The organism is Brachybacterium nesterenkovii (assembly GCF_900163655.1).
In the GTDB taxonomy this organism is placed as follows: Bacteria; Actinomycetota; Actinomycetes; order Actinomycetales; family Dermabacteraceae; genus Brachybacterium; species Brachybacterium nesterenkovii.
The window spans coordinates 1-57,671 of the sequence record NZ_FWFG01000048.1 but is presented as its reverse complement, the minus strand read 5'-3'; the positions used below and the strand labels follow the sequence as shown (position 1 = coordinate 57,671).

The 57,671-nt window shown below is 73.1% G+C and carries 43 protein-coding genes and 1 tRNA gene (1 of these 44 running past the window's edge); 25 read left to right on the top strand and 19 right to left on the bottom strand.

Features of this window, described 5'->3' with window-relative positions; genetic code table 11:
- Positions 1-9, bottom strand: the 5' end (the start) of a protein-coding gene (locus FM110_RS14485; protein WP_234991918.1) for an endonuclease domain-containing protein. Its footprint begins 618 nt before the window's first position; the window shows 9 of its 627 coding nt (coding positions 1-9); its start codon is at positions 7-9; the stop codon falls past the left edge of the window.
- 757 nt (positions 10-766) lie between these two features.
- Between FM110_RS14485 and rfbB the strand changes: the two genes are divergently transcribed.
- The 5 genes from rfbB to FM110_RS04955 all read left to right on the top strand — a co-directional run bounded on the left by rfbB (position 767) and on the right by FM110_RS04955 (position 8,178).
- A complete protein-coding gene (rfbB, locus tag FM110_RS04975) occupies positions 767-1,768 on the top strand; it encodes a dTDP-glucose 4,6-dehydratase (protein ID WP_087103227.1) in 1,002 nt (333 codons plus the stop codon).
- A gap of 192 nt (positions 1,769-1,960) precedes the next feature.
- Positions 1,961-3,358 (top strand): sugar nucleotide-binding protein, encoded by a 1,398-nt coding sequence (locus FM110_RS04970; RefSeq protein WP_087103225.1) that lies wholly within the window; start codon positions 1,961-1,963, stop codon positions 3,356-3,358.
- A gap of 46 nt (positions 3,359-3,404) precedes the next feature.
- Positions 3,405-4,421 carry an AAA family ATPase gene (locus FM110_RS04965; protein ID WP_087103224.1) on the top strand — a complete coding sequence of 339 codons (1,017 nt, stop codon included), beginning with the start codon at positions 3,405-3,407 and terminating at the stop codon, positions 4,419-4,421.
- 5 nt (positions 4,422-4,426) lie between these two features.
- The gene (locus FM110_RS04960; RefSeq protein ID WP_087103222.1) at positions 4,427-5,851 is read left to right on the top strand and encodes a DUF58 domain-containing protein; all 1,425 of its coding nucleotides are present in this window, start codon (positions 4,427-4,429) and stop codon (positions 5,849-5,851) included.
- The gene (locus FM110_RS04955; RefSeq protein WP_087103220.1) at positions 5,848-8,178 is read left to right on the top strand and encodes a DUF3488 and transglutaminase-like domain-containing protein; all 2,331 of its coding nucleotides are present in this window, start codon (positions 5,848-5,850) and stop codon (positions 8,176-8,178) included. The genes FM110_RS04960 and FM110_RS04955 overlap by 4 nt, the downstream gene beginning before the upstream one ends.
- 111 nt (positions 8,179-8,289) lie before the next feature.
- On the opposite strand, the gene FM110_RS04950 is transcribed toward FM110_RS04955, so the two are convergent.
- Positions 8,290-9,687 carry an NAD(P)/FAD-dependent oxidoreductase gene (locus FM110_RS04950; RefSeq protein ID WP_234991917.1) on the bottom strand — a complete coding sequence of 466 codons (1,398 nt, stop codon included), beginning with the start codon at positions 9,685-9,687 and terminating at the stop codon, positions 8,290-8,292.
- 313 nt (positions 9,688-10,000) lie between these two features.
- Here FM110_RS04950 and FM110_RS04945 point away from each other — a divergent pair, with 313 nt between their 5' ends.
- The 4 genes from FM110_RS04945 to FM110_RS04930 all read left to right on the top strand — a co-directional run bounded on the left by FM110_RS04945 (position 10,001) and on the right by FM110_RS04930 (position 16,671).
- Positions 10,001-11,161 (top strand): exonuclease SbcCD subunit D, encoded by a 1,161-nt coding sequence (locus FM110_RS04945; RefSeq protein WP_087103346.1) that lies wholly within the window; start codon positions 10,001-10,003, stop codon positions 11,159-11,161.
- 11 nt (positions 11,162-11,172) lie between these two features.
- Complete coding sequence (locus FM110_RS04940; RefSeq protein WP_087103216.1) at positions 11,173-14,373, top strand: AAA family ATPase; 3,201 nt, start codon at positions 11,173-11,175, stop codon at positions 14,371-14,373.
- Positions 14,374-14,642: 269 nt separating this feature from the next.
- Positions 14,643-15,152 (top strand): DUF456 domain-containing protein, encoded by a 510-nt coding sequence (locus tag FM110_RS04935; RefSeq protein ID WP_159457979.1) that lies wholly within the window; start codon positions 14,643-14,645, stop codon positions 15,150-15,152.
- Positions 15,153-15,684: 532 nt separating this feature from the next.
- A complete protein-coding gene (locus FM110_RS04930; RefSeq protein ID WP_087103211.1) occupies positions 15,685-16,671 on the top strand; it encodes a class I SAM-dependent methyltransferase in 987 nt (328 codons plus the stop codon).
- Between the two features lie 93 nt (positions 16,672-16,764).
- On the opposite strand, the gene FM110_RS04925 is transcribed toward FM110_RS04930, so the two are convergent.
- Positions 16,765-17,436, bottom strand: coding sequence for a DUF6318 family protein (locus tag FM110_RS04925; RefSeq protein ID WP_087103209.1), 672 nt, complete (start codon positions 17,434-17,436; stop codon positions 16,765-16,767).
- 289 nt (positions 17,437-17,725) lie between these two features.
- Here FM110_RS04925 and FM110_RS04920 point away from each other — a divergent pair, with 289 nt between their 5' ends.
- The 6 genes from FM110_RS04920 to FM110_RS04895 all read left to right on the top strand — a co-directional run bounded on the left by FM110_RS04920 (position 17,726) and on the right by FM110_RS04895 (position 25,845).
- Entirely contained in the window at positions 17,726-19,462 is a 1,737-nt protein-coding gene (locus FM110_RS04920; protein WP_087103344.1) for an ABC transporter ATP-binding protein, read from the top strand.
- Positions 19,459-21,513: an ABC transporter ATP-binding protein gene (locus FM110_RS04915; protein WP_087103207.1), complete on the top strand. Its 2,055-nt coding sequence runs from the start codon at positions 19,459-19,461 to the stop codon at positions 21,511-21,513. The genes FM110_RS04920 and FM110_RS04915 overlap by 4 nt, the downstream gene beginning before the upstream one ends.
- 136 nt (positions 21,514-21,649) lie before the next feature.
- On the top strand, positions 21,650-23,047 hold the full coding sequence (locus tag FM110_RS04910; RefSeq protein WP_234991916.1) for a beta-propeller fold lactonase family protein: 1,398 nt from the start codon (positions 21,650-21,652) through the stop codon (positions 23,045-23,047).
- Between the two features lie 88 nt (positions 23,048-23,135).
- Positions 23,136-24,077 (top strand): ABC transporter substrate-binding protein, encoded by a 942-nt coding sequence (locus FM110_RS04905; protein WP_234991915.1) that lies wholly within the window; start codon positions 23,136-23,138, stop codon positions 24,075-24,077.
- Positions 24,074-25,051 (top strand): amino acid ABC transporter permease, encoded by a 978-nt coding sequence (locus tag FM110_RS04900; protein ID WP_200810170.1) that lies wholly within the window; start codon positions 24,074-24,076, stop codon positions 25,049-25,051. The genes FM110_RS04905 and FM110_RS04900 overlap by 4 nt, the downstream gene beginning before the upstream one ends.
- On the top strand, positions 25,051-25,845 hold the full coding sequence (locus FM110_RS04895; RefSeq protein ID WP_087103205.1) for an amino acid ABC transporter ATP-binding protein: 795 nt from the start codon (positions 25,051-25,053) through the stop codon (positions 25,843-25,845). The genes FM110_RS04900 and FM110_RS04895 overlap by 1 nt, the downstream gene beginning before the upstream one ends.
- A 21-nt stretch (positions 25,846-25,866) precedes the next feature.
- Here the strand turns inward: FM110_RS04895 and FM110_RS04890 are convergent, their stop codons facing one another.
- From FM110_RS04890 to FM110_RS04875, 4 genes are read right to left on the bottom strand one after another with little or no spacing between them, the layout of a single operon-like run.
- On the bottom strand, positions 25,867-26,886 hold the full coding sequence (locus FM110_RS04890; RefSeq protein ID WP_087103203.1) for an aldo/keto reductase: 1,020 nt from the start codon (positions 26,884-26,886) through the stop codon (positions 25,867-25,869).
- Positions 26,887-26,909: 23 nt separating this feature from the next.
- Positions 26,910-27,509, bottom strand: coding sequence for a GNAT family N-acetyltransferase (locus tag FM110_RS04885; protein ID WP_087103201.1), 600 nt, complete (start codon positions 27,507-27,509; stop codon positions 26,910-26,912).
- Positions 27,506-28,666 (bottom strand): App1 family protein, encoded by a 1,161-nt coding sequence (locus FM110_RS04880; RefSeq protein ID WP_234991914.1) that lies wholly within the window; start codon positions 28,664-28,666, stop codon positions 27,506-27,508. The genes FM110_RS04885 and FM110_RS04880 overlap by 4 nt, the downstream gene beginning before the upstream one ends.
- A 14-nt stretch (positions 28,667-28,680) precedes the next feature.
- Positions 28,681-29,166 carry a GNAT family N-acetyltransferase gene (locus FM110_RS04875; RefSeq protein WP_087103200.1) on the bottom strand — a complete coding sequence of 162 codons (486 nt, stop codon included), beginning with the start codon at positions 29,164-29,166 and terminating at the stop codon, positions 28,681-28,683.
- Between the two features lie 319 nt (positions 29,167-29,485).
- Between FM110_RS04875 and FM110_RS04870 the strand changes: the two genes are divergently transcribed.
- Positions 29,486-30,016 carry an arsenate reductase/protein-tyrosine-phosphatase family protein gene (locus FM110_RS04870; RefSeq protein WP_087103198.1) on the top strand — a complete coding sequence of 177 codons (531 nt, stop codon included), beginning with the start codon at positions 29,486-29,488 and terminating at the stop codon, positions 30,014-30,016.
- A gap of 3 nt (positions 30,017-30,019) precedes the next feature.
- On the opposite strand, the gene FM110_RS13735 is transcribed toward FM110_RS04870, so the two are convergent.
- The 6 genes from FM110_RS13735 to FM110_RS04835 all read right to left on the bottom strand — a co-directional run bounded on the left by FM110_RS13735 (position 30,020) and on the right by FM110_RS04835 (position 36,681).
- Positions 30,020-30,964, bottom strand: a complete 945-nt coding sequence (locus tag FM110_RS13735; RefSeq protein ID WP_143276267.1) for a hypothetical protein — start codon at positions 30,962-30,964, stop codon at positions 30,020-30,022.
- Positions 30,965-31,294: 330 nt separating this feature from the next.
- Positions 31,295-32,932, bottom strand: coding sequence for a phosphoglucomutase (alpha-D-glucose-1,6-bisphosphate-dependent) (gene pgm, locus FM110_RS04855; RefSeq protein WP_087103192.1), 1,638 nt, complete (start codon positions 32,930-32,932; stop codon positions 31,295-31,297).
- A gap of 181 nt (positions 32,933-33,113) precedes the next feature.
- Entirely contained in the window at positions 33,114-33,596 is a 483-nt protein-coding gene (locus FM110_RS13730) for a hypothetical protein (protein ID WP_143276266.1), read from the bottom strand.
- A gap of 459 nt (positions 33,597-34,055) precedes the next feature.
- Positions 34,056-35,057 (bottom strand): inorganic phosphate transporter, encoded by a 1,002-nt coding sequence (locus FM110_RS04845; RefSeq protein ID WP_087103188.1) that lies wholly within the window; start codon positions 35,055-35,057, stop codon positions 34,056-34,058.
- Between the two features lie 5 nt (positions 35,058-35,062).
- On the bottom strand, positions 35,063-35,683 hold the full coding sequence (locus FM110_RS04840; RefSeq protein ID WP_087103186.1) for a DUF47 domain-containing protein: 621 nt from the start codon (positions 35,681-35,683) through the stop codon (positions 35,063-35,065).
- A 377-nt stretch (positions 35,684-36,060) separates the two neighbouring features.
- Entirely contained in the window at positions 36,061-36,681 is a 621-nt protein-coding gene (locus FM110_RS04835; protein WP_327230442.1) for a hypothetical protein, read from the bottom strand.
- A gap of 133 nt (positions 36,682-36,814) precedes the next feature.
- Here FM110_RS04835 and FM110_RS04830 point away from each other — a divergent pair, with 133 nt between their 5' ends.
- Positions 36,815-37,429: a DUF4126 domain-containing protein gene (locus tag FM110_RS04830; protein WP_087103183.1), complete on the top strand. Its 615-nt coding sequence runs from the start codon at positions 36,815-36,817 to the stop codon at positions 37,427-37,429.
- Positions 37,430-37,481: 52 nt separating this feature from the next.
- Here the strand turns inward: FM110_RS04830 and FM110_RS04825 are convergent, their stop codons facing one another.
- Positions 37,482-39,872 (bottom strand): alpha-galactosidase, encoded by a 2,391-nt coding sequence (locus tag FM110_RS04825; RefSeq protein ID WP_087103181.1) that lies wholly within the window; start codon positions 39,870-39,872, stop codon positions 37,482-37,484.
- Between the two features lie 269 nt (positions 39,873-40,141).
- On the opposite strand from FM110_RS04825, the gene FM110_RS04820 reads away from it, so the two are divergent.
- Together FM110_RS04820 and FM110_RS04815 are read left to right on the top strand one after the other, a co-directional pair.
- Entirely contained in the window at positions 40,142-41,353 is a 1,212-nt protein-coding gene (locus tag FM110_RS04820; RefSeq protein WP_087103179.1) for a pyridoxal phosphate-dependent aminotransferase, read from the top strand.
- 246 nt (positions 41,354-41,599) lie between these two features.
- Positions 41,600-42,451 (top strand): SDR family oxidoreductase, encoded by an 852-nt coding sequence (locus FM110_RS04815; RefSeq protein ID WP_087103177.1) that lies wholly within the window; start codon positions 41,600-41,602, stop codon positions 42,449-42,451.
- A 97-nt stretch (positions 42,452-42,548) separates the two neighbouring features.
- On the opposite strand, the gene FM110_RS04810 is transcribed toward FM110_RS04815, so the two are convergent.
- The 5 genes from FM110_RS04810 to FM110_RS04790 all read right to left on the bottom strand — a co-directional run bounded on the left by FM110_RS04810 (position 42,549) and on the right by FM110_RS04790 (position 49,217).
- Positions 42,549-44,033, bottom strand: coding sequence for an FAD-dependent oxidoreductase (locus tag FM110_RS04810; protein WP_087103175.1), 1,485 nt, complete (start codon positions 44,031-44,033; stop codon positions 42,549-42,551).
- Positions 44,034-44,382: 349 nt separating this feature from the next.
- On the bottom strand, positions 44,383-45,297 hold the full coding sequence (locus tag FM110_RS04805) for a formate/nitrite transporter family protein (protein ID WP_087103173.1): 915 nt from the start codon (positions 45,295-45,297) through the stop codon (positions 44,383-44,385).
- A gap of 286 nt (positions 45,298-45,583) precedes the next feature.
- Positions 45,584-46,261, bottom strand: coding sequence for an AIM24 family protein (locus FM110_RS04800; RefSeq protein WP_087103171.1), 678 nt, complete (start codon positions 46,259-46,261; stop codon positions 45,584-45,586).
- Positions 46,262-46,477: 216 nt separating this feature from the next.
- Positions 46,478-48,814 carry a heavy metal translocating P-type ATPase gene (locus FM110_RS04795; RefSeq protein WP_087103169.1) on the bottom strand — a complete coding sequence of 779 codons (2,337 nt, stop codon included), beginning with the start codon at positions 48,812-48,814 and terminating at the stop codon, positions 46,478-46,480.
- Positions 48,815-48,980: 166 nt separating this feature from the next.
- On the bottom strand, positions 48,981-49,217 hold the full coding sequence (locus FM110_RS04790) for a heavy-metal-associated domain-containing protein (protein WP_087103167.1): 237 nt from the start codon (positions 49,215-49,217) through the stop codon (positions 48,981-48,983).
- Positions 49,218-49,444: 227 nt separating this feature from the next.
- Between FM110_RS04790 and FM110_RS14480 the strand changes: the two genes are divergently transcribed.
- The 6 genes from FM110_RS14480 to efeB all read left to right on the top strand — a co-directional run.
- Positions 49,445-52,054: a serine/threonine-protein kinase gene (locus FM110_RS14480; protein ID WP_234991913.1), complete on the top strand. Its 2,610-nt coding sequence runs from the start codon at positions 49,445-49,447 to the stop codon at positions 52,052-52,054.
- 181 nt (positions 52,055-52,235) lie between these two features.
- Positions 52,236-53,108, top strand: coding sequence for a DsbA family protein (locus FM110_RS04780; RefSeq protein WP_087103165.1), 873 nt, complete (start codon positions 52,236-52,238; stop codon positions 53,106-53,108).
- 94 nt (positions 53,109-53,202) lie between these two features.
- Positions 53,203-53,274, top strand: a tRNA-Thr gene (locus tag FM110_RS04775).
- Positions 53,275-53,778: 504 nt separating this feature from the next.
- Positions 53,779-54,690, top strand: coding sequence for an iron uptake transporter permease EfeU (gene efeU, locus FM110_RS04770; RefSeq protein WP_087103163.1), 912 nt, complete (start codon positions 53,779-53,781; stop codon positions 54,688-54,690).
- 50 nt (positions 54,691-54,740) lie between these two features.
- Positions 54,741-56,099, top strand: coding sequence for an iron uptake system protein EfeO (gene efeO / locus FM110_RS04765; protein WP_200810169.1), 1,359 nt, complete (start codon positions 54,741-54,743; stop codon positions 56,097-56,099).
- A 176-nt stretch (positions 56,100-56,275) separates the two neighbouring features.
- On the top strand, positions 56,276-57,671 hold a 1,396-nt coding region (gene efeB, locus FM110_RS04760), incomplete at its 3' end, for an iron uptake transporter deferrochelatase/peroxidase subunit (protein ID WP_143276262.1).

Genomic DNA, 57,671 nt, shown 5'->3' with positions numbered 1-57,671 from the left:
GAGGAGCACCGGCACTGATGCGATCGGATCCGCCTCGGGCCACGAGGTGAGCCACGGTCTATGGGGGGCGGCCCACCGCGGGGCGGGACCAGCGTCGCGCTTGCGATAGACGTGGGCCCTTTGATCTCGAGCGCCGTCGGGGATCCACAGCTTGTGGGCGAACGCGGCGTCGACGCAGGTCGGACGATAGCCAGCGCGAAGCGCCCGCAGCGCGCGGGTCCGCGCTTCCGCTCGCGTACCTCCCGCGCCCGGCGGGAACGAGTCTGCCGAGCCGGAGCTGCGACCTGACCTCGGCGTCTGTGAACCCGCTGCGGAGCAGGGAGCGACGGTCCCAGATGCCGGATACCTCAGGAGACAGATGCGGTGATCCTGGAGCCCGACGGGGCCTCGGTGTGGGGATCGCATCCGCAGGGATGCGAAGGGTGCTGGCTGAGTGCATGTCGGGAGCCTCGCCGTCGCGCGCTCTGGTGTCTCCCGCCGAGCGCTCGGCTGTGGAGAACTCTGCATGTGCGGGAAAGACGGGGCCGCGATCCGGTCCGCCGTGCGTCATGGCTTTGCGGGTGGGCGGAGGCGCTGCAAGAACTGGTAGTCATGCAGGAAGACGAGCCCTCCAGAGGGAGCGTCTGCACCCATGGCTACCAGTTCTGCCACCGGGGCCCATCGGGCCCCGCCGCGGCGCCCTGGGGTGCGGCCGGGCGGGCGGGCCGTGCCGCCGTCCCTCGACTAGAGTCGTGCCTGCTACCTGCACTCCATGAGAGGGACCACCATGCCTCGCACTCTGCTCGTGACCGGCGGCGCCGGCTTCATCGGGTCGAACTTCGTCCACTACGTCCTGGAGAACACCGACGACTCCGTCGTGGTGCTCGACAAGATGACGTACGCCGGCAACGCCGCCTCGCTCGACGGCCTGCCTGCGGACCGCTTCACCCTGGCCGAGGGCGACATCACCGATGCTGAGCTCGCCGATCGCCTCGTGGGCGAGGCCGACGCAGTGGTGCACTATGCGGCGGAGTCCCACAACGACAACTCCCTGAGCGACCCCTCGCCGTTCCTGCAGACCAACCTCATCGGCACCTACACGCTGCTGGAGGCGGCCCGCAAGCACGGCACCCGCTTCCACCACATCTCGACCGACGAGGTCTACGGCGACCTCGAGCTGGATGATCCGGAGCGCTTCACCGAGCACACCCCGTACAACCCCTCGAGCCCGTACTCCTCGACCAAGGCCGGCAGCGACCTGCTGGTGCGGGCGTGGGTGCGGTCCTTCGGCGTGCAGGCGACCATCTCGAACTGCTCGAACAACTACGGCCCCCGCCAGCACGTGGAGAAGTTCATCCCCCGCCAGATCACCAACCTGATCGACGGGATCCGCCCGCGCCTCTACGGCGCCGGCGAGAACGTGCGCGACTGGATCCACGCCGACGACCACTCCTCGGCCGTCCTGACGATCCTGGACAAGGGGCGGATCGGCGAGACCTACCTGATCGGCGCCGACGGCGAGAAGTCCAACAAAGAGGTCGTGGAGCTGATCCTCGAGGCGATGGGCCGTGACGCGGACGACTACGACCACGTCAACGACCGCCCCGGCCACGACATGCGCTACGCGATCGACTCGAGCAAGCTGCGCGAGGAGCTCGGCTGGGCGCCGTCCTTCCAGGACTTCGAGCAGGGCATCGCCTCGACGATCGACTGGTACCGCGCCAACGAGGCCTGGTGGCGCCCGCAGAAGGAGCAGACCGAGGCCAAGTACGCCAAGACCGGTCAGTGATCGCCCGGTGCTCGCCGGGTCATCTCCGATCCGCGCCGGCGTCTGCTGATCCGAGAGCGCTGCCCCGAGAGCCCTGATCCGAGAGCTCTGATCCGAGAGCTCTGATCCGCCCCGGTGCCGGCCGCTCCCGGCCAGCGCCCCGCCCTTCCTCCGCCCCATCCGCTTCGCATCCGCCCACAGGAGATCTCCCGCATGAAGCAGCTCGCCGTCCACACCACCTCGATCCCGGGGCTGCTCGTCATCGACCTCCCGCTGCCGGGGGACAACCGCGGCTGGTTCAAGGAGAACTGGCAGCGGGCCAAGATGGTCGAGGCGGGGCTGCCGGACTTCGGCCCGGTGCAGAACAACATCTCGTTCAACCAGGTCGAGGGCGTGACCCGCGGCATCCATGCCGAGCCGTGGGACAAGTACATCTCGGTGGCGACGGGCCGCGTGTTCGGCGCCTGGGTGGACCTGCGCGAGGGGCCGACGTTCGGCACCGCCTACTGGCACGAGATCGGCCCGGACACCGCGATCTTCGTGCCCCGCGGCGTGGGCAACGCGTTCCAGACGATCGAGGCCCCGGCCGCGTACACGTACCTGGTCAACGACCACTGGTCGGAGGCCGCGCAGGCGCAGTACACCTTCCTGAACCTGGCCGACGAGACCGTCGCGATCCCGTGGCCGGTCCCGCTGGAGAAGGCGGAGCTGTCCGACAAGGACCGCGCGCATCCGCGTCTGGCCGACGTGGTGCCGGTGCCGCCGCGCCGCACCCTCGTGGTCGGCGGGGGAGGGCAGCTGGGCCGGGCGCTCACGACGCAGTGGACCGGGCGCGCGGACGTCGACGTGGTCGATCGCGACACGCTGGACATGTCCGACGCCGCGAGCGTGGCGGCCTTCGATTTCGCGCCGTACGGGACCATCGTCAACGCCGCGGCGTACACCGCGGTCGACGCCGCCGAGACGGAGCAGGGGCGCCGGGACGCCTGGGCCACGAACGTCCACGGCGTCGCCCGCCTGGTCGAGGCCGCGCGGGCCCATCGCGCCCGCCTGGTGCACGTCTCGAGCGACTACGTCTTCGACGGCACCGCCGAGCTCCACACGGAGGACGAGGGCTTCAGCCCGCTGGGCGTCTACGGCCAGACGAAGGCCGCCGGCGACCTCGCCGTCGCGACGCTCCCGGAGCACTACATCGCCCGCACCAGCTGGGTGGTCGGCGACGGCAACAACTTCGTGCGCACGATGGCGTCCCTCGCCGAGCGCGGCATCGACCCGTCGGTCGTCTCGGACCAGCTGGGGCGCCTGACGTTCACCGAGGACCTCGCCGGCGCCATCGACCATCTGCTCGAGGCGGACGCGCCGTACGGGACCTACAACGTCTCCTGCGACGGCGAAGTCCTGAGCTGGGCCGATATCGCGCAGCGCGTGTTCGAGCTGGTGGGGGCGGATCCCTCCCGCGTCACCCCGGTGACGACGGCCGAGTACTACGCGGGCAAGGAGGGCATCGCGCCCCGGCCCGAGCACTCCGCCCTCGACCTCGCGAGGATCCGGGCGACGGGCTTCGCCCCGCGCGACCAGGACGCGGCGCTGCGGGCCTACCTGGGGGCGTGAATCCGCCCGGAGTGCACCTGACGCGATGACGAGGAGCAGCGCAGCGATGACCGAGACCACCGCCGACACCGGTGCCGCCGCAGAGCCCCGGCCGCTGGATGACGCCGGGGCCGAGCGGATCGCGCGCCTGGCGCAGTCCGTCGGCGAACAGGTCGCGACCGTCGTCGAGGGCAAGCGGGAGGTGGTCGACCGCACGCTGCTGGTGCTGCTGTCCGGCGGGCACCTGCTCATCGAGGACATCCCCGGCGTGGGCAAGACCGTCCTGGCCACGTCGCTGGCGGCCGCGCTGGGAGCCGAGCGCCACCGCATCCAGTTCACCCCGGACCTCCTGCCCGGGGACATCACGGGCGTGAGCATCTTCGACCAGGCCTCCCGGGCCTTCGAGTTCCGGCCCGGCGCCGTGTTCACCCAGGTGCTGCTGGCCGATGAGATCAACCGCGCCTCGCCCAAGACGCAGTCGGCGCTGCTGGAGGCGATGGAGGAGCACCAGGTGAGCGTGGACGGCACCACGTACGCGCTGCCGGACCCGTTCTTCGTCATCGCGACCTCCAACCCCGTCGAGATGGAGGGCACGTACCGCCTGCCCGAGGCCCAGCGCGACCGCTTCACCGCCCGCATCTCCATCGGCTACCCCGTCGCGGAGGCCGAGTCGCGCATGCTCCTGCACCAGACGGGCGCGCTGCCCGGAGCCGACCGCTCGCCCGTCGACGCGATCCGTGCGGTGACCGAGCCGAGCGCCGTGGCAGCGGCGATCCGCGACGTCCGCCGAGTCCACGTCGATGCGCAGGTCGCCTCCTACGTCGTGCGCCTGGCCGAGGCCACGCGCTCGCACCCGCAGCTGGCCCTCGGGGCCTCGCCGCGCGCCGGGGTGCACCTGCTGCGCGCCGCCAAGGCGCATGCGGCCGTCGCCGGCTGCCCGTGGACGGAGCCCGAGGACGTGCGCGCCGTGATCGAGCCCGTGTGGGGCCACCGCCTGCACCTCGCGCCGCGCGCCCTGTCCCAGGGCGCCACCGGGGCCGGGGTCCTCGCCGAGGTGCTCGAGCGCACCCCCGTCCGGGCCTGATCCCGGTGCGCGGCACGACCCTGCGGCCGATCGCCCGCGGCCTCGCCGTGATCCTCGCGACCGTCGTGCTCCTGGCCGGCTCCGCGGGCCTGGGGCTGCGGGCGCCGCGCGACGTCGCCGCCGCGCTCTGCGTGGTCCTGGCCGTCTCCGCCCTCTGCCTCGCCCTGGCGCTGCCGGGCCTGCGCCTGCACCGCCGCGTCCAGGAGGACGCGGTGCCCGTCGGCGACGGCGTCCGCGTGGACCTCGCGCTCGCCCCGCGCGCCGTCATCGCCCGCATCCCCCTCGCCCGCGGGACCGTGCGCTGCGCCCTCCCACCCGCGCTCGGCGGCCCCGGGGTGCTTCCGCTGGGCGCCGACATGTCCCACCGGCTGATCGCGCAGGGCCGCGGCGAGCACGACCTCGGCGCCTGCCGGATCCGCGCCGTCGACCCGTTGGGGATGTGGCGCCTGAGCCGCACCGAGCACCCCGGCGGCAGCATCACCGCGCTCCCGCGGATCGAGGCCGTCCCCGACGCGCTGCCGCGGCGCGCGGGCCTCGCCGCCGATGGACGCATGAGCGCCGCCGCGCCCGGTGCCGGGGACATCGGCCCCCTCGCCCGGCCCTACGTCCCCGGCGACGACCTGCGCCGCATCCATTGGCGGGCGAGCGCCCGCACGGACCGCCTGATGACGCGCGAGGACGAGCCGGCCGCCGCCGCGACCGCCGCGATCGTCCTCGACGACCGCTCCCATGCCGGGGCGGACGAGGCCGTGCGCGAGCGGATCGTCTCCCTCGCCGCGAGCCTGTGGACCATCCTGCGCGCGCAGGGCTGGGGCGTGCGGATGCTCGATGCGCGCGGCGAGGAGATCGTGGCCGAGACCCCGCCGCTGGCCGCGACGGGGGAGGCGGGCGCCCCGGCCCTCGCCGCCGATGCCGAGGCCGTCCGCGCCGCCCTGCTCGCGCTCGCCCGCCTGCGCTTCCGCACCGCCGAGGACGACGGCGGCGGCGATCACGCGGGCGGCGGTGGCGAAAGCGGCCGCGATGACCGCGGTGGTGGCGCCGTCGGCCCCGGCCCTGCAGGGGCGCTTCTGCACGCCGCCCCGTCCGGCGGCATCACCACCGGCGGGGTGGGCCTCGCGGTCGTCGTGGGATCGACAAGCCTGGGGCCCCGTCCGACGGGCGCGGCGGAGCACCGCGTCTCCCAGGGGGGCGAACGGGGCGCTGCGGACGACGGCACCCTCGGCGGTGCCGGGCTGCCCGCGCACCTGGCGGAGCTCTCCCCGCTCACGGGACGGGCGGGCCGGCGCCTCGCGGTCGCCGTCGCCCCGGGTGCCCGCACCGCCCCCGAGGCGGGGCGCGGCGGGGGCTGGGACGTGGTCGAGCTGACGGTCGGGACGCCGCTCGCCGACGCCCTCGAGGCCCTCGGCGCCACCGGGACGGCGACACGATGAGCGCCGCGACCCGCACGGGCGACCGTCGCAGCACCGACCGACCCGGCGCCGCCGACCGTCTCCGCCCCGCCCTGCGCGCGCTCGCCGTGCTGATCGCCCTGCTCCTGGCGTGCCCCCCGCTGGCGCTGCTGCTCGAGCCCCCGGGCCCGCTGCTGGTCACCGCCGTCGGGGGCCTCGCGATCACCGCCCCCGGCCTGCTCGTGCGCGCCCTCGGGCCGCGGTGGCTGCCGGTGCCGCTCGCCCAGATGCTGGGCCTCGGGCTCGCGATCCTCGCCACCGAAGCCGCGACCGGCACCCTCGCCCTCGGCCCCTCTCTCACCTCCGCCATCACCGGCCAGGTGGACCTCATCGGCCGCGGGCTGCTGCAGCTGGGGAGCGCCGCGCCGCCCGCCCGCGTCCACGGCGGCGGCCTCATCACCCTCATCCTCCTGCTGGGCCTCATCGCCCTGGTCCTCGACACGCTGGTGGTCGACCTCGACCGGCCCGGTCCTGCGGGCCTGACGCTGACGGCCTTCGCCCTGGCCCCCGTGCTCATGGTCCCCGACGGCGGCCCCTGGTGGACCATCGCCGGCCCGATCGCCGGAGCCCTGCTGCTGTGGCTGCTGCCCTCGCTCGCCTCGATCCGCGGCACCGTCGTCGCCGCCGTCGCGAGCGCCGCCGTGCTGGGCCTGGGCCCCGTCCTCGCCCCGGTGCTCCCGACCGCCGCGGTCCCCCAGGGGCCCGTGACCGCGGGCATGCTCGCACAATGGGGGCTGGGCGGCTCGGCGGGCCCGGTGATGATCGACGACAGCGTCTCAGTGCGCCGCGACCTCCAGCAGGCGCAGGAGACGGAGGTGCTGCGCTACCGCACCGACGACCCGCAGCCCGGCTACCTGCGCCTGCACACCCTCACCGCCTACGCCGACGGCGACTGGCAGCGCGGCCTCGGCTCCCCGGGCCAGCAGGCCTCCTCCGACCGCATGAGCGCGCCGGAGCCGCCCGAGGGCACCCACCGCTACGACCTGTCCGTGACCGACCTGGCCTCCGACACCCTGCCGGCCCCGGACCGGATCCGCTGGGCCGACACAGGGACCCTCGGCATCCCCGCCGACCGCGACGGGCGCGGGGAGCTCGCGCTCGACTCCCGCGAGCCGCGTCCGCTGGCCGGGACGACCTACGCGGTCGCCGCCGCCCCCGCCCCGGCCGATGCCGAGTCCCTGCGCGCCGTCGCCCCCGAGGACCTCACCGGGCCCCTCGACTCCGGCGAGATCACCGCCGAGGTGCCCCCGCTCGTCGCCTCCCTCGCCCGCCAGGTCCGCGAGGACTCCGGCGCGCAGACCGTCTACGACCTCGCGCTCGCCTACGAGGACTACTTCCGCGGCTCCTTCGCCTACGACCTGCAGGCGCGCACGCCGCTCGGCGAGGACCCCGTCGTCTCGTTCCTCCACGACCGCCGCGGCTACTGCGAGCAGTTCGCCGCCACGTTCGCGCTGATGATGATCGCCGAGGGGCATCCCGCGCGCGTCGCGATCGGTTTCACCGCGGGCACAGCGCAGGGCGACGAGCACGTGGTGACCAGCCGCAACGCGCACGCGTGGCCGGAGGTGTGGTTCGGACCCGAGCTCGGGTGGATCCGCTTCGAGCCCACCCCGGCGGCCGCGCCCAGCGGCATCGACCGACCCGACCGCGATGCGTCCGCCGACGCCGCCGAGCCCACCGCGACCCCCGAGCCGACCACGTCGGCCGCCCAGGACCCGACACCCGAGGGCGCCGCGCCGACCGCTCCGGCGCCGACGGCCTCGAGCACGAGCGCCGCGGCGACGCAGTCTCCGTCGACGGCGGGGCGCATCCCGCAGGCCGCCCTCGGGGCCGTCCTCGGACTGCTCGCGCTGGCCGGCGGGGCGATCGCGCTGGTGCGTGCACGACGCCGGGCCGTCGAGCGGCGCTGGGAGCAGGCCGCCGCGGCGACAGAGCCGGAGCGCGCGACGGCGCTGCTGGCCTGGGACGAGCTCGAGCGGACGCTCGCACGGCGCCGACGCTGGCGGCCCCGCGGCGCAGGGACTCCCGGGGCAGGGGCTCCCGGCCGTGGGGCTCGTGGTGGCGGGTCGCCGGAGCGGCTGGACCCGTCGCTGCCGCCGCGTGCGGCGCTCGCCGACCTGCTCGCCCAGCGGGAACGGGCCGGGCTGGCGGTCGAGGACGAGGACCGCGCCGCGGCCGCTCACCTGGGTGCCGCCGTCGCCCGCGCCCGCTACGCGCCGTCGCGGTCGAGCGGTGCGGTCGAGCGTCTCGCCGCGATCCGCGCCGATGCCGAGCGCCTGTCCGCACGGCCTCGGCGCGACCGCGGCTGACGCGGGGGAACGGGATCGACGCCGAAGCGGGGACCGACGCCGAAGACCGGGCGCAGGCCGAGAACGCCGGCCGCACCGGACGGAGGGACCTGGTCGATCTGTCAGCTGAGGTCAGGAGAGGTAACCGGGCCCGAACTTCCGATCGCCGGCGTGGTTCTCGAACTCGCGCTGCGCGGCGACGGAGTCGATATCGCCCAGGATCGGGTTGGGCTGATGGGTCGAGCGCGTCCCCGTGTACAGCGACAGCAGGTTCATCGTCACGGCCCGCCGATTGCGGTGGCCCAGCAGCTTGGCCACATGCACGCCCAGCCAGGCGAACCAGCCCGCGGTGCCCGTCAGGCTCCCCACCCCGGGGATGTCCGCGATCGCGGCGCGCCGTCCGATCGTCGCCATCGTGCCCAGGTTCTTGTACCGGAAGGGCTTGTGCGCCCCGCCGTGGACGTCCGCGTGGATCATCTCCGCGACGTGGCAGCCGGTCTGGATCGCGGGCTGCGCGAGCTGGGGGAGGGGATCGGCCTGCGCGGCCATGTCCCCCGCCGCATACACCCCGGGGAAGCCCTTGACCTGCAGGTCCTCCTCGACGTCGAGGCGCCCGCCCTTGACCTGCGGCAGGCCCCAGTCGGCGACGCAGTCCGGGATCGCCACGCCCGCGGCCCACACGGTGATGTCGGACTCGAGGATCGAGCCGTCGTCGAGCTCCACGTAGTCGTAGCCGACGGACTTCACGCCGTGCCCCAGGCTCAGCTCGACGCCGCGGGCCTCGAGCTCATCGGCCGCATACTCCCGCAGCCCCGGGTCGAACTCCTTGATGAGCTCGGTGCCGCGCTGGATCAGGCGGATGTGCAGCGTGCCCGGGTCCATCTCCGGGTAGAGGATGTCCAGCTCCTGACGGCGGAAGTCCGCCAGCGCGCCCGCGATCTCCACGCCCGTCGGGCCGCCGCCCACGACGGACACGCACAGGCGATCCCCGTCGCCCGCCCGGCTCGTGCGCTCGAGCTCGGCGAAGATCCGGTCGCGCATCCGCAGGGCCTGCGCGCGCGTGTACATCGGCATCGCGTTCTCCTCGGCGCCCGGGGTGCCGAAGAACGTGGTGGTGGCGCCGTTGGCGAGCACCAGGTAGTCGTAGGCGAGGGTCCACGGCTCCGACGCCCCCTCGACCGTGACGGTCTTCGCCTGCGGGTCGACGCCCGTCACGACGCCCTGGCGGAACCGCATGTTGGGCACCTTCAGCGACAGCCCGCGCAGCATCATCGTGACGTCGCCCGGGTTCAGCCCCGCCGTCGCCACCTGGTACAGCAGCGGCTGGAACGTCTTGTACAGGTTGCGGTCGATGAGGGTGATGCGGACCTTCGTGTCCGTGAGCCCCAGCACGGCGTTCGCCCCCGCGAAGCCGCCGCCGACCACGACGACGTGGGGCCAGTGCGCCCCGTCGGGCGCGGGGACGGTGCGGCGGCGGAGGGACGGCATGGTCCGACGACGGGGACGGGAAACCACGGGCGACGCGGGCATGGCGGATGCTCCTTTGGGCGGCTCGGATCCCGTGATCGGGGGCGATCTGCGGGCCGCGGCCGATCGGGGACGGGGCGGACGGGGCGACGGCATCGGCGCCTCTGCCTCGAGGGTAGGCGACGCGGCGGGGTCGGGGCAGGCCGATGGGGGATTGCACGGTCGCCTAAGGCGGCGGGGATGCGGGGTCACAGGGCACCCGAGCCGTACAAGGGATCGCAACCCACTTCGACTCATTAGCACAAGGGAGTGTTGAAAAGTAGCAGCCCTGTCCGGCGCGCTTCGTTCGTCGGACCCCTCTTTTAGGGTGATCACCATGAAGATCCTGCACACCTCGGACTGGCACCTGGGGCGCACCCTGCACGGCGTCGATCTGCACGATGACCAGGTCCGATTCCACGACTGGCTGGTGGAGCTCGCGGCCACGGAGGCGGTCGACGCAGTCGTCATCCCCGGCGACCTGTACGACCGCGCGGTCCCGCCCGTGGACGCGGTCCGGCTGCTCTCGCGCACCCTCGCGCGCCTCGCGGAGGTCTCGACGGTGATCCTCACCCCGGGCAACCACGACTCCGCGACCCGCCTGGGCTTCGGCGCCGAGCTCATGCGCGCGGGCGTGCACATCCTCGCGGACACCCCGGGGCTCGACCACCCGGTGATCCTCGAGGACGCGCACGGGGAGGTGCTGTTCTTCGGCCTGCCCTACCTGGAGCCCGACATCGCCCGCTTCACCCTCGCGCCGGAGGGCGGCGAGCCCCTGGCTCGCTCCCACGAGGCCGTGACCGTCGCGGCGCTGGACCGCGTGCGCTCCCGCCTGGCCGACCACCCGGGCGCCCGCTCCGTCGTCCTGGCCCACACGTTCGTGACCGGCGGGACGGGCAGCGACTCCGAGCGGGACCTGCGCATCGGCGGCGTCGACTCGGTGCCCGGCGCCCTGCTCGGCGGGATCGACTACCTGGCGCTCGGGCACCTCCACGGCTGCCAGGACATGACCCGGACCGTCGGCGCCCCGGCCTGGTACTCCGGCTCCCCGCTCGCCTTCTCCTTCTCCGAGAAGGACCAGCGCAAGTCCGTCCTGCTCGTCGAGCTGGGCGCGGGCGGCGAGGTCGCGGTCGACCGTCGTCCCACCCCGGCCGGCCGCCGTCTCGTCGAGCTGCGCGGCACGCTCGCGCAGATCCTCGAGCGCGCCCCCGGGCACGCGGAGGACCGCGTCAAGGCCGTCGTCACCGATCCGGCGCGCCCTGCGCACCTGCAGGAGACCCTCCGGGCGGCCCTCCCGCACCTGCTGCTCACCGAGTTCGCCCCCGAGGGCCGGGACGCCGTCGCGATCACCCCGGTGGTGCGCCAGGGCGCCGACCCCGTCGAGGTGATGGACGAGTTCTTCGCCCACGTCACCGGTGCCGCCCCCGACGCCGCCGAGCATGCCGTGCTCGAGGACGCCTACGCCGCCGTGCGCGCCCGCCGTGCCGAGGCCTCCTGAGGAGAGACGCCATGCGACTGCACCACCTGCGCCTCAAGGGCATCGGCCCCTTCCGCGACGAGGTCTCCCTGGACCTCGCCGCCCTGGGGGCCAGCGGGCTGTTCCTGCTCGAGGGGCCCACCGGCTCGGGCAAGTCCACGATCCTCGACGCGATCGTCTACGCGCTCTACGGGAGCATCGCCGGTGCGGACATGAAGCGCGGCAACGAGCGCATCCGCTCCCAGTTCGCGCCGCCCACCGAGCCCAGCGTCGTCGACCTCATCTTCGAGACCGGCTCAGGCATCTACCGTGTGCGCCGCGAGCCGGAGTACCAGCGGGCCAAGCGGCGCGGCAGCGGCACCACCCGGGAGAACGCCAAGGGCGTGCTGTGGCGCCTGGGCTCGCCCGACCTCATCGAGCAGGTCATCGCCGACGGCGCGGGCGCCGGGGCGGGGCTCACGCCGATCTCGAGCCGGCTCGACGAGATCGGCGCGGAGATCACCCGCGCGATCGGCCTGACCCGCCAGCAGTTCACCCAGACCGTGCTGCTGCCCCAGGGCGAGTTCGCGCGCTTCCTCACCGCCGACACCGCCGAGCGCCAGGCCGTGCTGACCCGCGTGTTCGGCACCGCGATCTACGAGGACGTCGAGGCGCGCCTGGTGGAGATGCGCAAGGACGCCAAGCGGTCCGTCACGGAGGCCGCGGGCGTGCTCACGGCGTCCGTCGCGCGCTTCGCCGAGGCCGCGGCCCTGGACGACGATGCCCGCGAGGCCCTCGAGGCGCATGCCGGCGCGCTCGAGCTCGAGCAGATCGCCGAGACCGCCGATGCCGCGCTCGCGGCGGCGCAGTCCGCGCGCGATACGACCCAGACGGCGGCGACCGCGGCGACCGAGGACGAGGTGCAGCGCCGGGGCGCCCGCGATGCCGCCCGCGAGGCGCTCGCGCGGATCCGGCGCCGCCGGGAGCTCGACGCCCTCGCCGCACGTCTCGCCGATGAGGCTCCCGCCCACGACGAGGGCGCGCGCCGACTGCTGCGCGACCGTGCCGCCGCCCCGGTCATCGCCGCCGCCGAGCGCAGCGGACGAGCCGAGACCGCAGCCGCGCGGTCGCGCGAGGAGCTCGACCGCGCCGTCGAAGCGACCCGCACCGAGGACCCGGACCTCGCGGAGACGGCAGGGGCACAGGGCGCGATCGCAGGGGAGGGGGCGGTGGAGGCTCCGACCTCGTCCGACGCCGCGCGACGGGCCGGGGGAGAGGCGGAGGCCCCGGGCGACGGCTCGGCTGCCGCCCGGCCCCTCGCCGCGCTCGCCGAGGCGGAGACCGGGCGTGCAGGCGAGCTCACCGCCCTCGTCGCCCTCGAGGCCGAGCTGCCCGCACGGGAGAAGGACCTCGCGGCCCGGCGCGAGGAGCAGTCCGCGCTCGAGGCCCGCTCCGCCGCCGACGCCGAAGCCCTCGCCGCCCGCCCCGCCGAGCGCGAGCAGCTCATCGCGCGGCAGCGGGAGGCCCAGGCCGAGGCCGAGCACCGCGCCGCCGCCGCCGTGGCCGTGCAGACGGCGCAGGAGCGCTCCGCGGCGGCGAAGGATGCCGCCCGACAGGAGGCCGCGGTCGAGACCGCTCAGACCCGCGCCGAGGACGTGCTGCGGGCGGCCGCTCGCGCCCAGGAGACCGAGGCCGACCTGCGGCGACGCCGCACCGAGGGCCTCGCGGCCGAGCTCGCCCTCGACCTCGCCGACGGGGAGGCATGCCCCGTGTGCGGCGCGCTCGAGCACCCGCGGCCCGCCGCTCCCGACGCCCACCATGTGAACGCCGAGACCGTCGCCGAGGCGGAGGAGACGCGCCGCGCCGCCGATGCCGCCGCGGCCGCCGCACGCACCGCGCTCGAGGTCGCTCAGGCCCGCCGTCACGCCGCTGCCGAGGCCGCGGGCGGGCTCTCCATCGAGGACGCCGAGGCCGCGCTCAAGGCCGCCCGCACCGCGCTCGCGCACGCGGAGTCGTGTGCCCGCGACGCGGAGAAGCTCGGGACAGCCGTCGAGGAGCACGACCGCCGCACCGCCGCCATGCAGGAGGCGCAGCAGCGGCGCGCCCTGGCCGCGCGGGAGCAGGCGACCGCGATCGCCGCAGCGGCCGAGGCCCTCGCGCGAGACGCCGAGCGCATCCGCGCAGCGCGCGGCGAGCATGCGAGCGTCGCCGCCCGCCGCGACCACCACAGCCGTCGCGCCCGCGCCGCCGTCGCGCTCCAGGGCCTCGTCGATGCCGCCGTGCAGGCCGCGGCCAGTGCGGCCGAGGCGGGCACCGAGCTCGATGCCGCGCTGGAGACGGCCGCGGTGGCGCTGGGCGACGAGGACCTCGAGCCGTTCGCCGACGCCGCGGAGGCCCGGGCCGCCGCGCTCGCCCCCGCCGAGCGCACCGGCATCGCCGAGGCCGCCCAGCGACGCGCCGTCGACGCCTCGCGCCTGACCGACGGGATGGCCGAGCCCGGCATCGCCGACGCCGACCCGAGCGACGAGGCCGAGGCCGCCGCCCGCACGGCCGTCGAGGACGCCGAGACGGCTCTCACTGTCGCGGCCGAGACCGCCCGCCTGGCCCAGGCCGAGGCGGGGCGTCGTGCGGCCACCGCCGCGCGGACCGCGACGGCCCGCGAGTCCCTCGCCCGCGCGAGCGACGCCGTGGTGTCGGTGCAGGCCACGGCGGGCGTCATCCTGCGCGTCGCGGACCTCGCCACCGGCGGCTCCGCTGACGGGGAGCGCGTGCGCCTGTCGACCTACGTGCTCATGCGCCGCTTCGAGGACGTCGTGTCCGCGGCCAACGCGCGTCTGTCGCTGCTGTCCGGGGCGGACCTCGAGCTCGTGCGGGCCACGACCGGTCGCGGCGCGCAGCGCACCGGCCTGGACCTGCGCGTCATCGACCGCCGCACCGACCTGCCGCGCGACCCCGCGACCCTGTCCGGCGGCGAGACCTTCTTCGTGTCCCTCGCCCTCGCGCTCGGGCTCGCGGACATCGTCACCGCCGAGGCCGGCGGCGTGCAGATGCAGACCCTGTTCATCGACGAGGGCTTCGGGAGCCTGGACCCCGAGCGCCTCGACGCCGTGATCGGGGAGATCGGCCGCCTGTCCGAGACGGGCCGCGTGGTCGGCATCGTCTCCCACGTCGGCGAGCTCAAGGCGCGCATCCCCGAGCAGGTCCACGTGCGCCGCCTCCCGGACCGGACCTCGGCGGTGGCCGTGACCGCGTGAGGAGCAGAGCCGCGAGCCTGTGCGGGGAGCCCGACGGCGACGCGGCAGGTCCGGCGCGAGCGCGGCGATCATCGTGAGCGCCGCGGCAGTCGTGCGCACCGCGGCAGTCGTGCGCTGACGGTGGCAGGCCCGGTGCGAGCGCCGTTGGGGCGGGCCCTGCAGGCCGGGCGCTGAGGCGGTGAGCACGCATCGGGAGCCGTGCGGAGCGCCCCGCTACGATGGCCCCGCTCGGCGCGAGAGCCGCGCCCGCCCCATCGACCGGAGGTCCCGTGGATTCCCTGACCATCGACATCCTCGCGACGATCATCGCGGGGATCCTGTTCCTGGTGGGTCTGACCGGCATCGTCGTCCCCGTGCTCCCGGGCTCCATCACGATCCTCGTGACCATGCTCGTGTGGGCGATCCTCACCGGCGGCTGGACCTCATGGGTCGCCTTCGCCCTCGTCGCCGTCTTCTCGATCGCGGGCATGACCTGCAGCTATGTGCTGACGGGCAAACGGCTGAAGGACGCGGAGGTCCCGACCTGGCCGATCCTCGTGGGCATCGCCGCAGGCATCGTCGGCATCTTCGTCATCCCGTTCCTGGGGCTGTTCATCGGCTTCCTGCTGGGCCTGTACGGGGCCGAGTGGGCGCGCCGCAAGGACCCGAAGCTCGCATGGGACTCCTCGTGGATCGCGGTGAAGTCGCTGGGCCTGGGCATCCTCGCCGAGCTGGGCCTCGGCTTCCTGTCGACCCTGACCTTCGCGATCGCGGCGACGGTCCACTTCATCAGCCTCTGACGCCAGGGAGGCTCGGCCCGTCGTCGTCTCGCTGGCTACCGGGTCGCCGTGCCGCCGCGCCGCCGGGGGTGCCCTCGGCAGTGGTGCGGGTAGATGTCCGTGTGGCGCCCGCCGTCGGTGCCGAGTGTCACGCTGGGACTCAGATTCGGGCGCGGATGAGTCGCAGGCTGGCACTCGGTGCGGGGGACAGGGGGCGATGCCGTGGCGGGGCAGCCCAGCGCCGCGATGGGCACCTCTCCCCAGGGGAGTTGTCCCCATCGACGCTGGTCGCGCCGCCGCTTAGCGTTGTGACCAGTTCGAGACGGCGTCTGCCGGGGGCTGACCCCACGGGGTCCGGGGCCCGTCGAGATCGCCGCGGCGCGGGCATCGGGGGAGCCCGCATCCGTGGCGGCAGGTGGGGGCCTGCCGTCACGGGCCGTCGCGGCAGACCGGGTCGGCCGTCGCGCCGGAACCGTCCGTCAGGGGAGCAGCCCGGTGCGCATGCCGCACCGGGGCCGCGGGCGTCCGAGATCGCGCACCTAGGATCGGAGGCATGCCTGCCCCCGACCGCTCGCACCCGCCCGTCCCGCCGGTGTCGCGGCGCAGTGCCCCGGTGTTCGGCACGCCCGAGCGGCACCGCGAGCTGGCCTCGGCGTTCGCCGGGCAGGGGGATGACTATGACCGTCTGCGCCCCGGCTACCCGGCCCCGGTGATCGATGCGATCCTCGATGCCGTGCACGCGGTCGACACAGCGAGGTCCAGGTACTCGACCTCGCCGGGCCCCTCGACGCTGCTCAGCCCTGCGGCGATGTCCCTTCCTTCACAGGAGCGCCCGCAGCTGCCACCCGCACGGGCGACCACCACGGTCGCCGACCTCGGGGCCGGCACGGGCAAGCTCTCCCGGGCGCTGGCGGACCGCGGTCTGGACGTCATCGCGATCGACCCCAGTGCTTCGATGCTCGACGCGGCCCTCGCCGCGGGCCCCGGCATCTCGCCCACGCGCACGGATGCGGACGGGGCTGACGGCCCAGGCCCCGCCCGGCCCCGCCTGCGCACCCTCGTGGGCACCGCCGAGGCCACGGGCCTGCCCGACGACTCCGTCGACCTCGTGACCGCCGCCCAGGCCTGGCACTGGTTCGACACCGAGGCCGCCAGCGCCGAGGTGACGCGGATCCTGCGCCCGGGCGGAACCCTCGCCCTCGTGTGGAACACGCTCGATGTCGCGATCGGCTGGGTCCACCGCTACAGCCGGATCATGCACGCCGGGGATGTGCTGCGCGACGACTTCACGCCGCCGACCGCGGCCGGGCTGCGGATCGTCGAGCGGGTGGTGCACCGCTGGGAGGATCCGCGGCCCACGCCGGAGCTGATTGACCTCGCGCGCACCCGCAGCTACGTCATCACCGCATCGCCCGAGCGCCGCGAGAAGGTGCTCGCCAACCTCGACTGGTACGTCCACGAGCACCTGGGGTACGCGCCGGGGAGCATCGTCGGCATCCCGTACCGGACCGACCTGTTCCTGCTGCGCGCCGACGTCTGACGAACACCACCTCGGTCCCGACCAGGACCGTGACCTGTACTGCCGCGCTCGGACTGCTGGGCGGGACGAGCGCCCGACGCGCCCGCCCGTCGGTCAGCCCGCCGCGCCGCCCGCGTCCGAGGCCGCGCCCGCACCGCCGCCCGCGTCCGAGGGCCCGGTGCCCGGCTCGATGATCGACATGTCGCCCACGCGCCAGCGCTCGCCGTCCCAGACCATCGACGCCTGGATCTGTGCGTCGACCTCGGGCATCGTCGCCGCTTCCTTCGCGGGATCGTCGATGATGCGCTGCTCGGCCTGGTGGAACTCGGCGGTGGCGATGCCCGAGGCCGGGGGCTCGCCGTTGCCCTGGAACGTCATCGCGCCGACCGTGAACTCGCCGCCGACGGACCAGCCGCCCTGCGTGTGCAGCTGCTTCGCGTTGGCGACGAACTGCACGCACACCTGGCACTCGGGGGAGATCGAGCCCTCCCAGGACTCGGTGTCGCCGGTGGCCATCATGTAGGCGTAGGAGTCGAGCATGTAGCGTAGCGTCGCCTGGGCGCCCTCGGGGCTCTGCTGCGCCATCTCCGCCGGCGCCTCGGGCTTAGCCGTGGGGGAGGGCTGCGGCTGGGACGACGGGTCGACGGCGGCGCGGGTGTCGGCGGGGTCCTGCGCCTGCGTGTCGTCCGGGGAGGAGAACAGGCCAGCGAGCCCGACCGCCCCCATCGAGACGACGAGGGCGAGCGCGATGACGGCGATGACGATCCGCTGGGCTGTACGACTCACCCGGACACGGTAGCCCAGGCGGCTCCGAGCAGGCCGAGGCTCGGTCCGGTGCCCGCGCGGTTCCGGGCGCCCAGGCGGCTCCGAGCACTCCGAGCAGTCCAGGCGCTCCGCGGGGCTGACCGCCACCGCGGCCACCCCGGCCGGAGACCTCCGCCGGTGCGCCCTCAGCGCAATGCCGCGTACCGCGCGCCACACATGGCGGATTTCCCCGTGCCGTTCGTCGGACCCCGCCGATAGGCTCCGATCCGCGAGCGGACGCCCCTTCCGTGCGCGCTCGAGAGGAATGCCCGTGACCCTGCTGCGCCTGATCCTGCGCTCCGTGCGCCCCTACCGCTGGTGGATCGTGCTCGTCGTGCTCTTCCAGCTGCTCGGCGTGCTCGCCGCGCTGTACCTGCCGACGCTGAACGCCGACATCATCGACGAGGGCGTCGCCCAGGGCGACATCCCGACGATCTGGCGCCTGGGCGCGTGGATGCTCCTCGTGACCCTCGGCAACATCGTCGCCGTCGTGATCGCCAACTACTGCGCCGCACGCTCGGCCATGCAGGTGGGGCGCGACCTGCGCTCGCGCGTGTTCGACCAGGTCGCCACGTACTCGAGCCAGGAGATGCACCGCTTCGGCACGGCCTCGCTGATCACCCGCTCGACCAATGACGTCCAGCAGGTGCAGATGCTCGTGTTCTTCGGGCTCAACTTCCTGGTGCAGGCGCCGATCACGGGCATCGGCGGGATCATCCTGGCGCTGCGCGAGGAGGCCTCTCTGGCCTGGCTGATCGCCGTGATGGTCCCGATCATGCTGCTGGCCATCGGCGCGATCATCATGCGCGCCGCCCCGCTGTTCCGCGTCATGCAGGAGCGCATCGACCGCATCAACCTGATCCTGCGCGAGCAGATCACCGGCATCCGCGTGCTGCGGGCCTTTACCCGCGAGGACCACGAGCGCGCCCGCTACGAGACGGCCAATGAGCTGCTCACGGACACCAACCGCCGCGTGGGCCTGCTGATGATCCTCATCCAGCCGATCATCCTGCTCATGCTGAACCTCTCGAGCGTGCTGGTGCTGTGGTTCGCGGCGCCGCGCGTGGAGTCCGGCGAGATGCAGGTCGGCTCGATCACGGCGTTCATCGCCTACCTGATCCAGATCCTCGTGGCCGTCATGATGGCCACGTTCATGACGATGATGATCCCGCGCGCGATGGTCTCCGCCGAGCGCATCCGCGACGTCCTGGACACCTCCACCTCGGTGGTCGTCCCCGCGCACGGCGCCACCGAGGTCACCGGCCGCGGCGAGCTCGCCTTCGAGGACGTCACCTTCGCCTTCCCGGGCGCCGAGAACCCCGTCCTGGAAGACATCTCCTTCACCGGGCGGGCCGGCCAGACGATCGCGATCATCGGCGGCACCGGGGCCGGCAAGACCACCCTGCTGAACCTCGTGCCGCGCCTCATGGACGTCACCGAGGGCACGGTGCGCCTCGACGGCGTCGACGTGCGGGACCTGTCGGCCCAGGTGCTGTGGGACCGCATCGGCCTCGTGCCCCAGAAGCCGTACCTGTTCTCCGGCACGGTCGCCTCGAACCTGCGCTTCGGGCGCCCCGATGCGACCGACGAGGAGCTGTGGCACGCGCTGACCATCGCCCAGGCCCGCGACTTCGTGGCCGCGATGCCCGACGGCCTCGACTCCGTGATCGCCCAGGGCGGCACCAACGTCTCCGGCGGTCAGCGCCAGCGCCTGTGCATCGCCCGCGCCCTCGTGGCCCGCCCCGAGATCTACCTGTTCGACGACTCGTTCAGCGCCCTCGACCTCACGACGGACGCGAAGCTGCGCGCCGCCCTGCGGCCCGAGACCCGTGACGCCCTCGTGCTGATCGTCGCCCAGCGCGTTTCGACCATCACCGCCGCAGACCTGATCCTCGTGCTCGACCACGGGCGCGTGATCGCCCAGGGCAGCCACGAGGAGCTGCTGGCCACGAGCGACACCTACCGCGAGATCGTCGCCTCCCAGGGCGCCCAGGAGGAGGCCGCGTGAGCGAGCAGACTAATGCCACCACCGCGCCCGTCGGCGGCGACGAGGCCGCGGAGGCCGCCGAGCTCGCCTCGGAGAAGGCCGCCGAGCGCGGCCTGCGGCCCGGCCAGAGCGCCAAGGACTTCTGGCCGTCGGCGAAGCGCCTCGTGCGCGAGATGGGGCCGGAGGGGAAGTACGCGATCGGCGGCATCCTCGTCGGCATCATCGGCGTCGCCCTCACGGTCGTCGGCCCGAAGCTCCTGGGCCGCGCCACCGACCTCATCTTCTCCGGGATGATCGGCCAGCACCTGCCCGCCGGGACCACCAAGGAGCAGGTCATCGCGGGCCTGCGCGCCCAGGGGCAGACGCAGATGGCCGACATGCTCACCGGCATGGACGTGACCCCCGGTCAGGGCATCGACTTCGCGGCCCTGCACCGGGTGCTGCTGCTGGTGATCGGCCTGTACGTCGTGGCGTCCGTGTTCACGTGGCTGCAGGGCTGGCTGCTCAACCGCATCATCTTCCGCATGGTCTACCGCCTGCGCCGGCAGATCGAGGAGAAGATCCACCGCCTGCCGCTGGCCTACTTCGACCGGATGCGGCGCGGCGAGATCCTCTCGCGCGTCACCAACGACATCGACAACATCCAGAACACGCTGATCAACACGCTCACCGGGCTGATCAACGCGATCCTCACGCTCATCGGCGTGATCGTCATGATGTTCACCCTGTCGTGGCAGCTCACGCTGATCTCGCTCGTGGTGATCCCGCTCGCGCTCGTCGTCACGGGCATCGTGGGCAGGCGCTCGCAGAAGCTGTTCCAGCAGCAGTGGGATGCGACCGGCAAGGTCAACGCCGAGGTCGAGGAGGCCTTCAGCGGTCACGAGCTGGTGAACGTGTTCGGGCGCCGTCGTGAGGTGTCCCGCTCCTTCGAGGAGCGCAACGAGGAGATGTACCGCGCCTCCTTCGGCGCCCAGTTCGTGTCCTCGCTGATCATGCCGCTGATGATGTTCGTGGGGAACCTGGCGTACGTCGCGGTCGCGATCGTGGGCGGCCTCAAGGTGATCTCCGGGACGATGACGCTGGGCGACGTGCAGGCGTTCATCCAGTACTCGCGCCAGTTCACCCAGCCGCTGTCGCAGGTCGCGTCGATGGCCACGATGCTGCAGTCCGGCGTCGCGAGCGCCGAGCGCGTCTTCGAGCTGCTGGACGCCGAGGAGCAGGAGCCGGAGTCCGCGACCGACGTTTCGACCGCGGCCGCCTCCCGCATCCGCGAGGGCCGCGTCGAGTTCGAGCACGTCCGCTTCTCCTACAGCCCCGAGCGCGAGCTCATCACCGACCTCTCGCTGACGGCCGATCCCGGCCAGACGGTCGCGATCGTCGGCCCCACGGGCGCGGGCAAGACGACGCTCGTGAACCTCGTGATGCGCTTCTACGAGATCGACGGCGGCCGCATCACCCTCGACGGCGTGGACATCCGCGACCTCACGCGCCGCCAGCTGCGCGAGCGCACCGGCATGGTCCTCCAGGACACCTGGCTGTTCGAGGGCACGATCCGCGAGAACCTCCGCTACGGCCGCCTCGACGCGACCGACGAGGAGGTGCTCGAGGCCGCGCGCGCCACGCACGTCGACGACTTCGTGCGCCAGCTGCCCGAGGGCTACGACACGGTGATCGACGACGAGGGCTCGAACATCTCCGCCGGCGAGAAGCAGCTGCTGACGATCGCCCGCGCGTTCCTGGCCCAGCCGTCGCTGCTGATCCTCGACGAGGCCACCTCGAGCGTGGACACCCGCACCGAGCTGCTGGTGCAGAACGCGATGAACCGACTGCGCGAGGGCCGCACCAGCTTCGTGATCGCCCACCGGCTCTCGACGATCCGCGACGCGGACCTCATCCTCGTGATGGAGCACGGCGACATCGTCGAGCAGGGCAGCCATGACGAGCTGATCGCCGCGGACGGCGCCTATGCGCGCCTGTACGCCTCCCAGTTCGAGGGTGCGGCCACCGATCTCGACACCGAGGAGGAGCACGTCGCGTCCGCGGCGCCCGCGCCGTCGGGCATGGGTGGCTGAGAGGTGCCCGGCTGAGAGGTGCCCGGCTGGGGGTGATCGCCCGCGCCCGCGTGTCCGCTCCGGCCGCACCGCCGCGCGCCCGTAGGCTCGACCGGGACCGAGGGCTGCGGCCCTGCACGGGCAGCGAGGGAGAGCCGTGGCCGCGACGAGACGACCCGCCCGCTCCGCGCGCCAGCCGGCCCCCGGGCGGGCATCCGCCGCGCGGCGCCCGGGCCATGCAGGATCCGCTCGCACCGCCCGTCGCCAGCACGGCCCGCACCTCGCGCCGACGCGCCGCGGCATCGTCGTGCTCATCGCCCTCGCCCTCATGGCGGTGCTCGTGCTGGGGCTCGGCGTCGCCGCGCTCACCGGGCGGCTGTCCGGCTCGGACGACAGCCAGGCCGCGGCCGGGGACGACGCGCAGCAGGAGGCGGAGGAGCTCGGCTTCCCCGCCCGCGAGGGCCGCCTGGTGCGGCACAAGCGCCTGACGGGGGACATCCGCCCCAAGTCCGTGGTCGCCAGCGGCGACGGCCGCGTGATCGCCAACAACATGCTCTACGAGCACACGATGACCGTGTACGACGCGGGCACCCTCGAGCTCGAGCGGACCGTCGAGGACACGGTGGACCTGGCCGACTTCGGCTTCCCGGAGCGCGCGGGGGAGACCCGCGGCGCCCCCGTCGAGGCCGTCTGGACGAAGGACGGCCGCTACGCCTACGTCTCGCAGTACTCGCTGACCGGTCCGGGCAGCGGCGAGGACGGCACCGACAAGTGCACCGGCGGCGACGCGATCGGCCGCTCGGCCCTGTTCCGCTACGACGCCGATAAGGGCGTCTGGGACCAGGTGATCGAGGTGGGCCGCGTGCCCAAGTACGTGACGCTGACGCCCGACGGGACGCGTGCGCTCGTGTCGAACTGGTGCGACCGGACGGTCTCGGTCGTGGATCTCGCCCAGGCGAAGGAGACCGCGACGATCCCCGTCGAGGCGGCGCCGCGCGGGATCGTCGTGCTCGAGGACAGCCGCACCGCGTACGTGACGGCGATGTACGCCGATGAGCTCTACCGCCTGGACCTCGAGGCCGGGACGAGCGAGAAGGTGATGGACACGGGCCGCAAGCCCCGCCACCTGGTGCTGTCCCCGGACGGGAAGCGCATCCACATGACCGAGGCGGGCTCCGATCGCCTCGTGACGCTGGACGCCGCGACGGGCGAGGTGATCAAGAGCGCGGAGACGGGGCGCGAGCCGCGCTCGATGGACATCTCGGCCGACGGCACGGTCCTCTACGTCGTCAACTACTACGAGAACTCCCTCTCGGCCTTCGACGCCGACACGCTCGAGGAGATCGAACGGGTGAAGGTGGGGGAGCACCCCGTGGGCGTCGCCTACGAGCCCGCGCACCACCGGGTGTGGGTGGCGAACTACCGCGGCAGCATCGACGTGCTCGACATCGTCGCGGCCGACTCGGACAGAGCGAAGAAGGCTGGCGAGTCCTCGGGCGAGACGACGCCGGCCGAGGGCGAGCCCTCGGGAGCGCCCGAGGACCTGGAGGAATGACGGTGCCCGGCCGGATATCGGACCCGGCGCACCGCGGGACCGACCACACGATTTGAAAACTATGCGTCCTACTGAATAACAGTCAGTGGTGATCGATCGTCCCGCCCCGACCGCCTCGCGGCGCACGCTCCTGCGCGCGATCCCGCTGGGCGCCCTCGGCCTCGCCGCCGCCCCGGCGCTGGGGGCCTGCACCCACGCCTCCGAGCGCCTCGACGCCGAATCGAACGCGATCCCCGTCGTCGACGTCTCCGACATCGCCGAGGTCCCCGAGCTCGCCGCCCTCCTGCCCCCGGCCATCCGCGACAGGGGAGAGCTCGTCAACGGCGCCGCGCTGAATTACGCGCCGGGCGAGTTCGTGGGCGACGACGGTCAGGCGGTCGGCTACGACATGGACATCCTCGCCGCGATCGGTCGCGTCCTGGGGTTGGCCACCCGCACCGAGTCGGCGGTGTTCGCGCAGATCATCCCGGCGATCGGATCGAAGTACGACGTGGGGATGTCCAGCTTCACCGTCAACGAGGAGCGCCTGCAGACCGTCTCGATGGTCTCGTACTTCCGGGCCGGCATGTCGTATGCCGTCAAGACCGGCAACCCCTACGGGATCGACCCGAAGAACCTGTGCGGCACGCGCGCCGCCCACCAGGTCGGCACCTACATGGACGACGTCGTCGTCGAGCTCGACGCCGCCTGCCGGGACGCCGGCGGCAAGGGCGTCACGGACCTCCCGTACATGGGCAATGCCGATGCCGCGACCTCTGTCGCCGGCGGCAAGGCCGACATCCTCCTCGCGGACTCCCCGGTCGTGGCGTACGCCGTCGACCGCTCCCGCGGCGAGCTCGAGCAGATCGGCGGCATCGAGGACTCGGCCCTGAACGGGATCGTCGTCGCCAAGGACCAGCCCGAGCTCGCCGCCGCCCTCCAGGGCGCCGTGCAGCACCTCATCGACTCCGGCCGCATGCGCGAGATCCTCGCCGCGTGGGGCAACGAGTCCGGCATGATCGAACGATCGGAAGTGGACCCCCAGCCGTGAGCACCGCAACGACCTCCTCCCCGCCCCCCGCTCCGGGCGCCGACCCGATCCCGGGCCGCATCCGCGCCAAGGGCAGCCCCCGCCCGGGCACCTGGATCAGCGCCGTCATCGTCGCGCTGCTCGCCGCCGCGCTGCTCCGCTTCCTCGTGGTCAACCCGGTCTTCGACTGGACCACGGTGTTCACCTACCTGCTGGACGTGAAGGTGATCCAGGGCGTCGGCTGGACGCTGCTGATCACCGCGGCCTCGATGGTGCTGGGCACCGTCGTCGCGCTCACCGCGGCGATCATGCGGCGCAGCTCCAACCCCGTGCTCCGCGGCGTCTCGTGGGCGTACATCTTCGTCTTCCGCGGCACCCCGGTGTACACGCAGCTGGTGTTCTGGGGCCTGTTCACGGTGATCGTCCCCAAGATCGCCCTGGGCGTGCCCTTCGGTCCGGAGCTGTTCTCCTTCTCCACCCGCGACCTGTTCCCGGCGCTCGCCGGCGCGATCGTGGGACTGGGCCTGAACGAGGGCGCCTACCTGGCCGAGATCATCCGCTCGGGCCTGAACTCGGTGGACCGCGGCCAGACGGAGGCCGCCAAGGCGCTCGGCATGAGCGACGGGAGGATCCTGCGGCGCATCATCGTGCCCCAGGCCATGCGGGTGATCATCCCGCCGCTGGGCAACGAGACCATCGGCATGCTCAAGACCACGTCGCTGGTGCTGGCGGTGCCGTTCACCCTGGACCTCACGTTCGCCACCAACGCGATCGCCAACAAGCTGTTTACGCCCGTGCCGCTGCTGATCGTCGCCGCCTTCTGGTACCTCGCGATCACCAGCATCCTCATGGTGGGCCAGCACTACCTCGAGCGCTACTTCGGCCGCGGCTTCGACGACCGCGACACGGGCCCGTCCGCCAAGCGCTCCCGCCAGGCCGCCGTCAACAGCGCCGGCACGACCCCCAAGGACACCCTCCCGGAGGTGGAGCTGTGATGACCGCACCCGACGCCGTCCCGACCCGTCCCCTCATCGAGATCGAGAGCCTCCACAAGGCCTTCGGCCCCGTCCACGTGCTCAAGGACAACACGCTCACCGTCGCCGAGGGCGAGGTGTGCGTGCTCATCGGCCCTTCCGGCTCGGGCAAGTCCACCCTGCTGCGCTGCATCAACCAGCTCGAGGAGCCGACCGCCGGGCGCGTCCGCATCGACGGCGTGACCCAGGGGTACGAGGAGGAGCCGCTGGCCGACGGCCGCTGGCAGCGGCTGTCCCCGAAGCAGATCGCGGCCCAGCGCTCCCGCGTGGGCATGGTGTTCCAGCGCTTCAACCTGTTCCCGCACCTCACGGCGCTGGGCAACGTCATGGAGGCGCCCGTCCAGGTGCTCGGCAGGCCGAAGGCCGAGGCCGAGGCGACCGCGCGCGAGCTGCTGGAGCGGGTGGGCCTGGCCGACCGCGCCGACCACTACCCCTCGGAGCTCTCCGGCGGTCAGCAGCAGCGCGTCGCGATCGCCCGCGCGCTCGCGATAGAGCCCGAGCTGATGCTGTTCGACGAGCCCACGTCCGCGCTCGACCCCGAGCTCGTGGCCGAGGTGCTCACCGTGCTCAAGGACCTCGCCCAGGGCGGCATGACCATGGTGGTCGTGACCCACGAGATGGGCTTCGCCCGCGAGGTCGCCGACAAGGTCGTGTTCATGGCCGACGGCGAGATCGTCGAGCAGGGCGCGCCCGAGCAGATCATCGACGACCCGCGCTCGGAGCGCCTGCAGTCCTTCCTCGCCTCCGTGCTCTGAGGGCCTGCCGTGCTCTGAGGCTCAGCGCCGGGCGCCGGTCCCGTCGACCGCGAAGGCATCGATGGCCTCGAGCTCGTCGTCTGCGAACTCGAGGTTCTCGCGCGCGGCCACGCTGTCCTCGAGCTGGGCGACGCTCGAGGCGCCGACGAGGGCCGTGGTGACGGTCGGGTTCCGCAGCACCCACGACAGCGCCATCTGCGCGAGGCTCTGCCCGCGCGAGGCGGCGATCTCCTGCAGGCCGCGCGCCCGCTCGAGATAGGTCTGGTCGGTCGCCTGGTCCTCGGTGAGGAAACGGCCCTCGGTGGCGCGGGACCCGGCGGGCACGCCGTGCAGGTAGCGGTCGGTCAGCAGTCCCTGCTGCAGCGGCGAGAACACGGCGGCCCCGACGCCGATGTCCGCGAGCATGTCCAGCAGGCCGTTCTCGACGTGGCGGTTGAACATCGAGTAGGACGGCTGGTGCAGCAGCAGCGGCACGCCCATGTCGGCCAGCATCCGGGCGGCCTGGCGGGTGCGTTCGGGGGAGTAGTTGGAGATGCCCGCATACAGGGCCCGGCCCGAGCGGACGGCCTGGGCCAGCGCCCCCATCGTCTCCTCGAGCGGGGTCTCGGGGTCCTCGCGGTGGTGGTAGAAGACGTCCAGGTAGTCCAGGCCCAGCCGCCCGAGCGACTGGTCGAGGGACGCCAGCAGGTACTTGCGCGAGCCGTGGTCGCCGTAGGGGCCCGGCCACATGTCGTAGCCCGCCTTGGTGGAAATGATCAGCTCGTCGCGGTGACGGGAGAGGTCTGCGCGCAGGATCGTCCCCAGGTTCGTCTCGGCGCTGCCGTAGGGCGGGCCGTAGTTGTTGGCGAGGTCGAAGTGGGTGACGCCCAGGTCGAAGGCGCGGCGCACGACGGCCCGCATATCGGCCAGATCGCGGTCGCCCCCGAAGTTGTGCCAGAAGCCCAGCGACACGGGCGGCAGCAGCACGCCGGAGCGGCCGGCGCGGCGGTAGGGGGCCTGCTCGTAGCGGTCCTCGGCAGGGATGTAGGGCACGGTGCTCATTGCCCGAGCGTAGTCCTGGGCCTTCAGTCGACGGGCGCGACCAGCACGTCCATCCCCAGGCCCGCGACCTTGAGCCCGGTGGCGGGGAAGGGCAGGACCTCACCGGTGGCCTCGAAGCCGCGGCGTTCGTACCAGGCTCGCAGCTCCGGCCGCGACTGGAGCACCTGGATCATCAGGCGGTCGATGCCGCGCTCGCGCAGCCGCTGCCGGGCCGCCTCGAGCAGGCTGCGCCCGATGCCGCCGGACTGGACGCGCGGGTCCACGGCGAACAGCCCGAACTCGGCGAGATGACGCTCGTCGGTGGCGTCGGTGGCGTCGGTGGCGTCGGTGGCGTCGGTGGCGTCGGGGCTGTCGGGGGCGTCAGAGGGCAGATGCACCGTGCAGCAGCCGACGATCCGGGGCGCCTCCTCCACCGGGCCCTCGTCGACGGGGCGCCCGGCGACCAGGACGATGCGCGCCGGATCGGCGATGTGCACCAGCAGCTCGTCGAGGGTGATGCGCGCCCCGTCGACCAGATGCCCCTCGGCGGTCCAGCCGCCCTCGCCCCGGTAGGCGGCCTCGATGACGGCGTGCATGCCCTGCGCGTCGCCCGGTACGGCGTCGCGGATCTGCAGTGCCGTCACGGCAGCACCCTCCGCTCGCGCATCTCGCGCAGGAGGCCGTGCCCGTCGGGAGCCTCCATCCAGGGGATGCCGGCCCCCTCCACCGCGGTGCGGCCGGCGGCGCGCTCATCGGCCTCGGCATGGCGGGCGCCGTGGGACAGCACCTGCTCGGCGTTCGAGAGCTGCCGGATCGCGACGGCCTCGACGGCCTCGGGGTGCTCCCGGCTGAAGCCGCCGTAAATCTCCGGGTCGTGCTGGCCGTCGTCGCCCACCAGCAGCCAGCGCAGCTCTGGGAACGTGGTGCGCAGCAGGTCGAGCGAGCGCAGCTTGTGCTGCATGCCCGAGCGGAAGAAGCCCGTGTTCGTCGGGCCCCAGTCCGTGAGCAGCATGGGGCCATCCGGGTAGCCGTTCTTGAACAGGAAGCGCCGCAGCACGGGGTACACGTTCCAGGCGCCCGTCGAGAGGTAGAGGAAGGGGATGCCGGGTCGTGCCCGGGCGATCTCCTGGTACAGGGCGGGCATGCCCGGCACGACCTTGCGGGAGGACTGCTGGAGCACGAACGCGTTCCAGAACGCCAGCAGCGGTCGCGGCAGCCAGGTGATGACGACGGTGTCGTCGATGTCGCTGACCAGGCCCAGGCGCTGCGCCGGGTCGAACACGAGCACATCCGTCGTGATCGCATTGCCCGCGTGGGTCGACAGCACGGCCTCGTGGCGCCCTGGCGTGAGCTCCACGTCGAGCATCGCGTCAATGATCCCGGCGCGGTCGGCCCGGACCGTGAAGGAGCGCTCGCCGACGTCGATGCGGACGCGCTCCCGCGGGGCGCACTGGGAGGCGAAGCTGCGGAACCCGCGCACGGCCATCGTGCGCATGTCGTGCACGGGCTGGTCGTGGTGGTCGGCCGGGGTGCGCGGCGGGGCGTACAGGGCCTTCGCGAGCACGCGCACCCGGGACGGAGTCCCGTAGCCGGTGTAGGGCTGCAGGCGCACGTCCCAGCCGACGGCGCGCAGCCCGCTCGCGATCAGGCGGTTCTTGACGTCCTCGATGCGGGCGGCCCAGTGCGGGCGGGCCGAGGGGAGATCGGAGGAGACGGCGCGGTGCTCGTCGCCGCCTGCGCGGCGGCCCGCGAGCGCTGCGCGGGGACGCAGGCGGCGACGAGGGGGATTCTCGGATGTCACGGGGAAGCTGCGGTTCAGAGGGGCCGTGCGAACTTGGGCCAGGTCGTGGACGGGTCCTCGTCGTCGACCTGCCAGCGCTCCCCGGTGTCGGTGAAGCCGAGGGACTCCCACAGGGCGATCGCGGGCTTGCTGGCGGGGCTCACGTAGAGCGCGACCGTGCTCGCCCCGTCCTCGCGCGCCCAGTCCAGGACGGCATCGGTCAGGCGCTGGGCGAGGCCGGTCTTGCGGTTCTCGGGCGCCACCCACATGCCCTGCAGCTCCCGCTCGTCCTCGGGGGAATCGGCTTCGTGGCGGCTGGCGACGACTCCGACGGGCGTGCCGTCCTCGAGCGCGAGGAACCAGGCCGCCTCGGTCAGCAGCTCGCGCCACCGGGCCTCGTCGTACGTCGACTCGGTCTCCCAGGTGGCGCCGAACGCCTGCGGATCGGTGCTCAGGGAGCGCAGGCGGATCTCTCGCACCTGTGCCCAGTGCTCGTCGTGGGCCCTGACGATCTGTGCCATGGCGGTCCTCTCTCCCGGCGTCTCGGTCGCCTCGGTCGGGCTGGCCTCGATGTGATCGGCGGAGCCCCCTCGGCCCCGGCCCCACCTTGCCACAGCGCCGGGCCCCCGTGCACGATCCGCCCGTCCGCAGATGCTCGCGCCTGCGCTATGCAGTGCCGTGCGCCCGCGCCGCGCGCGGGGCCTGTGCCGTGCGCCCGCGCCGCGCGCGGGGCCTGTGCCGTGCGACCGCGCCCGCGCCGCGGGCAGGGCTCGTGCCGTGCCGCTCGCTCGCGCTGTGCCTGAGTGCGCACGGAGCGCCCGGGCCTGGGAGGATATCCCCGTGCCCGACATCCGTGTCCTGACCGTCTGCACCGGCAACGTCTGCCGGTCGCCGGCCGCCGCCGTGATCCTGCGCCGCGGTCTCGAGACGGCGGGCATCGCCGACCGCGTCGAGGTGCAGTCGGGCGGGACCAGCTGGGAGGCCGCGGGCCAGGCGATGGACGAGCGGATCGTCCTCGCGCTCGTCCGGGCGGGCTATGAGGAGCCCTTCGAGCACACGTCGCGGGTGATCCATCAGTCCGAGATGTGCGAGTGGGACCTGGTGCTCCCGATGACGGCGCAGCATGCGCAGACCCTCCGCCGCAAGATCGACGAGCTGCCGCCGGAGGCGTCACGGCCCGAGCTGTACCTGTGGCGCCAGTTCGACCCGACCGCCCCTGCGAACGCGCGCGAGGAGGACCTCGCGGTCAAGGACCCGTGGTACTCGGGTCAGAAGGCCTTCGACAGGACGGTGCTGAGCATGGAGCGTGCGGTGCCGAGCCTCGTCATGCACCTGCGCTCGCGCCTGCGGGCGATCGACGCCGCGCGCTGACGCTCAGCCGAAGAGGTCGTCGACGTCGCCCAGGGGGCGCCGCTCGCGCTCGGCCTTCGCGATCCGGGACCGGGAGCGCCACGTCGCGGCGATGAACCCCGCGGCGGTCAGGAAGCCCGCGCCGAACGTGACCATGAGGATCTGGCGCAGACGCCCGAAGGTCGTGCCGTCGTTCGTGGTGAACGCGGACAGCAGATCGTGGAAGGCGCCGCCGTTCGAGGACGGGGGCGTCGTCGTGGTCACCGGCACCGAGGCGAGCGAGGAGCTGGACGACGGCGCCTCGGTCTGCGCACCGCCGCCCGGCGTCGATGATGAGGTCGTCGCGGGGGCGGGCGACTCGACCGGGGTGTCCGACGTGGTGCGGGGGGTGACCGGAGTGCCCTCGGGCTGCGTCGTGCGATCCGAGGTGGTCCGGTCGGACGCGGTGCGGTCGGACTCGGTGGTCTGCTCGCGGCGGGGCGCGGTCGACGAGGACGTCTCGCGATCCCGGGTGGGGACCGTGGTGTTCGACGTGGAATCGTCCTCGGTCGGCGCGGGGCGCGAATCGGTGGTCTCGTCGGCGCCGCCGCTCGTGGTGGTTGGGTCCGTGGCCGGGGTCTTCGTCGTCGTGGGCTCGGACGTCGTCGGATCCGTCGGCGTGGTGGTCGGGTCCGTGGCCGGGGGCTTCGTCGTCGTGGACTCGGGCGTCGTCGGGTCGGTGGTGGGCGTCTTCGTCGACGTGGTCGGATCCGAGGTGGGCGTCTTCGTCGTCGGGCCGGTGGTGGGCGTCTGCTTCGTCGGCTCCGCTGGCGAACTCGACGTGGTGGTGCTCGGCGACGACTCTGTGGACGTCGTTCCCTCCGTCGTCCCAGACTCACCGACTGCGAGCGCCGCTGGCGACCCGGCCAGCATGAGCCCGGCGAGGAGCATGGAGGTGCTCGCTGCGGCAGTGGTGATGCGTCGACGCATGCGGTCTCTCCCTTCGCGTCCTCAGTGCCCTGGCTCCGGCATGACCCCGCGCGCTGGCGGGGCGGACTGGCCTTGGAGCGTACCTTGCCGTTTCTTGACCTTCCCGACCAGCGTCCTCCTCGAGTGACCGACGTGCAACCCGATGTGGACGCGAGCACGCCTTCCTGTGTGAAGCAGGTCACAGCTCTCGGCGCTTCGTTCGGCATCGTCGGTGGTCGCGCGGCGATCCGTGGCCACACGCCGCAGCGCGGTCTCCGTCACCGGAACCCCGCACGGTCCCTCGGGGCTCCGTGCTCCCCGGGCACCCCGTGAGGCGCCCGGGGAACGTGATCAGCTCTGCAGGGCGCCGTCCACGACGGCCTTCGCGGCCTCCTGGACCTGCGCCAGATGCTCCTCACCGCGGAACGACTCGGCATAGATCTTGTACACGTCCTCCGTGCCGGACGGCCGCGCGGCGAACCAGGCCGACTCGGTCGTGACCTTGAGGCCGCCGATCGCATCGCCCGAGGGGGCATCGGTCATCTTCGCGGTGATCGGCTCGCCCGCGAGCTCGGTCGCGGAGACCTGCTCGGGCGACAGGCTCTTCAGGCGCGCCTTCTGCTCGCGGTCGGCCGGGGCGTCGATGCGCGCATAGGCGCTCGAGCCGAAGCGCTCGACCTGCTCGACGTGCAGCTGCGAGGGGGTCTTCCCCGTGACCGCGAGGATCTCCGAGGCCAGCAGCGCCATGATGATGCCGTCCTTGTCGGTGGTCCACACCGAGCCGTCCCGGCGCAGGAACGATGCCCCCGCGCTCTCCTCTCCGCCGAAGCCGACCGAGGAGTCCACGAGGCCCGGCACGAAGTACTTGAAGCCGACGGGCACCTCGTACAGCTCGCGGCCCATCGCCGCCACCACTCGGTCGATGAGGCTCGAGGACACGCAGGTCTTGCCCACCTTCGCGCCAGCCGGCCAGTCGGGGCGGTGGGAGAACAGGTACTCGATCGCCACGGCCAGGTAGTGGTTGGGGTTCATGAGGCCGCCGTCGGGGGTCACGATCCCGTGGCGGTCGGAGTCCGCGTCGTTGCCGGTCGCGATGTCGTAGTCGTCCTTGGCCGCCAGCAGCGACGCCATCGCCCACGGGCTCGAGCAGTCCATGCGGATCTTCCCGTCCCGGTCCAGCGTCATGAACGACCACTGCGGATCGACCGCGGGATTGACCACCGTGAGGTCGAGATCGTGCATCTCCGAGATCTCGGCCCAGTAGTCGACGGCGGCGCCGCCCAGCGGGTCCGCGCCGATGCGGATGCCCGCGCGGCGGATCGCGTCGATGTCGACCACCGACGGGAGATCGGAGATGTAGGCGTGCAGGTAGTCGTAGCGGCCCGCCTGCTCGAGCGCGCGGCTGCGGTCCACCCGGCGCACGCCCTTCATGCCGTCGCGGAGGATCTCGTTGGCGCGATCGGCGATCCACCCGGTCGCGTCGGAACCGGCGGGGCCGCCGTGCGGCGGGTTGTACTTGAAGCCGCCGTCGCGCGGCGGGTTGTGGCTGGGGGTCACGACGATGCCGTCGGCCCGCGACGGATCCTGCGGGCCCTTGCCGCGGTTGTGCACGAGGATCGCGTGGGACACCGCCGGGGTGGGGGTGTACGTGTCGCCGGTGTCGATGAGTGCGGCCACGTCATTGCCCGCGAGGACCTCGAGCGCGGTGTCGAAGGCCGGGCGGGACAGGGCGTGGGTGTCGCGGCCGATGAACAGGGGCCCGCGGATCCCCTGCGCGGCGCGGTACTCGACGATCGCCTGCGTGGTCGCGGCGATGTGGTCCTCCGTGAACGCGGTGTCGAGCGAGGAGCCGCGGTGGCCGGACGTGCCGAAGGAGACGGCCTGGTCGGGGTTCGCGGGATCCGGGTGACGGTCGTAGTAGGCGTCGAGGAGGGCCTCGACGTCGATCAGGTCCTCGGGGAGGGCCGGGAGGCCAGCGCGTGCATGCATGGAACCGCTCTTCCTGTCGACGGGTGGGGCGGCGACTGCGCCGCCCCGCGCATCCACTCTAGGGGAGCGTCAGGGGTGATGAGAGGGCATGTCGACGGTGTGAGACGGTCGCCGGAGGGCGGTCGCGGCGGCGTGGCGGGGCAGGTCGATGGCCGCCCCCGGGGCAGCGCGCCGGATGCGGTCAGGCGCGGCGCGAGCGCACGAGGCGGACGATCCCGACGATGATCAGCACCAGGCCGAGGATCCCGAGCACGGTGCCCACGAGGAATCCGATGCCGAGGGGGACCATCGCGGAGGGGGCGTCCACCGGCCCCATGTAGCCGGCGTCCTCGCCCGTGCAGGTGATCGTGATCGTCGTGGACTCGGAGGCCTGCACCCCGAGGACGGGCTCGTAGGTCTCCCCGTTCGGACCCAGCGGGGCGCTGCCGACCTGCGCCGGCACGGTCACCGCGGCGTCGGGGGTCGTCCCGGCGGCCGTGCACGTCGTCGCAGAGCCCTCGGGGATGTACACCAGGTACATCTGCCCGCTCTCCGCCGCGACCTCCGTCGGCCCGGAGACGGGGGTGAGCCCGGAGGACAGGACGCCCATCATCGACCCGGCTCCGACGAACAGCCCGATGATGAGCGCGACGACGGACAGGGCGAGCGACAGGAACCCGAGCACGAGGGGGATGGCGCCGCGGCGCTTCGGGGCGCCGGAGCCTCGGGCATCACCGGAGCCTGGCGCGTCACCGGGCCCGACGCCGCCCGACGCGCCGGAGGTGCCATCAGCCGGTGTCCACGGCGCGGGCGATCGCTGCGGCGCGGGAGCGCCGTACGCGCCGACCGCAGCGTCCGGTCCGCCGGGGGAGCCCGCAGGCGACGCGGTACCGGGTGCGGGCGTCGGCCCGGGCAGCCCGTAGGAGGGGCGCGGGCGGGACGGGCGGGTGCTGGGATCGTCGGTCACGGTCGCTCCGGGGTCGGGGTCGCGCGCTCGGGCACAGGGCCCGGCGCCGGGCGTCCCGCCGGGACGGCGGCGGCCGCGGGCGGGGCCGCCAGGATAGGACCGCGCTCTGGACCCAGTCCGGGAGCGCGGGCCGAGCCGGGAGGCGGGAGAGCCGGGGCCAGGCGCGCCGGCGGGAGGTCAGGCCGGGAGCACGGAGAGGACCGCCGCGGCGAGCGCCGCGGCACCGCCCGCGACCACGGGCGTCGCCACCCACGTCGCCAGGATGCGGCCGACGACGGGCCAGCGCACCGAGCGCGGCCCCACGGCCAGGCCGGAGCCGACGATGCCCGCCGTGATCGTGTGCGACGTCGACACGGGCGCGCCCAGGCCGATGCTCGCGGCCAGCATCATCACGGCCGCGGAGGTCTCCGCGGCCAGGCCCTGCGCGGTCGACAGGTCGGTCAGGCGCGATACGAGGGTGCGGATGATCCGTCGTCCGCCCGCGAGGGTCCCCAGCGCGAGCGCGACCGCCAGCAGCGGGCCGGCCCACCACGGCAGGGGAGCCGAGTCGGTCGCCTCGGCCGCCAGCACGAGCGCCGACATCGGCAGCAGCACGTCGGTCATGCCATGGCCCGCGGCCACCGCCCCCGCCGAGACCGTCTGCGCGGCGCGCAGATGCCGATTGCGCACGCGCGTGCGGGTCGTCACCCGCGCCAGGCCCAGCACCAGCAGGTACGTGAGGCCGCCCCCGAGCAGGGGGGAGATGAGCAGGGACAGGGCGACCAGGCCGATCTCGTGCGTCCACGGGACCCGCAGGCCCAGAGCGAGCGTGGCCCCGGCGAGGCCGCCGTAGACGGCGTGCCAGGTGGAGGACGGCGTGCCGCGCCACCAGGTGAACAGGCCCCAGGCGAGACCGCCGAGCAGGGCCGCGGTGATCAGCACGACCGCCGTGCTCCCGGAGCCCGCGGGCTCGAGCGCGGGCCGCAGCCCGTCGAGCGCGAGACGGGTCCCGGACTCCGCGACGCCCAGGCCCAGCAGCGCCCCCAGCAGGTTCAGCCCGGCGGCCAGGCGCAGCGCCGCCCGCTCCGAGAGGGTGCGGGTGGCGATGGTGGTCGACACCGCGTTCGAGGCGTCGTGCAGTCCGTTGAGGGCGGCGAGAGCGAGGGCGAGGGCGCCGACGCCCAGGAGACCGAGCGACATCGGCCTCAGGAGTCCTTGATGCGCAGCAGATCCGCGGAGCGGGCCACGACCTCGAAGCGCTCGAGGACCCGGCGCAGCTCGAACGTCACCTCGCGCACCTGCATCATCTCGCCCGCGGGCGCGGCGGAGGCGTAGAGGTCGACGAGCTCGCCGCGCATGAGCCGCTCGGCGTGGGTGTCCAGACGGCGCATCGCCGCCCGGTACTCGCGCAGCTCGTCGACGTCGCCCAGGTGCCAGGCCGCCTCGACGGTGAGCTCGGCGGCGCGCGTGATCAGCTCGGCGGTCTCGAGCAGGGGCAGCGGGATCGAGCCCAGGCGGAAGCGGACCACGAGGTCCGCGGTGCGCTCCATCGCGTCCAGGACGTCGGACATCGCCAGCGACATCGCGTGCAGCACCTCGGCCTCGAACGGCGTGATGAGGGCCTCGGCGAGGCGGTTGGAGATGCGGCGCGACAGGGCCAGGGCATCGGCCGAGTGCTCATGCAGCTGGGCGGCCAGGCGGGGGCGCTCCTCGGGATCCTCGCCGAGGGAGCGGGCCAGGGCCTCGGCTCCGGCCACGATGAGGTGCGCGCTGTCCGCGAAGAGGTCGAACAGCTGCTTCTCGTAGCGACGGGGGAAGAGCCGCACTCATGCTCCCGATGTCATGGGCGGGGCTGGCCCGCGAGGTTGGAGAGGGATCCGGCACCGGGCCGGATGGAGGAGGGAAGAAGAAGCGCCGGACCGGGATGCGCCTGTCGGCGCGAAGGCCGCTCGAAGCGGCGATGTGTGGAGCCCGGGGCAACCGCGGCCCGACGCACGTCCACTGTAGGCCACAGGGCAGGGGCCGTGCCGGGCGTGCGGGGCGGTCGCCGTGTGAGGTTCTTCCCCGCGGGGACGGGAATGCACGCCGACGGCCCGTGCGCTGGGGGCCTCCCGGCGCTGGGCCGATGGCGCGGGGCCAGGCTCAGGACAGCTCGCCGGCCGCTTCGGGGCGCATGGCCAGGGCGGATCCGGACGGGTCCGACTCAGGACAGCTCGCCGGCCGCCTCGAGGCGTGCCGCGGCGGCGAGCTCCTCGCCGGTGGCCAGCAGGCGCGATGCCTGGGAGGTGAGGTCCTGCTGGGCGGCCGGGTCGTGCTGGTCGTCGGCCGAATGCGCCGTGCCGTAGGCGATGAGCATCATCACGGCACCCGCCCGGCCGAGCGCCACCGCCAGATCGCCGGTGAAGGCGCCGCGCAGGATCTCATCGAGGGTGGCCCGCACCGAGGCGACGTCCGGCGGCTCCGACAGGCCCGCCAGATAGCGCAGGCCCGGCACGGTGCGCGATCCCGCTGCGTAGCGCCGCAGGGCCTCATCGCTGTCGCGCTGCACCCACGTGTGCACGGCATACAGACGCCACAGCGCCCCGGGAAGGGTCCCGGCGGGGGAGGCCGACCACAGGGCGGCGAGGTCCTCGAGGCCCTCGGTGCGGGCCAGGGACACCACGCGCTCGACGACCTCCGGCTCCGCGGACCCGCGGACCCCGGCCAGCAGCGCCTCGGCGCTGCGGTGGGCCAGATCCGTGGAGAGAGCAGGATCGGGATCGCCGGGCAGCTGGTCCTGTGCTGTCGGCGAGAGGGAGGCGGGGCGGCGGAAGGGCGCAGGCACGGCGCCACTGTACGCTCGGCATCGTCGCGCCGACATCGCCCCGGGGCGGCCCCGGTGCACCAGCGCCGGTCGGCGGCGCAGCCGCGCTGGACATCGGCGGCGCACCCGCGTCGGACAGAGGGGGAGGGGACCCATGGAATCACTGCTCATGACCGTCGGCTCCGGCTGGGTCAGCGGGATCCGACCGTACTTCATGGTCTTCCTGCTGGGGCTGGCCGGCCGCATCTTCGACCTCGATCAGGTCCCGCAGGTGCTCGAGCGCTGGGACGTCATCATCATCACCGGCATCCTGCTGCTGGTGGACTTCGCGGCCGACAAGATCGCGTACTTCGACTCCTTCTGGGATCAGCTGAACACCGTGATCCGCCCCGTCGCGGGCGCCGCGATCGGCTTCCTCCTCGGCGGGGAGACCTCCACCACCGACGCGATCGTCATGGCCCTGCTGGGCGGTGCGACCGCCTTCGGCGCGCACGTCACCAAGGCCACCGCGCGGGCCGCCGTGAACGTCTCCCCGGAGCCCGTCTCCAACATGGTCGTCTCCGGTATCGAGGACGTCTCGGCGCTGGTCATGGGTGCGCTCGTCCTGGTGCTGCCCGTCCTCGCGGCCGTCGTCGCGATCGTGCTGATCGCCCTGGGCAAGTACCTCGTCTACCGCATCCACCGGGCCTACCGGAACCTCAAGGAACGGCTGCGGAAGGCGCGGGAGAGGCGGGCGCCCGTCGGGCCCGACGAGGTCGGGGTCGCCTGACCCCTGCCCTGAACGGGCCGCAGCCGGGCGTGCAGGCGGCCGGGCGAAGGGCTCAGACCGCGGTGACCTCCAGCAGCACCGCCGACTCCGGGTACATGATCGGCGCTGCGACACCGGCCTCTACCAGCAGTGAGCCCGGCAGCTCCACCGCCTCGACCAGCGGATCCGCGCTGATGCCCGGATGGATGCGGTCGGTCGCCGTGCTCGCGCCCTCCCGTGCCCACGCCGGCCAGTACAGCCCGGCGGGCGCCTCGCCGACGACCAGCGGACGCACCCGGTAGCGGCGCGCGGGATCCAGGCCCGGCAGGCGCACGCTGCCGATGGGTGCCACATCCGCGCGGCCCACTGCTGCCAGCTCGTACAGCGCGCGGTCGCGCTCGGGGGAGACCACGCCGTACACCCACAGGGAGTCCTCGCCGCGGTCGGCCCGCACGTACTCGCCCGTCAGCAGCAGCTCCCGCTGGGCCTTGTACAGCGCGATCCAGGCGCGCAGCTCGTCCATCTCCTGCGCGCTCGCATGCGCGAGATCCCACTCGATCCCGAGGTGCCCGAAGAGGGCGCTCGCCGCGCGGAACGACAGGGAGTGCAGGCAGCCGGTGGTGTGCGAGGCGCCGGAGGCGATGTGGGTGCCCATGAGCTCGAGCGGGATCAGCTGCGCGGTCCAGCGGTTCATCAGCTGGCGCTCGAGGGGGTCGATGCAGTCCGACACCCACACGCGGTCGGTGCGCTCGAGGACGCCGAGGTCCACGCGGGCGCCGCCCGAGGAGCACGACTCGATCTCCAGGTCCGGGAACTCCTCCTTCAGCGCGTCCAGCAGGCGGTAGAGGGCGAGGGTCTGCGCGTGCGTCGCGGCGGCGCCGGTGGCGCGGGTCGCGGCCTCGATGAGGTCGCGGTTGTGGTCCCACTTGATGTAGGCGATGTCGTTCTCGGCGAGGATCGCCCGCATCTGGGAGTGGACGTGCTCGAAGGCCTCGGGGATCGCGAGGTTCAGCACCTGCTGGGAGCGCGACTCCTCCGGCAGGCGATCCGGGGACGGCGCCATGATCCACTCCGGGTGGGCGCGCGCCACGTCGGAGTCCTCGTTGACCATCTCCGGCTCGAACCACAGCCCGAACTGCATGCCCAGGCCCGTCACATGCTCGATGAGCGGCGTCAGGCCGTCGGGCCAGACCTCGTCGGAGACCACCCAGTCGCCCAGCCCCGAGGTGTCGTCGCGGCGCGAGCCGAACCAGCCGTCGTCGAGCACGAAGCGCTCGACTCCGAGCGCGGCGGCCCGGTCGGCGAGGTCCTTCAGCCGCTCGAGGTCGTGGTCGAAGTAGACCGCCTCCCAGACGTTGAGCGTCACCGGGCGCTGGGCGTCGACGTGCTGCGGGCGCGAGCGCAGGTGGGTGTGGAAGCGGCGGGCGATGCCGTCGAGACCGTCGCTCGCATGCGCCCCGTACAGCCACGGCGTCTCGTACGCGCCGCCGGGCTCGAGGCGGCCTTCGCCGGGCAGCAGCAGCTCGCCGCCGCCCAGCAGCTGCACCCCGCGGCTGGAGCGCTCGGCCAGGTGGCGGTGATCGCCGGAGAACGCGGTGTGCACCGCCCAGATCTCGCCGTGGCGGAAGCCGAAGCCGGCGGTCCCGGCGTGCAGCACGTGCGCCGCGTCCGGGCCCGTGCGGCCGCGGCGGTTCTCCCGCAGATGCGTGCCGGTCACCAGCGGCGAGCGCTGCGGGGTGCGCTCGCGGGTCCAGCGGCCGCCGAAGTCCAGCAGCTCCGTGGCGTCCAGGGGGATCGGCAGCATCGGCGTGAGCGCTTCGAGCACGTACGGGGCACGCGCGGCGTCCGTGCCGGGCGTCGCGGCCTCCGTCGTGTCCGTGAGGGCGGCGCGCACGCGCACCAGGCCCGAGGCCAGCATCTCCACGTCCAGGCGCACGGCGATCCCGACGCTCTCATCGGCCAGGTCGATCTCCACGCGAGCCGCGCCGGTCTCGCAGAACCCCTCGGCCGCGGCAGTGCGCGTTCCGTCCGCCGCGGCTGCAGGCTCGTCGGCCGCAGAGCCCGCGGCATCGGCCTCCCCGTCGGCACCGACGGACGACTCCACCCGCAGGTCGCGGACCGTCAGCAGCGGGCTGAACGCGGAGCCGTCGGCCCGCGCCCCGGAGATCCCGGGCGTCCCGACCCAGCCGTCGGCGAGCTGCGGCAGGATGCCGACGCGCAGCGGCACGTCGATCGTGTTGTGGGTGATCGCGGGCCCGGCGATCTCCGTGAGGGTCGCGGCGTCCTGCGCGGTCAGCGTGCCCAGCTCGCGGCCCCAGTGGACGATCGCGGGCATGCGGTCCCCGCTCGCGTCGATCACGAGGGAGACGCCCGCGGCGCTCAGGTGCACCCGGCGGATCGGAAGGGCGTCGGCGGGCGGCACGTCGGCGGAGGGCGCGGCAGCGGGCCGGGCGGCGGCGGTCATAGCGAGAGGATCTCCAGACATCTCGGGGGAGGAGCGAGGGCGGTGCGGCGTGGCCGGGCGTGGATGAGCGGTCGTGCACTGATCGGTGTCCATTCCGCGTTCGTCGACCAGCTTGCGCCGACGAGCCTGCTTTGATCAGCAGGCGCCGATCAGCGTGCTCCGACACGGGACACGACCAGTGCACCTCGACCCTATGCGGCGCAGCGGGTGCGCGTCGCTCCGGCGCCAGGGCATACCCTGGCCTCTCCCTCGATGCCAGGAGGCGCCCGATGATCCTCACCCAGTCCTCGAAGCTGCGGGACGTCTGCTACGAGATCCGCGGACCCGTCCCCGCCGAGGCCGCACGCATGGAGGCCGAGGGCCACAAGGTCATCAAGCTCAACATCGGCAACCCGGCCCCGTTCGGCTTCGAGGCGCCCGACGAGATCCTCGTCGACATGATCCGCCAGCTGCCCACCGCGCAGGGCTACTCCGACTCCAAGGGCATCGTCTCGGCCCGCCGCGCCGTCGCGCAGTACTACCAGACCCGCGGCATGCCCGGCATGGGCCTGGACGACATCTACCTGGGCAACGGCGTCAGCGAGCTCATCCAGATGACCTGCCAGGGCCTGGTCGACGACGGCGACGAGGTGCTCGTGCCCTCGCCCGACTACCCGCTGTGGACCGCCTCGATCGCGCTCGCCGGCGGCAGGGCCGTGCACTACCGCTGCGATGAGGAGAACCACTGGTGGCCCGATGTCTCCGACATCGCCGACAAGGTCACCGAGCGCACCAAGGCGATCGTCGTCATCAACCCCAACAACCCGACGGGCGCCGTCTACCCCGAAAATGTGCTCAAGGAGATCGCGGAGGTCGCCCGCAAGCACTCCCTGCTGATCCTGTCCGACGAGATCTACGACAAGATCCTCTACGACGACGCCGTGCACCATCCGATGGGCAAGATCGCCCCGGACCTCATGACCATCACCTACAACGGGCTGTCCAAGGCGTACCGCGTCGCGGGCTTCCGCGCCGGCTGGATGGCGATCTACGGCCCCAAGGACGACGCGGCGAGCTTCATCGAGGGCCTCGACGTGCTCTCCAATATGCGTCTGTGCCCCAATGTGCCCGCCCAGCACGTGGTCGCGACCGCGCTCGGCGGCTACCAGAGCGTCAACGAGCTGATCCTGCCGGGCGGGCGCCTGCTCGAGCAGCGCGACGCCGCCTACGAGGGGCTCGCCTCGATCCCCGGCGTGAGCGTGGAGAAGGCCCAGGGCGCGCTGTACATGTTCCCGCGCCTGGACCGTCAGATGTACCGAATCGAGAACGACGAGCAGTTCGCGTTCGACCTCCTGCGCGCCAAGAAGCTCCTGGTCACGCAGGGGACCGGCTTCAACTACCCGGACCCCGACCACTTCCGCCTGGTGACGCTGCCGCCCGTGGAGATGATCGAGGACGCGGTGGACCGGATCGCGGACTTCCTGGCGGGCATCCGGCGCTGAGGCCGGGCCCCGACGCGGAGGCCGGGCTCCGGCGCCGAGAGCGGGCATCCGGCGCTGAGCCCGGGCCCCGACAGCCCGGGCCCCGGCGCCCCGGATCGCACCAGGCCGTTCGGGGCGCGGACCCCGTATCGGGACGTGGGCCACATCCGGGTGCCCCGGGAATGCGCGGACGGCACGCATCGTTGAAGATTCACACAACGGTGCGACGGCATGAGCCGACGCACGTCCCCTCGAAGGAGAACCACCATGACCATCGCCGTCTTCGGAGCCACCGGCCAGCTGGGCCGCCACGTCCTGGAATCCCTGCGCAGCCGTGGCGTCGCCGCGAGCGATGTCCGCGCGATCGGCCGCAGCGCCCAGCGGCTCGCCGAGCTCGAGGAGCAGGGGTTCGAAACCGCGCGGGCCGACTTCGACGATCCGGCCGCTGTCCGCGCCGCCGTCGAGGGCGCCGACACGGTGGTCCTCATCTCGGCGAGCGAGCCCGGCAAGCGCCTCGCGCAGCACGGCGCCGTGATCGACGCCGCGAAGGATGCCGGCGTCGGCCGCATCATCTACACCTCGCTGCTGGGCGTCCCCGCGTCCGACCACACCTTCGCCGAGGAGCACCGCGCCACCGAGGAGCTCATCGCGGCCTCCGGGATCCCCGCGACGCTGCTGCGCAACGGCTGGTACACCGAAAACCACGTCGCCGACTTCGCGGCCGCGCGCGAGCGGGGCGTCATCGCGAACGCCGCGGGCGAGGGCCGCACGGCGAGCGCACCGCGCGCCGACTACGCCGAGGCGATCGCCGTCGTCGCCACCGAGGACGGCCATGAGGGCGCGGCCTACGAGCTCTCCGGAGACACCGCCTGGTCGTTCGCCGACTTCGCCGCGGCCGCGTCGCGCGTGCTGGGACGCGAGGTCACGTACCGTCCGCTCACCCAGCAGGAGGAGGCGCAGATGCTCGAGGGCGTCGGCCTCGACGCGGGAACCGCCGCGTTCGTCGCCCAGCTGAGCGCCGACACGGCGCGCGGCCTGCTCGCGGCGACGCCGGGCGATCTGTCGCGCCTTATCGGCCGCCCCACCGTCCCGCTCGAGGACACGCTGCGCACGTGGTGACCCACGGCGTCCCCGCATGCGGGGCGCCCGAGGTGCACGAGGGCCCCGCACGGTCATCCGGCCGTGCGGGGCCCTCGTCTGCCTGCGTCGGAACGCGTCAGGCGCTCGCGGAGTCCTCCGCCGTGGGAGCGGCGCGCTCCATGCCCTCGCGGGAGATGCGCACCATCTCCTCGCGCTCGACGACCTTGATGCGCGGGCGCGGCTCGCCGTCGGCGTCCACCTCGGCGGCGCCGCGCTCGATCTCATGCGCGTCCAGGGCCGTCCAGCCGTCCCACGTCGTGTACGCGACGCCCTTGGCGTCCAGCAGGCGCAGGATCGAGTCGTTGTCGCGGTCCGGGGCGGGCGTGATGACGCCCTCCTCGAGGTCGGTCAGCAGGGAGGAGATGGTCTCAACGGCGTCGGACTTCGTCGCGCCGATCAGGCCCACGGGGCCGCGCTTGATCCACCCGTTGGCGTACAGGCCCGGGATCGGCTCGCCGACGCCGCGGGTCACACGCCCGGCCTCGTTGACGATCACGCCGCGCTCGGCGTCGTAGGGCACGCACGGCAGCTCGGAGCCGTGGTAGCCGATGGCCCGGTAGACGGCCTGGAGGTCGTAGTCGACCATCTCGCCGGTGCCGACCACGGCACCGCCGTCGTCCAGCTTCGTGCGCTCGAAGCGCATCCCGACGACCTTCCCGTCCTCGCCGAGGACCTCGACGGGGCGGTGCCAGAAGTGCAGGTGGAGGCGACGCTGGACGGGACCGCCGTGCGCGTCCGTCGGCTCCTCGCCCGCGGCCTCGCGCCGCTGCTGCTCGGCCAGCCACCCCTCGAAGGTGGTGAAGATCTGGTCGGTGCGCTTGTCGGCGCGGATCACCTCGCGCTCGGCGTCGGTGATCTGCTCGAAATCCCGCGGGTCCAGGACGATCTGCACGCCCTTGGGGTGAGCGAGCTCGCGGGCCTCGAGCGGGGAGAACTTGGTCTGCGCGGGGCCGCGGCGGCCGAACACGTGGACGTCCGTGGTGGCGGCGGACTTCAGGCCCTCGTAGACGTTGGCGGGGATCTCGGTGCGCAGGAGCTCGTCGGCGGACTTCGCGAGCATGCGCGCGGCGTCGAGCGCCACATTGCCGTTGCCGATCATCGCGACCTGCTGGGCCGCCAGCGGCCAGGTGCGCGGGTAGTCGGGGTTGCCGTCGTACCAGGCCACGAAGTCGGCGGCGCCGAAGGACCCCTCGAGGTCGATGCCGGGGATCTCCAGGCGCGCGTCCTTGAGGGCGCCGGTGGCGAAGACGATCGCGTCATAGCGCTCGCGCAGCTCCTCGAGCGTCACGTCGCGGCCGAACTCGACGTCGCCGAGGAAGCGGATGTCGCCGCGGCCCAGGATCCGGTGTAGCGCGGTGATGATGCCCTTGATGCGCGGGTGGTCCGGCGCGACGCCGTAGCGGATGAGCCCGAAGGGCGTGGGAAGGGCGTCGAAGATGTCGCACTCGACGGTCAGCTCGCCGGACTTCACCTGCGGGGTGCGGGCGAGGGTCTCGGCGGCGTAGACGCCGGCGGGACCGGATCCGATGACGGCAAGGCGGAACGGCTGGGGGGAGAACATCTCACCTCGAAGGAGTCTGGTCGGGCGTCGGCGCGCCGCACGGGAACCGGGGCGCTGCACGAGTCCGAGAGCTGTCCGGGCGCGGAGGCCGTGCGAGACCGCGGGCCGTGCGGGGCCGGGAACGATTTACGGACCACTGTATACGCGGAAATCGTGCCTGCCGCGGGGCAGGGGCGGGGAGGCGGTGCGGATCACGTGGAGGAGGTGCGGACGGAGCATCGGGCGAGCCGGCCGCGCGGGCGGAGAGCGAGGCGGAGCCGGATGCGGACGCCGACAGCCCCCGTCCGCTCGGACGGGGGCTGTCGGATGCTGCGACGTTCGTGCGGAGCTGCTCAGCAGCCCCGGAGGATCACCTCGCGGCGTGCGCGCCGGCGGCCTCGAGCGCCTTGGCGCGCTGGGCCGGGCGGATGTAGCAGGCCCAGAAGTAGATGCCGACGAACACGGCGCCGCCGACGATGTTGCCGAGGATCACCGGGATCAGGTTGTCGAAGAAGATCGCGCCGGGCGTGATCGCGTCGAAGTCCGCGGCGGTCTTGCCCGCCTTGGTGATGGCCTCGCCGGCCCAGAAGGTGTCGGGAGCGAAGTTCTTGATCAGCCAGCCCATGGGCAGCATGAACATGTTGGCCACCGAGTGCTCGAAGCCGGAGGCGACGAACAGGGCGATGGGGCCGACGATCGCGAGGATCTTGTCCGCGGTGGAGCGGCCGGAGTTGGCCATCCAGACCGCGAGGCAGACGGCGAAGTTCGCGAGGACGGCGAGGAAGAAGGCGTGGCCCCAGGTCAGGGACACCTTCGCGAGCGTCGTGTTGAGGACCACGAGGCCCCAGGCGCTCTTGTTGGACGACGGGGTGCCGGCCCACAGCACCAGCAGGGCCACGAGCACCGAGCCGATGAAGTTGCCGACGATCGCGACGCCCCAGTGGCCGAGGAAGCGACCGACGCCCAGGCGCTTGGACAGCAGCGGCATGACGGTCATGGTGGTGCCGGTGAACAGGTCCGAGCCGGATATGACGACGAGCATGAGGCCGACGCTGAAGACGACGCCGCCGAGGACCTTCGCGGGGCCGACCGGGAACGGGGCGCCGAGGCCCTGCTGCGAGGTCACGAAGAAGAGAAAGCCGAGGGCGATGTAGGCGCCGCCGGTGAGGGACAGGAGGAACATCTCGAACCAGGGCTTGGTGGCCTTGGCGAGCATGCCGTCCTCCGTCGCCTGGGCCATGGCGGCAGGCGTCGGAATGACGATCTTGGAGGAGAAATCAGTCATGGGGAGGTCTTTCGACGGGCCCGCTGGGGCGTGACGGGATGCAGCGAGTCGCCCGCACCGCGTGCGGGCGCGACATACGGCCGGACGGGTGTCCGGTCGTGATCTTCCGCAGTGTACGGGGCGGAGCGGGCCGATGAGGCTGATCGGGTGCCCTGATGCGGAGTCGTCACCGTCGATCGGGGGCGGTGACGGCGCTGCGGATCGGGGGTGGTGACGGCGCCGCGACGGGGGACGACGACGGCGCCGCGGTGTGCCCGGTCCGCGGCGCCGTCCTGGTCGCGCGGGGTCAGCTCGCGGCGACGACCGGGATGCCCTCGGAGGGCTGGACGACCACGAAGCCGGGGCCGTGGAAGGCCAGCTGGAACGACTCGCCGGAGCCGCGGCCGATGAGCGAGCCCATCTTGAAGTCGTTCTTGATGGTGGGCTGCAGGTTCGCGGACCAGCAGACGGCGGCCTGGGGGTCGACGTAGGTGGGCTGCTGCGAGCAGTCGAGCAGCATCGGCGGGCCGTCGGAGGTCACGGCGACCATGCCGTGTCCCTGCAGCAGGAGGTTGAACAGGCCGCCGGCCATGAATCCCGCGCCGCCGAGGGAGCGGATGTCCCACTGGATCGAGGAGTCGAAGGCGAGCATGTTGCCGGTGTTCAGGGTGATGGCGTCCCCCTCGAGCTGGAGCAGGAAGATCTCCTGCGCCTGGCGGGCGTAGAACACCTCGCCCTGGCCGCGCGTGCGCATCATGTTGCCGCCCTCGCCCGTCGCCATCTTCTTCAGCAGCTTCATGCCGCCGCCGGAGCCCTGGTAGGAGAACTCCATCTGCCCCTGGTAGGCGACCATCGCGCCCGCCGCCGCGATGATCTCCGGCGCCTGCGGCGTCAGGGCGCAGCGGAGCATCTTATTGGACTGCAGCGTCCAGCGGTCGGTGGTCTGCTTCTCCTGGTTGGAGGCGTCGAACAGGTTGGAGCGCATGGGTTCCCCCTCGGATCGTGTGCGCGGTCAGCGGATGCGAGGAGACGGACGCAGCCTGGTGCCGGTGGCCCGATGCCGATGAGGCGGGCCGAAGCCGGGCATGTGCGGCGTGTCTCCCCGGTCACATCCTAGAGTGCGCGCCCGACGCACGAGCGGCGGACCCGATCCGGCGCTGAAACGCTATCCGGCTCATCCGGCGAGGCGCCCGCCGCGCCGTCAGCGGAAGCGGCGCAGGCGCAGGGAGTTCGTGACCACGAAGACGCTCGAGAACGCCATCGCCGCTCCGGCGATGAGGGGGCCCAGCCACCCGGCCATCGCCAGGGGGATCGCGACCACGTTGTAGATGAACGCCCAGAACAGGTTCCAGCGGATCGTGCGGAGCGTGGCGCGGGCCAGGCGGATGGCCGTCGGGATCGTGGCGATCGAGCCGTCGGAAACGACCATGTCGCCGCTGGCCATCGCCGCGTCGGTGCCCGTCCCCATCGCGATCCCGAGGTCGGCCGCAGCGAGAGCCGCCGTGTCGTTGATGCCGTCGCCGGCCATCGCGACGCCGCCGGCGCCCTCGGCCTGCAGGGCCTCCACGAGCCGCAGCTTGTCCTCGGGGGACACCCCGGCGTGGACCTCGTCGATACCGAGCGCCCGGGCCACGTGCCACGCGGCCGGGGCGGCATCGCCCGTGGCGAGGACGGGGCGGATGCCCAGGCGGCGGAGCGCGGCGAGGGCGCCTGCGCTCTCGGGGCGGATCGCGTCGCCGAGCGCCAGGACTCCGAGCACCGCACCGTCGACGACCACGGCGGAGACGGTCGCGCCCTCGTCGCCGGAGCGCGCCGCCGCCGCGGCGACGGCGTCGTCCAGCACGTCGTCGGCCTCGATGCGGCGCACGGTGACCTCGCGGGCCGCGCGACCCGGCGTGGCCACCGTCGCGCTGACGCCCGAGCCCGCGCGGGCCGCCGTGCCCTCCGCCGTCAGGGTCTGCAGGAGAGCGGCCGCATCCGCCTCGGACTCGGCCGCGCCGACGACGGCGCGGGCGATCGGGTGCTCGCTGCCGCGCTCGACGGCGGCGGCCAGGGCGAGGATCTCGGCCCGATCGGCACCGGGAGCGACCGCGACATCACGCAGCGTCATCGCGCCGGTGGTGAGCGTGCCCGTCTTGTCGAGCACGATCGTGCGGATGGCCCGGCTGGCCTCGAGCGCCTCGGCCGAGCGGATCAGCACGCCCAGCTCGGCGCCGCGCCCGGTGCCCACCATGATCGCGGTGGGCGTCGCGAGCCCCAGGGCGCAGGGGCAGGCGATGATCAGCACGGCCACGGCCGCGGTGAACGCCTGCTCGGCGCCGTGCCCGGTCAGCAGCCAGCCGGCCAGCGTCAGCAGCGACAGCGCGATGACGACGGGCACGAAGATGCCGCTGATGCGGTCCACGAGGTGCTGGACGGGAGCCTTCGACGTCTGGGCGTGCTCGACGAGGCGCGCGATGTGCGCGAGCTGCGTGTCGGCCCCGACACGGGTGGCGCGGACCTCGAGGCGGCCGTGCGCGTTGACGGTGGCACCGGCGACCTCGTCGCCCGCGGAGACCTCCTCGGGCACGGACTCGCCGGTCAGCATCGAGCGGTCCACGGCGCTGGACCCGGTGACGACCACGCCGTCGGTCGCGATCTTCTCCCCGGGGCGCACCACGAACACGTCCCCCGTGCGCAGCTCGCCCACCGGGACCGTCCGCTCGAGGGTGCGGCCGTCGGGTCCCAGCTCGAGCACCGTCGCCTCCTTGGCCCCGAGGTCGAGGAGCGCGCGCAGCGCCGCGGAGGAGCGGTGGACGGCACGGGCCTGGGCCCAGCGCCCCAGGAGGATCAGCGTGGTCACGACGGCGGCCGACTCGAGGTAGATCTCGTGGTGGCCGCCGTGCATCGCCGGTGTCAGCGAGAAGTCCATCGTCATGCCGATGCGGCCCGCGCCGCCGAACAGGAGCGCCCACAGCGACCACAGGTAGGCGGCGCTCACGCCGAGCGAGACGAGCGTGTCCATCGTGGTGGTGCCGTGGCGCAGGTTGATCGCCGCGGCGCGGTGGAAGGGCCAGGCGCACCAGAGGACGACGGGGGTCGCGAGCGCCAGGGCCGCCCACTGCCATCCCGGGAACTGGAGCGGCGGGACCATCGACACCAGCACGATCGGCACGCTGAGAGCGGCCGAGACGAGCGTGCGGTGCAGGGCCTCGCGCTGATCGGCCTCATGCCGGTCCAGCTCGGAGCCGTCGGTCGCGCCGACCGCGTCCTCGAGCGCGGATCCCGGCGCCGCTGCCGAGCGCACGCGCGCCCCGTACCCGCCCTTCTCGACGGCCGCGACGAGCTGCTCGTCGCTCGGGCCGTCCGCGGGCACCAGCACCGTCGCCCGCTCGAGCGCGAGGTTCACGGCGGCCTCGGCGGCGCCCTCGCGGCGCAGCTTCTTCTCGACGCGGGCCACGCAGGACGCGCAGGTCATGCCGGAGATGTCGAGGTCGACGCGGCGGGTTCCCGGGTCTGTTGCGGGAGCGGCGTCGGGGCGGGTGCCGGTGGCGGTCATGGGGCTCCGTTCGGGACGTGGGGGTGATGCTGCGCGGACCTGTCTCGGGCGCGGCAGGGCGCGCGCCGCCGGGATCGGACGCGGCCGGACGGGCTGGCCCGGGCGCTCAGGTAGCGGCGCGGGCGCTCAGATTCCGGCGAGGGTGCTCAGAAGCCGGCGCGGGTGCTCAGATATCGGTGAGCGCGTAGCTCTCGCCGGCCTCGGTGATCGCGGCGGCGAGGTCCTCGCGGGCCACGGGGCCCTCGGCGGCGACGGTCAGGCGGCTGGTGCCGCCGACGACGAGCTCGACCTGCGCCGAGGTCACGCCGTCGATCGCCTCGACCTCCTCGGTCACCGCGTTGACGCAGTGCCCGCAGGTGAGGCCGGTGAGGCCGTGGACGGTGGTGGTGGGCTGAGCGGTCATGCGTGCCTCCTGAAATCAGATGTGCGGGTGCCCGATCTGCCAGGCACCGGTGTGGACGGGTCCGGGGAGGTCTCCGAACCCGGGGCGGGTTCGGGAGCTCCCGGGACCAATGCCCAGAACGATACCCCTCGGGGGTATGCCCATCAAGGCGGAGGGTCCGGGATCACGCCGCGAGGGCATACCGCAGGGGGAGGCGGGGCGCAGATGCGGCCTCTAGCATGACCGGCATGACCCCACCCGACGGCTCCTCGCGCGCGCTCGGTCGCGACCCGCGCCTGCGCCTGCTCGCCGAGGAGTCCGGCTACGAGGTGCTGGGCAGGATCGGCGCGGGCGGGATGGGCATCGTCTATCGCGCGCTCGACGCCGACGGGCGCGACGTCGCCATCAAGCTGCTGCGGCCCGAGATCGCCGACGATCCCCGCGCCCGAGAGCGCCTGGCCCGCGAGGTCGCCGCCCAGCAGCGGGTGCGCCATGACAACATCGCCCGCATCCTCGACGCCGAGCTCGACTCCTCCGAGGCGTTCGTCGCCACCGAGTTCGTGCCCGGCCCCACCCTCGAGGACGCCGTCCGCGACCACGGCGCGCTGCACCCCGAGGCGGTGCGCGAGATCGGCCTGACGCTGGGGGAGACCCTGCGGGACATCCACGCGGCCGGCATCGTCCACCGCGACCTCAAACCCTCCAACGTGCTGCTGAGAGATGCGCGCGAGACGGATCTGGTCAGCTACGACCCCGACGGGGCGGGCCTCGACCCCGTCGTCATCGACTTCGGCATCGCCCAGGCCGCCGAGGAGTCGCGCCTGACCTCGACGGGCCTGGTCATGGGGACCGCCGCCTACCTCGATCCCGAGGTCGTCGCCACCAACACGACGTCGGCGGCCTCCGACTGGTGGTCCTGGGCCGCGCTCGTCGCCTTCGCCTCCACCGGGCGCGAGCCCTTCGGCTCCGGCCGCGCGGACCTCGTCTTCTTCCGCGCCCAGCGCGGCGAGATCGACGTCGAGGGGCTCCCGACCGAGCTCGCCGCCTGGCTGCGCGACGCCCTGCGCGCCGACCCCGCCGAGCGCGCGGACCCTGAGGCCCTGCTCGCGCGGCTCGAGGACCTCGACCTCGAGGCCTTCGACGATCCGGGGGAGACCGAGGCCTTCGCCGTCGGCCGCACGCGCATCGCGGCCGGTGGCGGCGATGCGCGTGCGGCCGACGGGGAGGCGTTCGGGGACCGCGACGGTGCGTTCGGGACCCGCGACGATGCTGTCGCGGCCGGTGCCGATGCGCCGGACGAGAGCTCGCGGGGCGCTGCCACGCGGGCGCTCCCTGTGGCGGGTTTGGCGGGTGCGCCGGGTTTGGCGGGTGCGGCGGGTGCCGCCGGTGCGACCGGTGCGGCTGCCGCCGTCGGCGGAGAGACCGCCATGCCGGACGATGCGGACCGCACCCAGGCCCTGCCCGCGCTCGGGGAGGCGACCGAGGATCTCGCCGTCCAGGACGGTGCGACCGAGGCGCTGCCCGCGGGCGGTGCGACGGAGGCGCTCCCCGCCGGCCCCGGTGCCACGGCGGTGCTCCCGGCAGGGCCCGCCGCGAGGGGACATGACGCATCGGGCCAGACGGTGCTGGGCCAGGAATCTGCGGCTCATCGGACGAGGGGAGCGAGCACCCCGGTCGATGCCGAGCCGACGGCCCTCCCGGAGTCGTCCGAGCCCGACACCGAGATCATGGAGATCGTGCGCGAGCCCACGCGCGCCATCCCGGTGATCCGCGACGACCATGCGGCGTACGGACACCGCGATCAGGGCCGCTCGGCTCCGGGGTCTCCGACGCAGGCTCGGCCCGGGCAGGGGTACCCGGCGGCCAGCGGTCACGATGCCGGAGGGTCCGCGCCGACGCAGGGACATCCCGGGCATCAGCGTCCGAGCCAGCCCCAGACGTACCCCCAGGGCTACCCCGGCTCGTCGCCCGCGCCGCAGCAATCGGCCGCGCAGCACCCTGCTTCGCAGCAGCGCCCGACCGGCTACCCGCAGCACCCCGGGTATGGGGGGCCCCAGCAGACGAGGCCCGCGATGCATCCGCAGCAGGCGGCGCAGATGCAGCAGCCGCGGATGCCGCAGCAGACCCCGCGCTCGCAGCCGATGGCTCAGCAGCAGGTGATCCAGCAGCGTCCGCAGCAGGGCGCCGCCCCGCAGATCTACGCCCCCTACGGCTTCGGGCCCGATGGTCGCCCGCTCGGGCCGCCGCAGGTCGTCGGCCCGCCCCGCCCGCCGCGTCGCCCGCTGCTCACGCTGCTCGGCCACGCCATCCTCATCGCGCTCGCCGCTGTCGTCCCCTACGTCGCGCTCGCCGCGATGCTGGTGCTCGGCGCCGTCTCCCGCACCTGGGAGCGCAGCCACCGCTCCATCCAGACCGCCCGCTACCGGGGCAAGGCATCCGGAGCGTCGTGGACGATCGGCCTGGCCGCGCCGTTCCGCTTCCTCCTGGGGCTGCTCGAGATGGCCCTCCAGGCGCTGTTCCCGCTGCTGCTGGGCCTCGTGCTCGCCGTCTGCGCCGATGCGCTCGCCCACTACGGCGCGGGGATCATCCTGCCCTCGGGGGCGCTGTTCGCCGGGACGATGGCGGTCACGCTGCTGCTCACCTGGGTGGGCCTGGGCTCTCGGACCACGCGCGACGGCGCCCATCGCATGCTGGACTCGGCCGCGCCCGATCATCTGTGGGGCGGTGTCATCGCCGTCCTGCTCGCGCTCCTGCTCGGCGCCGTGATCGTGACGATCGGTGCGCGCACCGGCCAGGTCGACTACTTCCCGTTCGTCGGCGGGCCGCGCCTGGACGAGCTGCTGCCCTGGCGGGCGTGACGTCATCCGGACGTGGCGTGGCCGCGGTGGGCGCGGTGGCCGCGCCCGGGCGTCGTGGGGCCGCGCGCCCGGCTGGGAGCCCCTGTCATCGGCCTCCCCGTAGACTCGCCCCGACCCGACCGACAGGTCGCACGGCCCTCTCGGCCTGTGCGCGCCCGTCCCCGAAGCCCCTGGAGGTTCCATGTCGCCGTCCGGATCGTCGAGCTCTGACCAGGCGAGCTCCGACAAGGACCGCCGCGCCGCGCAGCGCGAGGAGATCCGTCGCCAGCGCCAGGCGGAGCTGAAGCGCCAGAAGCGCATCCGCACCACGATCATCGCGGCCGTGGCCGTCGTCGCCCTCGCGATCGCGGCCGGCATCGGCTGGGCCATCTACCAGAGCACCCGACCCGCCGGACCGGTGACGCCGCCCCAGGGCGTGGCCGCCGATCAGACCTACTACCAGTCGGGTGCGGACTCCGGGAAGCCGGTGGTCGACGTGTACCTCGACTACATGTGCCCGATCTGCAACCAGTTCGAGCAGCTCAACGGCGCCGAGCTGAAGGCGCTCGCCGATGCCGACCAGATCACGCTGCGCGAGCACACGCGCACCTTCCTCGACCCGATGTCGACCACGGGCGACTACTCCACCCGCGCCGCGAACGCACTGGCCTGCGTGGCCGACGAGGGCGAGGACAAGCGCGTGGCGATGAACACGCTGCTGTTCGAGAACCAGCCGGCCGAGCGCACCGCGGGCCTGACCAACGCCCAGCTGACCGAGTACGCCAAGCAGGCGGGGGCCTCCGACGCGGTGGCCGACTGCATCTCCTCGAAGAAGCACGTGTCGTGGCTGCACGACGTGGTCGAGCCGGAGGCGCAGAAGAGCGCGCCCAACGGCACGCCCACGGTCCTCATCGACGGCGAGGTCTTCCAGGACTGGTCCACGCCCGGTGCCCTGACGCAGGCCCTCGGCGATGCCGGGGCCGACACCTCGGCGGCGAGCGGCGCCTCCGATGCCGGCGGCGCCCCGGGCGCCGGCGGTGCGGCCGGGACTGCCTCGGACGCGGGCGGCAACTGACCGTCGCGCCCGCCTGCGGGGCGGGCGGCGATCGACGACTCCCGTAGGATCACGGGAGCGCGGGGCCGACCGGGCGTCCGGAAGGCCCCGCTCCGCTGGAGTGGCGCAACGGTAGCGCACCTGTCTTGTAAACAGGTGGTTGCGGGTTCGATTCCCGTCTCCAGCTCTCTGACCAGGCGTTATGCCGCCTGAGTCCTATCTGCGGCGGGATTCTCCTTCGTCGTGACCACTTACGTGCCCGGTTTCGGGTCTGGTTCTGCACCTGCACCGGAACCTGCGCCTGCATGCCCCTTCCGAGCGCCCTGTTGGCGAGATAGCCGTTCCGAGCCACGTCGGTGGCTCATTTCGGCGATCTCGCTCCGTGCCCGGCGCCGGGGCGGCGCTCGCGTGCTGATCGCCGACGGTCGTCTCGTGACGCCTGGCCGAGCGCTGCCGCCCCGGGGTGGGGCGAGTCTGTCGGGGCACGCTGCGACGGAAGCGAATCTCGCCTCCCCCACACCCATGCGCCGCTAATTCGCAACGCTGGTGTTGGACAATCCACCAAGGTTAGGCATACCTTAGGTCGTGCCGCGCCGTCGGCGGGCATCGTGCGATCCCGTCGTCGGGCCGCGCGCCGAGCACCGGTCGGCGCGTCGGGACCGCGGCGCCCACGTCGACCCGGGGAGTCCCGTTGTTCCTGCCCAACCTGCTCATCGCACTGCGCGAGGGCCTCGAGGCGTCCCTCGTGGTCGGCATCCTCGTGGCCTATCTCGTGAAGTCCGATCGGCGCGACGTGCTGCCCAAGCTGTGGCTCGGCATCGGCATCGCCGCCGCCGTCCCGCTCGTACTGGGCGTGATCCTCACCTGGGGGCCCAAGACCCTCACCTTCCAGGCGCAGGAGATCATCGGCGGCGTCCTCTCGCTGCTCGCCGTCGCCCTGACCACGGGGATGATCTTCTGGATGTCCACGCATGCGCGGGCCATGAAGGGCAGGCTCGAGACCGAGCTCGACCGCTCCCTGCGCCGCAGCGAGAACGGCTGGGGCGTCGTCGTCATCGCGATGGTGGCCGTGGGCCGCGAGGGCATCGAGACCGCGCTGATCCTCTGGGCCACCGTGAAGTCTTCGATCGAGTCCAGCGTCTGGGCCACGACCGGCGGGATCGTCGTCGGCTTCGCGATCGCGATCGTGCTGGGGGTGCTCATCTACCGCGGGGCGCTGCGCCTGAACCTCGGGCGCTTCTTCACCTGGACCGGGGCGTTCCTGATCCTCGTGGCCGCGGGCATCACCGCCTACGGCATCGGCGACCTGCAGGAGGCGTCGGTCCTGCCCGGCTGGGGCACCCTCGCCTGGGACTGCTCCGCGCACGTGGGCAGTGCCGGGTCGCCGATCAACTGGCTGTACACGATCGGCAACGCGATGTTCCAGGTCAACGCTCAGCCGACAGTGCTGCAGGTGATCGCCTGGCTCGCGTACTTCCTGCCCGTGGCCGTCATCTTCTGGCAGCGGACCCGTCGTACCGGCCCGCCGCGGTCGGCCTCGACGGCGGCGTCCGCACCCGCCGACCGCGCCGCCGAGGCGCCCGAGGCCGTGCCCTCGCGCTGACGACCGGCGTCTGTTCCCCTTCCTCCCACCTCTTCTTCCAGGAGCTCAACGTGTCCGCTTCCGTCTCCCTGACCCCCGCCACCCGCCGCTCCGTGCTGCGCCTGGGCGCCCTGTCGACCGCCGTCCTGGCCTCCGCGGGCCTCACGGCCTGCACCGACAACCCGTCCGCGGCCGCGGGGGCCTCCGACGGCGGCGGCGGCGCGAGCGCGGACGGCCCCATCACGGTGACGATCACTGACGACGGCTGCGAGCTCTCGAGCACCGAGTTCCCCGCCGGCCAGGTCACCTTCGCGGTCACCAACACGGGCAGCGCGCCCAACGAGTTCGAGATCCTCGCCGATGACAAGCTGCGGATCATCACCGAGAAGGAGAACATCGGGCCCGGCACCAGCGTCGACGTCACCACGGCCCTGCCCGAGGGGGAGTACTACGCGGCCTGCAAGCCCAACATGGTCGGCGAGCTCAAGGGCGTCACCAAGCTGACCGTCACCCAGGGGGAGGGCGCCGCGGTCGACGAGGACACCGCGAAGCTCGAGGCCGATGCCATCACCAACTACACGGCCTACATCAAGGATCAGGTGGGCCAGCAGGTCACCGCCACGCGCGAGTTCACCGACGCGTACATCGGCGGGAACGCCGAGCAGGCCAAGGCGCTGTTCCCGCAGGCCCGTCGCTTCTACGAGCGCATCGAGCCCACCGCTGAGGCGTTCGGCATCGAGGAGGCGGGCGACCTCGACGGCGCCCTGGACCTGCGCATCCAGGACCTCGCGGCCGATGCCGGCAAGAGCGTCACCGATCCCGAGGTGCTCGCGGAGTGGACCGGCTGGCACCGGATCGAGGCCGATCTGTTCAGCGCCGACGAGGCCTTCCGCTTCCCCGACGACGCCTCGCGCCAGAAGACCGCCGAGCAGCTGAACACCGACACCCAGAAGCTCTACGACCTGGTCTACGGGAAGATCGAGGGCGCGGGCGGGAAGTTCGAGGTGACGCTCGCGGACGTGGTCCAGGGCGCGGCGGGCCTCATGAACGAGGTCGCCACCGGCAAGATCGTCGGCGAGGAGGACACCTTCTCCCACACCGACCTCGACGACTTCCAGGCCAACGTCGAGGGCTCGAAAGTCGCGTGGGGCAACGTCATGGAGCTGGTGAAGGCGAAGGACGCGGACCTGGTCGAGACCATCGAGAAGCAGTTCGGGGACGTCCAGGCCGAGCTCGACAAGCACAAGGACGGCACCACGCCCGACGGCGACCCGAAGTTCGTGGACTACTCGACGATCGCGGCCGTGCAGAAGGACGCGGGCGAGGCCCCCGGCGACGCCGACTACACCGACGCCCAGCGCGCCCTGTCGACCGCGGTCAATGCGCTCGCGGAGTCGCTGTCCGAGATCGCGGGCCTGATCCTGCACTGAGCAGTACGCATGCCCTGAGCAGGAGGTCTGCTCTGGAAGGATTGCCTGCGCGGTGCGGGTCGCCCGCCCCGAGACGGCGGCCCATCGGCCGCGGGCCGTGTCAAGAGGCGGGACGGTCGCTCCGGGCGGACGGCCCGGCCCATGCGCGCGCACCCGAAGAACACGGAGGAAGGACGATGATGACGGGCACGGAGGACGGCACGCCGGTGCGTCGCGGGACCAGCCGGCGCACGCTGCTGGGCGCGGCCGGGGCGTCTCTCGCCGCCGGTGGCGCGATCGGATTCGGCGCCTCGCACCTCGCGGGCGGCGCGAGCGGCGGCACCGCAGCGGCTGAGGATCCCATCCAGCGCACTTACCCGTTCCGCGGCGAGCACCAGCAGGGCATCACCACGCCCGCGCAGGACTGCCTGTTCACCGCGGCCTTCGACGTGACCACGGACGACCTCGACGAGCTGCGCGGTCTCATGGAGGACTGGTGCGTGGCCGCGCAGCAGATGACCGCGGGGGAGCTCGTCGGCGGGGAGCCGCTGGCGAACCCCCAGGCGGCCCCCAAGGACACCGGGGAGGCGTGGGGGTATCCGCCGTCCTCGCTCACCATCACCGTCGGCGTGGGGCCCTCGCTGTTCCGCACGGCCGACGGCGTGGACCGCTTCGGGCTGGCCTCCCGGGCCACGACCGTGCTGGCCGAGGGCATGCCCCTGTTCGCCAACGAGGCCCTGCGCGCCCAGCAGAGCGACGGGGACCTGCTGGTCCAGGCCTGCGCCGACGACACCCAGGTCGCGATGCACGCGATCCGCAACCTGACCCGCATCGCGATGGGCACGGCCGCGCTGCGCTGGACCCAGGTGGGCCACGGCCGCACCTCCTCGACCTCGACGGAGCAGGAGACGCCGCGCAACCTGTTCGGCTTCAAGGACGGCACGGTGAACGTGAAGGCCGAGGACAGCGAGGCCCAGCTCGCCGAGCACCTGTGGGTCCAGCCCGAGGACGAGGGCGGCGACTGGCTCGCGGGCGGTACCTACCTGGCCCTGCGCAAGATCAAGATGCGTCTGGAGTCCTGGGACCGCCTGCGGCTGATCGAGCAGGAGGAGATCACCGGGCGCGACAAGCGCTACGGGGCGCCGCTGTCGATCGCGGAGCCCACCGAGAGCGCCCAGGAGTTCGAAGCGCCCGACTACGCGGCGGCGGTGCACGGTCGTCCGGCCATCCCGGAGGACTCGCACATCCGCATCGTCGCTCCCGAGAACAACGGCGGGGCCCGGATGCTGCGCCGCGGCTACAACTACTCCGAGGGCTCCGATGCCCTCGGCCAGATCGATGCGGGCCTGTTCTTCGCGGCCTTCGTGCGGGATCCGCGCGTCGGGTTCTACCCGATCCTGGATCGGATGACGCGCAGCGACGCCATGACCGAGTACCTCCAGCACGTGGCCTCGGGCCTGTTCGCGATCCTGCCCGGCGTGGGGGACTCCGACACGATGTTCGGGCAGGCGCTGTTGGGGACGAAGGGCTCGGGAGCTGCTCCGTCAGGGGAGAGCACGTCAGGGGCGGGCGCGGGGGCGCCCGATGCGGGAG

Coding starts and splice junctions, on each gene's coding strand:
- FM110_RS04830 (WP_087103183.1), top strand. CDS start 36,815: ATGGAATCACTGCTCATGACCGTCGGCTCCGGCTGGGTCAGCGGGATC.
- FM110_RS04820 (WP_087103179.1), top strand. CDS start 40,142: ATGATCCTCACCCAGTCCTCGAAGCTGCGGGACGTCTGCTACGAGATC.
- FM110_RS04825 (WP_087103181.1), bottom strand. CDS start 39,872: ATGACCGCCGCCGCCCGGCCCGCTGCCGCGCCCTCCGCCGACGTGCCG.
- FM110_RS04950 (WP_234991917.1), bottom strand. CDS start 9,687: ATGCCCGCGTCGCCCGTGGTTTCCCGTCCCCGTCGTCGGACCATGCCG.
- FM110_RS04795 (WP_087103169.1), bottom strand. CDS start 48,814: ATGACCGCCACCGGCACCCGCCCCGACGCCGCTCCCGCAACAGACCCG.
- FM110_RS04890 (WP_087103203.1), bottom strand. CDS start 26,886: ATGAGCACCGTGCCCTACATCCCTGCCGAGGACCGCTACGAGCAGGCC.
- FM110_RS04970 (WP_087103225.1), top strand. CDS start 1,961: ATGAAGCAGCTCGCCGTCCACACCACCTCGATCCCGGGGCTGCTCGTC.
- FM110_RS04800 (WP_087103171.1), bottom strand. CDS start 46,261: ATGCGCTCCAACCTGTTCGACGCCTCCAACCAGGAGAAGCAGACCACC.
- pgm (WP_087103192.1), bottom strand. CDS start 32,932: ATGCATGCACGCGCTGGCCTCCCGGCCCTCCCCGAGGACCTGATCGAC.
- FM110_RS13735 (WP_143276267.1), bottom strand. CDS start 30,964: ATGCGTCGACGCATCACCACTGCCGCAGCGAGCACCTCCATGCTCCTC.
- FM110_RS04815 (WP_087103177.1), top strand. CDS start 41,600: ATGACCATCGCCGTCTTCGGAGCCACCGGCCAGCTGGGCCGCCACGTC.
- FM110_RS04945 (WP_087103346.1), top strand. CDS start 10,001: ATGAAGATCCTGCACACCTCGGACTGGCACCTGGGGCGCACCCTGCAC.
- FM110_RS04845 (WP_087103188.1), bottom strand. CDS start 35,057: ATGTCGCTCGGTCTCCTGGGCGTCGGCGCCCTCGCCCTCGCTCTCGCC.
- rfbB (WP_087103227.1), top strand. CDS start 767: ATGCCTCGCACTCTGCTCGTGACCGGCGGCGCCGGCTTCATCGGGTCG.
- FM110_RS04875 (WP_087103200.1), bottom strand. CDS start 29,166: ATGGCACAGATCGTCAGGGCCCACGACGAGCACTGGGCACAGGTGCGA.
- FM110_RS04780 (WP_087103165.1), top strand. CDS start 52,236: ATGTCGCCGTCCGGATCGTCGAGCTCTGACCAGGCGAGCTCCGACAAG.
- FM110_RS04940 (WP_087103216.1), top strand. CDS start 11,173: ATGCGACTGCACCACCTGCGCCTCAAGGGCATCGGCCCCTTCCGCGAC.
- FM110_RS04955 (WP_087103220.1), top strand. CDS start 5,848: ATGAGCGCCGCGACCCGCACGGGCGACCGTCGCAGCACCGACCGACCC.
- FM110_RS04895 (WP_087103205.1), top strand. CDS start 25,051: ATGACCGCACCCGACGCCGTCCCGACCCGTCCCCTCATCGAGATCGAG.
- FM110_RS14480 (WP_234991913.1), top strand. CDS start 49,445: ATGACCCCACCCGACGGCTCCTCGCGCGCGCTCGGTCGCGACCCGCGC.
- FM110_RS04810 (WP_087103175.1), bottom strand. CDS start 44,033: ATGTTCTCCCCCCAGCCGTTCCGCCTTGCCGTCATCGGATCCGGTCCC.
- FM110_RS04805 (WP_087103173.1), bottom strand. CDS start 45,297: ATGACTGATTTCTCCTCCAAGATCGTCATTCCGACGCCTGCCGCCATG.
- FM110_RS04930 (WP_087103211.1), top strand. CDS start 15,685: ATGCCTGCCCCCGACCGCTCGCACCCGCCCGTCCCGCCGGTGTCGCGG.
- FM110_RS04790 (WP_087103167.1), bottom strand. CDS start 49,217: ATGACCGCTCAGCCCACCACCACCGTCCACGGCCTCACCGGCCTCACC.
- FM110_RS04965 (WP_087103224.1), top strand. CDS start 3,405: ATGACCGAGACCACCGCCGACACCGGTGCCGCCGCAGAGCCCCGGCCG.